Genomic DNA, 57,417 nt, shown 5'->3' with positions numbered 1-57,417 from the left:
TGTGAACCATGCTCATCGAGTCTTCCACGGTGATGCCCTGAGAGACACCCGCCTGTACGTCGATCTCGGTACGGCCGAGCGTGGGTAGGATCAACGCGTCTGCACCGTGCACCAGATGGCTTCTGTTCAGCTTCGTCGTGATGTGTACGGTCAGGTCGCAGGAACGCAAGCCGTCGAAGGTACGCAGCGTGTCGGGCGTCGCCATCGCAAAGTTGCCGCCGAGCCCGAGAAAAACCTTCACGTGGCCTTCGATCATATGTTCGACGGTTTCGACCACGTCGAGGCCATGCTCTCGAGGCGGCTCGAAATCGAACACCGAGCCAAGGCGGTCGAGGAAGTCCGTAGAAGGCTTCTCTTCGATGCCCACTGTGCGGTTGCCCTGCACATTCGAGTGACCGCGCACCGGACACAGACCAGCGCCTTCGCGGCCGATGTTGCCGCGCATCATCAGCAGGTTCGACAGCATATGGACGGTCTGGACGGAGTGCTTGTGCTGTGTAATGCCCATGCCCCACGTCGCAATGACACGCTTGCCGTTTGCGTAGATGTGCCCAAGGTTTTCGATTTCTTCGCGGGACACGCCGGACTCGGATTCGAGAAGCGCCCAGCTTTCCTGGCGCAGATTCTCTGAGAACGCCTCGAAACCAAGCGTATGTTCGCGTATGAACTCCAGGTCGAGCACACGTTCGGTGCCGTTTTCCACCGCCTTGTCATCGAGTTCGACGATGTATTTGGCAACGCCCTTGATGAGGGCAAAGTCGCCGCCGATTTTCGGTTGAACGAAGGTCGAGGCGATCTTCGTGCTGCCCATGGTGATCATTTCGAGCGGGTGTTGCGGGCTGGTGAAGCGCTCGAGGCCGCGCTCGCGCAACGGATTGACCGATACGATCGTGGCGCCGCGGCGAGCGGCTTCCCGAAGCTCGCCCAACATGCGCGGGTGATTCGTGGCAGGGTTCTGGCCGAAGATGATGATCGTGTCGGCCGCTTCGAAGTCGTCGAGCGTGACGGTTCCCTTGCCTATGCCAACGGTCGTCGGCAGTCCACGGCTGGTTGCCTCGTGGCACATATTCGAGCAGTCGGGGAAGTTGTTCGTGCCGAACATGCGAACGAAGAGCTGATACAGGAAAGCTGCTTCGTTGCTGGCGCGGCCCGACGTGTAGAACGCGGCCTGATCGGGCGACTCCAGCTTGTTGAGATGCTTGGCGATCAGTGCGAAAGCCTGGCTCCAGTCGATAGGCTTGTACTTGTCGGTCAGCGCGTCATACACCATCGGATCGGTGAGGCGGCCATGCTGCTCGAGTTCATAGTCCGTCTGCTTCATCAATTCGTCGACGGTATGTTCCGCGAAGAATTCCGGCGTGACCCGCTTCGTCGTCGCTTCTGCTGCCACCGCCTTCACACCGTTTTCGCAGAATTCAAACGTGGACGCGTGCTGGCGATCCGGCCACGCGCAACCGGGACAATCGAACCCGTCCGGCTGGTTCTGCTTGAACAGCGTGCGGTAATTGCCGCCTGAAACGCGTTCTTTGATCAGATTAATAGCAACATATTTCAGTGCGCCCCAGCCGGCGGCTGGGTGGTGGTACGCCTCGATTTTTCCCGGCGGCTTCGACTTGTCCATAACCTTGACTCCTAATCTGCGCATCATCAATTCCCGGGTGTCGGGTCTTGCTGAGCGGCGTGTTGGATTAGGGGGAGATTAAAAGCAAAGGGATGAGGGGTGAGTGCACAAAACCAGCGGTCTGTTTAGAGTACAGTTCTGTTAGTATCGTGAACTGCCCCGAACTGTGCTCCGAAAATCTGGCATCGGTGGCTTCAGGAACGTCCAGCACACAGATGAAATGGCGTTTATCCGAAGAGAATCCACTACTCTCAGGAGAGGCCGGTGAAACTTTACGAACAGCTCGCCAACGACATCGAGAAATTGATCCGCCAAGGTGTGTTCCGCCACGGCGACAGGGTTCCCTCAGTACGGCAGACGAGCAAGCAGCACCACATCAGCATCACCACCGTCATCCATGCCTATCTGCTCCTCGAGAGCCGAGGGATTCTCGAAAGCCGTCCCCAGTCGGGCTATTTTGTTCGGCTGACGGCTCAAGAAAGCGGGAAGGCGCGCGAGCTTCACGCCTCGAAGCCGATCGCCGTTTCTGCGTCTGTCGACGTGAGCCGGCTCGTGCTGTCCACCTTGCGCTCTATCGGAACCGACGACGCTGTTCCGCTCGGCTCTCCGTATCCGGACCCGGATCTTTTCCCTTTCGAAAAGCTTAATCGTTACGCTTATGCCGCGGGGCGCGACAAGGCATCGTGGAGCGTGACCAACGCGTTGCCTCCGGGCAATCCGATCCTGATCAGGCAGATCGCCCGGCGCTATCTTGAGAACGGCATATCGGTCGACCCTAACGAGATCATCATCACCATTGGCGCGACAGAGGCCATCAACCTGTGCCTGCAGGCCGTCGCGAAGCCGGGCGACGTCATTGCTGTAGAATCGCCGACGTTTTACGCCATGCTGCACGCGATAGAGCGCATGGGCATGCGTGCAATCGAGGTCTCCACCCATCCCGAACATGGCATCGACGTCGACGCGCTCGCGAAGATCATGGAGACGCAAACCATTGCCGCCTGCATGGTCATGCCCAATTTCCAGAACCCGCTCGGCTTCCAGATGCCGGACGAGCGCAAGCAGGAGCTGGTGACACTTCTTTCGAAGGCGGATATCCCGATCATCGAAAACGCGGTCTACAACGAGCTCTATTTCGGCGATGCTCATCCGAGCACGTTGAAGGCATACGACCGAAAGGGGCTGGTGCTGCAATGCTCCTCTTTTTCAAAGAGCCTGACGGCGGCCTATCGCATCGGCTGGGCTTTGCCTGGACGCTATCGGGAGCAGGTGGAGAGGCTCAAATTCCTGAACACGCTGACGACGCCCTCCATTCCGCAACTCGCGATCGCGGAGTTTCTGGAAAAAGATGGTTACGAGCATCATCTGCGACGCGTGAGAAAGACCTACGCCCAGCAGGCGAACCTGATGAAGGCGATCGTCACACGGTTCTTTCCCGAAGGCACGCGTGTGTCCAGCCCGGCTGGCGGGTACGTCCTCTGGATCGAGCTGCCGCCGAAAGTCGATTCGATGAAGCTCTATCAGCTGGCACTCGACAACGGCATCACGATCGGACCGGGATATATGTTCTCCATCTCGGACAGCTATAGAAACTTCATACGTCTGAACTACAGCTATCCGTGGTCGAGCGAGATCGAGCAGGCGGTCATCACGGTGGGCAAGCTGGTCGCGGTCTGCGCTCGTTGAGTGTCCCTCCTGAATCAGGCAGCCCCACTCCACCGCCGGCAAATGACCACTGCACCGGCCGTGCTCAACTGTCGCCGAGGTCTGCGAGCACAGAAAACCCCACGCTGGCAGCCATCCCCCGGCTACGCCGCTAGACATGTTGCAACATCATCGCAGCGACGATGGCCGCCTCTTCAGCCATGGGACTGAGTACAGACCATCAGGTCCTCGAGAAATGCACGCAGTATCGGGGCGATCGACGCCCCGCGCCGAGTGATGGCGTTAAACGGCCAAAGCAAACTGAAGCGCCCCGGATCGAGCTGGCGCATCTCGCCGGACTCGACCCACCGGGCCGCGTAATGTACCGGCAGGAAGCCAACATACGCGCCGGACAGGATCAGCATCGCCTGCGCCTCGACGTTTTCCACCGTCGCGGCGGCCTTGCTGGCGCCCAATAGCTGCAGGTCGCGCTGCTGCAAATAGCCACGCGCGACGATGCGGCTGGTCGCCAGGCGGGCGAACAGCTCGGACTCGGAGAACGGGGTATCAAACAAGGGGTTGAGCCGGCCGCAGAACAGGCCGTCGGGCTCCTGGTACAACAGCGAGTACGACAGGCCGGGCACCCGCAAGGGGAAATGGCCGATAGCAACGTGCAGACGACCATCGAGCACGCGCTCCTCCAACTCGGCCGGGGTGCCGATGTACACGTCCAGATGCACGTCGTGGCCGCGCGCCACGAAGCGCTGCATGGTGCGCGGCAAGGGGGATTCCGCATCGGTGATGGTGTTGTCGATGATGCCGAGGTTCAGCCGGCCGCTGATGTGCTGCTTGAGCAGCGACGTGTCCATGCAGAAGGACTCGACCGCCATCAGCAACCGCTGCGTCGCCTCGTAGGTGGCGACACCGTGCTCGGTTAATCGAAAACCGCCCCGCCCCCGGTCGCACAGCTTCACCCCCAGCCGTGTCTCCAGGCTGGTCATCTGTTCGCTGATCGTCGATTGCCCGACGTTTAGCGCCGCTTGCGCGGCCGAGAAGCCGCCGCATTTAACGATCGCCACGAAAACTCGCAAGAGTTTCAGGTCCACATCGTGTAGTTGGATCACCCTTTTTCTCCCCCTCCCGCCCACATCGGAAATTCCGATTTGTGTATCTGATGATCAGCATTTTTCCAGCAGGAATCCTCTCGCATAGTCACGTCAACGGCGGTCGCGATCAAGCGCCGCCGTTCACCAAGAACACCAGAGGAGAGAGAGAAATGCAGAAAAACGGTTACGAGACGGGGCGCCTGGACTTGCCCTTCGTCGGGCATTGCACCTTCGCCAAGTCGCCGGTCTGCCTGGACTGGAACAACATCGACGCCGATGTGGCGATCCTCGGCGCACCGAACGACATGGGCACCCAGTGGCGCTCCGGCGCCCGCTTCGGACCGCGCGGCATCCGCGAGGCGTCGACGCTGTTTTCCTTCGGCCACTCCGGCGCCTACGACCACGAGGACGACACGCTCTACCTGACCCGCGACCAGGTGCGCATGGTCGACGTCGGCGACGCCGACATCGTCCACACCGATATGGCCGCCAGCAACGCAAATATCGAGTTCGCCGTGCGCAAGATCCTCGAATCGGGTGCCATGCCGGTGGTGCTCGGCGGCGATCACTCGATCCACGCTCCGGTGATCAAGGCCTACGAAGGACGCGGCCCGATCCACATCGTGCACTTCGACGCCCACCTGGACTTCGTCGACGAGCGCCACGGCGTGCGCTACGGCCACGGCAACCCGCTGCGCCGCGCCTCGGAGATGAACCATATCGAAGGCATGACGCAACTGGGCATCCGCAATGTCTCCTCGTCGAACCGCGACGACTACGACGCCGCGCGGGCCGCCGGCTCCCAGATCCTGTCGGTGCGCGATGTGCGCCGTCTTGGTACCGAAGCCGTACTCGAACACATCCCGGCCGGCGCCGCCTACTACATCACCATCGACATCGACGGCTTCGACCCATCGATCGCACCGGGCACCGGCACTCCCAGTCACGGCGGCTTCACCTATTACGAGGTGTTGGAAATCATTCAAGCATTGTCCAAGCGCAGCCAAGGCAACATTATCGGCATGGATCTCGTCGAGGTTGCCCCCGCCTACGACCAGGCCGACGTGACATCCATCCTCGCCGCGCAACTGCTGCTGAACAGCCTAGGCTTCATCTTCCATGACCGCGCCAGCAACAAGGCGCGCCACCAGTAAGCACGGCATCACGCACGGACACCCCGTTCGATACGGTCACCCACAAAACCCGCCGCCAAGATGCGGGTAATAGAGAACTATTGAGGAGAAACAAGATGGATGCAGTCGTACAGCAGTATCTGGAACGATTCGGCGTGTCGGAAGCGACGCGACGCTTTCTCGCCAAGCCGCAGAAGATGTTCATCGGCGGCGCCTGGCTCGACAGCAGCGACGGCCAGAGCTTCGATGTGATCGAACCGTCGACCGGCGGCCTGATCACCCGTGTCCCGGCCGGCCACGCCACCGACCTCGACCGTGCCGTGGCCGCCGCTCGGCGCCAGTTCGACGGCGGCGAATGGCGCCGCCTGAAACCACTGGAGCGCGAGCGTCTGCTGCACCGCCTCGCCGACCTGATCGAAGCCAACGCCACCGAACTGGCCGAACTCGAATCGATCGACATGGGCAAATCGGTGATCAATGCGCGCGCCGTCGATATTCAGGGCACGGTCGATACCTTCCGCTACTTCGCCGGCTGGGCGTCCAAGTTGCACGGTCGCACCGTCGAGCCCTCGCTGCCGGGCAACTACCTGGCGTACACCCGCAAGGAACCGCTCGGCGTGGTCGGCGCGATCGTGCCGTGGAATTTCCCGCTGCAGACCATGGCGTGGAAGCTCGCCGCCGCACTGGCGGTCGGCTGCACCACCGTCGTCAAACCGGCCGAACTGACCTCGCTGTCGACGTTGCGTTTTGCTGAGCTGGTCCAGGAAGCCGGCATCCCCGACGGCGTGGTCAACATCGTCACCGGGCGCGGCAGCGTGGTCGGCGCCGCGATGGCCAACCACCCGGGCATCGACAAGCTGACCTTCACCGGCTCGACACCGGTCGGCCGCAACGTTGGCCGAACCGCAGTCGACCAACTCAAACGCGTCACGCTGGAGCTGGGTGGCAAGTCGCCGGTGCTGGTGCTCGACGACGCCGATGTCGCCGCCGCCGCACGCGCGGTGGCCAACGGGGTGTTCTTCAACTCCGGTCAGGTCTGCGACGCCGGCACCCGCGCCTATGTGCATCGCAGCGTCTATGACGCCTTCCTGCAGGAGCTGATTGCCTACACCAGCACGCTGAAGATCGCCCCGGGCCTCGACCCGGACTGCTTCATCGGCCCGCTGGTGTCGGCTCAGCAGCAGGACCGCGTCACCGCCTATATCGACGTCGGCCGTCACGAGGGCGCCGAGCTGGTGTACGGCGGCGGCACCCTCGCCGGCCCGGGCTACTTCGTCGAGCCGACCATCTTCGCCCACTGTCGCAACGATATGCGCATCGTCCGCGAGGAAATCTTCGGCCCGGTACTGGCGACAGCGCCGTTCGACGACCTCGACGACGCTTTAACGCTGGCGAACGACTCGCCGTTCGGTCTGGCCGCAGCGATCTATTCCCGCGATCTGGGCCGCGTCCACAGCCTGATCCCGCGCCTCTCGACCGGCTCGGTATACGTCAATGCCCACGGCACCCTCGACCCGGCCATGCCGTTCGGCGGCTTCAAGGAATCCGGCTTCGGCAAGGACCTCGGCCCGGAGCAGCTCGACCATCTGATGGAGACCAAGGCCGTCTGGATCACCTTGCCCTGACTGCCGCGCCCTTTAGCCCCACACCAGCAGGACCCTACGCTGCGCGGCAAGCCAGCTGTAGCCGGCAACGCGCAACGGGGCTAAAGGAAGCCGGAAAACAAAGAGCAGACAACAAACCAGACTCCTTGTATTTGCATCGTTCTAATCTCTATCGCGATAGGGTACATCATGCAATCCCAGACAAAAGCGGCGGAATTGAAGGCGGCTCACGACGATCAACGTTCGATCGAAGGACATTCGATCGACTTTATTCCCGAACACGAAAGAACCGATAAGCTATCCAGCCAGGGCCCGTTCTGGTTTCTAGGCAACTTCACCTTCTTCACCATGACCATCGGCTTTGTGGGGCCCAGCGTCGGCTTGACCTCCTTCTGGACGACCATAGCCGGCACGCTGGGCATCATGTTCGGCACGCTATTCATGGCCTTTCACGGCTCGCAAGGCCCGCACCTGGGCCTACCCCAAATGATCCAGTCGAGGGCGCAGTTCGGCTATCGCGGCGTCATTCTGGTTCTGCTGGCCACCTTGTTCGTCTTTGCCGGCTTCAACATCGTCAATCTGGTCCTGATGATGCAAGGCCTGAAAACCCTGTTCAACTGGAACCCCATCCAGGTGGCCCTGGCCGTGACGCTGCCCGCCAGCATCCTGGCGATCCTGGGACACGACTGGATGCACCGCAGTTTCAAGTGGGCGCTCTATCTGTCGTTGCCGCTGTATGGCTTGGTTACCCTGGCCGTGCTGATGCACTGGGTGCATGACATCCCCTTGCCTCCGGTAGCGACTGGAGCCGCCGCGCCTGCCGCGCTGGGTTTCAACTGGACCGGGTTCATTGCGCAATTTGCGGCTGCAGCCAGCTACAACATCGCCTACGCTCCCTACGTATCGGACTATTCGCGTTATCTGCCCAAGAACACCCCCAGCGGGAAACTGATCGCCGCGGTATTCCTGGGGGCCTCCCTGTCGGGCGCCTGGATGATTGCCGTGGGTGGGTGGCTGGCCGATCACCTGCACGCGTCGGACGTGCTGGTCGCGCTCAATCAAGTCGGCAGCGATCTGGTTCCGGGCCTGGGCCCCGTCATCGTAGCCGTCACGATTCTGGCGTTTCTGCCGGTCATCGCGATGAACATCTACAGCGCGAAACTGACGGCCATCACCAGCGTCGACTCCTTCAAGAAGGTCCAACCCACGGCCAAGGCCCGCATTCTGGCCATTGTGTTCGTGGTGCTTCTGCAGCTCGGCGTCGCTCTCAGCATTTACACCTCGGGTAAAGGACTCTCCGTCCTGAACATCTACCTGGTGGTGATGCTGTATTTCCTGGTGCCGTGGACCGCGGTCAACCTGACGGATTACTTCTTCGTCCGAAAAGGCCGCTACGCCATCCCGCATTTCTTCCTGCCGCACAAGAACATCTACGGCTCGTGGGGAGCGCGCGGCCTGCTCTCCTACGCCGTTGGCTTCGTAGCGATGATCCCGTTCTTCTGCATCTTCGACGGCGACCACCCCGTCTACGTCGGCCCACTGGCCAAGGCACTCGGCAGTGTCGACCTCGCCTGGCTAGTCGGCCTGATCGTGTCCGGGGTCGCCTATTACGGGTTCTGCCGCTCGCTGGACCTGAAGCGAGAAGAAGCGGTGATCCGGCAGATAGAGCGAACCTCTCCTGAGTTCACAACGGGCGACAAGCGAGCCTAGGCAGCCATGCCGCCTCGCCATGATCAAGACTTTAGTGAGATAGCCATGTCTACCAAACAATTCGACTACATCATCATCGGAGCGGGATCCGCCGGTTGCGTACTCGCCAATCGCCTGAGCGAAGACACCGATGTTTCCGTACTGGTACTGGAATACGGCGGCAGCGACCGCAGCGTCATCATCCAGATGCCGAGCGCGTTCTCGATGCCGATGAACACCAAGAAGTACAACTGGCACTTCGAGACAGAGCCGGAACCGCATCTTAACGGTCGTCGCCTGCATTGCCCGCGCGGCAAGGTGCTGGGCGGCTCCTCATCGATCAACGGCCTGGTCTACATCCGTGGCCATGCCTACGACTTCGACGAATGGGAAGAGCTGGGCGCCAAGGGCTGGGGCTATCGCAACTGCTTGCCCTATTTCCGCCGCGCCGAGAACTACAAGTTCGGCGGGGACGACTATCGCGGTGCGGACGGCCCCTTGAGCACCAACAACGGCAACAATATGCAGAACCCGCTGTATGGCGCCTGGGTGGAGGCCGGCGCACAAGCCGGCTACATCAAGACCGAGGACTGCAACGGCCACATGCAGGAAGGCTTCGGCGCGATGCACATGACCGTCAAGAATGGCGTGCGCTGGTCGACGGCCAATGCCTACCTGCGCCCCGCCATGCAGCGACCGAACCTGACGGTCGTGACCAAGGCGATGACGCGCCAGATCCTGCTGGAGGGAAAACGTGCGGTCGGCGTGATCTACGACCAGGACGGCGTGACGCATACCGTACGCTGCAAGCGCGAGGTACTGGTGTCGTCCGGGCCGATCGGCTCGCCGCACTTGCTGCAGCGCTCCGGCATCGGTCCGGCGGACGTACTGCGCAAGGCGGGGATTGCGGTGAAGCACGATCTTCCCGGGGTTGGCGAGAACCTGCAGGATCACGCCGAAATCTACATCCAGTACGCCTGCAAGGAACCGATCACGCTCAACGGCAAGATGGGATGGTTCGGCAAGCTGATGATCGGCGTGCGCTGGTTGCTGTTCAAGGATGGGCTCGGCGCGAGCAACCACTTCGAAGCGGGCGGCTTCATCCGCTCCGATGTCGGCCTGCGCTGGCCGGACATCCAGTTCCACTTCCTGCCGGCGGCGATGCGCTACGATGGCGACAAGCCGTTCAAGGGGCATGGCTTCATGGTGCTGACCGGGCCGAACAAGCCCAAGAGCCGCGGCTATGTCCGTGTGCGTTCGGCCGACCCCTACGCCCACCCGGAGATTCAATTCAACTACCTGCAAAGCGAAGAAGACCGCGAGGGCTTCCGCCGCTGCGTCCGACTGACCCGTGAAATCATCGGCCAGCCGGCCATGGACCGCTACCGCGAGGCCGAACTGGCGCCGGGGCCCAAGGTCAACTCCGACGAGGAAATCGACGCCTTCGTCCGGGCGAATCTGGAAAGCACCATGCACCCTTGCGGTTCCTGCCGCATGGGCGAGGACGACATGGCGGTGGTCGACTCGGAACTGCGCGTGCGCGGCATTCAAGGCCTGCGCGTGATCGACTCATCGGTGTTCCCGACCGAGCCGAACGGCAATCTGAATGCGCCGACCATCATGTTGGCCGAGCGCGCCGCCGACCTGGTGCGCGGCAAGCCAACGCTGCCGCCGTCGGAGGCCCCGGTCGGGCTGGCCGCGAAGTGGGAAACACAGCAGCGCACCCACGCGCCGGCGCGAGCGGTCGAGGTGTGAGCTAGCGACGACCATCCCCGCGCTTTCCTCGGCCGGTTGCACCGGTCGGCACAAAGGGCCAATCCTACGGGGTTGGCTCTTTGCATTAATAATGGCGGTAGCGAAGGGGCGCTGGACGCGCCCCCATCCACCCCGGGCACGGCCGGACGCGTTACCATGTCGCCCAGCCTGAGACAGCGCCGCCATCCTTACCGCCCCATGAATCAACCGCCCAGTACCTTCCCCCGTTTTGGCGCCGACAAGGCGAGTGACCTCGTCGAGCCGCCCCAGACCGAGTCGCGCCCGCTCATCGCCGCCCGCAGCGACGAGGAACTGGCATTGACCTGGCTGGCCGAGTACGCCGACAGCCCCCGTACCCAGGCGAGCTACCGCAAGGAAGCCGAGCGCCTGCTGCTGTGGTTGCGCCCGCAGCAGCTCACTCTGGCTCGCCTCAACCGCGAGGACGTGCTGGCCTACGAGCGCTTTCTATTGAATCCGCCGGTCGACTGGCTGGGGCCGGCCCGGCCGCGCCACCACCCCGACTGGCGACCGTTGACCGGCCCGCTGTCGCCCGGCAGCGTCCGGCATGCGATGACGGTGCTCGGTGCCCTGTTCGGCTACCTGATCGACGCGGGAGTGCTGCGCGGCAATCCGTTCCGCCTGGTCAAGAAACGCCGCTCCGGCAGCACGGCCAAGCACCTCGGCGTGGAGCGCTTCCTGGACAACGCCAGCTGGCAGTGGGTTCTGGACGAAATCGAGCGGCTCCCCCGGGACACGCCGCGCCAGCAGGATCACGCAGCGCGAGCCGAGTGGCTGTTCACCCTGCTGTACCTGACCGGCGCCCGACGCAGCGAGATCGCCCAGGCACGGATGGGCGACTGCTTCGAGCGGCGTGGCCGCTGGTGGTGGCGCGTCCACGGCAAGGGCGGCAGTGTCGCCGACGTGCCGATCGGCGAGGAGCTGCTGGGCGCACTGGGGCACTATCGACGGCAACTCGGCCTGCCCGAGCGCCCCGCCCCGGAAGAAGAAAACCCGATGGTGGCCCGGGTCACCGGCAGCGCCGAGAAACGTCTCGAACCGCTGTCGGACAAGTCGATCTACCTGATCGTGCGCGAGGTGCTGCGTCGCGCCGCCTCGCGCTGCGACGAGCCAGCCAGCCGCCAGGCGTTGCAGTCGGCCAGTACGCACTGGCTGCGCCACACCGCCGCCAGCCACCAGCTCGACGCCGGCGTGCCGCTGTTGATGGTCAGCCAGAACCTGCGCCACGCCAGCATCCAGACCACCCGGCGCTATCTGCACAGCGAGGAAGACGCCCGACACGGCGAGACCGACAAGCACACCATGACGCGACGCGACAAGCCGGATTCGCTATGATGCCGGCAACATAAACCACCCCGTCGCATCATGTCCCTGCTGAAACAAGAAAAAAGCCTGCTACTGGCCGCGCTGGTTGCCATCGCCGGATTCGCACTGGAGCACACCCTGATGGAAGGCGGCCGCCTGATGGCCGGCGCCATCGCCCTGGCCCTGCTGGCCGTGATCATCGGCGTCGCGCTGCGCGTGGCGCACCACGCCGAGATGTTGGCCGAAAAGCTCGGCGAGCCTTACGGCACGATGATCCTGACGCTGGCCGCGGTGGCGGTCGAGGTGGTGATCCTGGCGATCATGATGCTCGCCGGCGGCAGCCCGACGCTGGCGCGCGACACGGTGTATTCGGCGCTGATGCTGGACATTAACGGCATCCTCGGCATAGCCGCGGTCATCGGCGGCCTGAAGTACGGCGAACAGCCGTACAACCTCGATTCGGGCAATAGCTACGTGTCGATGCTGCTGGTGGCGGTCGGAGTATCGATGTTCGTGCCGGAGTTCGTCCCCGGCGACAAGTGGCAGGCGTTCTCGGCGTTCAACATCGTGGCGATGCTGGTTCTGTACGGGCTATTCCTGCGGATGCAGACCGGCCGGCACAGCTACTTCTTCAGCTACAGCCCGCCCGGCAAGGCACATGACGAAGATGAACACGACACCGCCGCGATCCGCACCGGCCGCCACGCCGGCCTACTGCTGGTCAGTATCGTGCTGATCGGCGTGCTGTCCGAACTGATGGCCGCCTTCCTCGGCAAGGGGCTGGAGGGGAGCGGCCTGCCGACGATCATCCCGGCGATCATCGTCGCGCTGATCTCGGCCAGCCCGGAGATACTCACCGCGATGCGCGCCGCGCTCGACAACCGGATGCAGGCGGTGCTGAACATCGCGCTCGGCGCCTCGCTCGCCACCGTGGTGCTGACCATCCCGGTGATCGAGGGCATCGCGCTCTACACCGGCCAGCCGATCGAGATGGGCATGACGCCAATCCAGACCACGCTGATGCTGCTGACCTTGCTGGTCGCCGCGATCAACCTGAACGACGGCGAGACCAACGCGATCGAGGGCTATACGCACGCTGCGCTGTTCGCGACCTTCCTGTTTCTGTCCGGCATCGGGCTGTAGGTCACCCGCCCCTTCAAAAGGCAGGAAAGACAAAGGGCACCCGAGGGTGCCCTTTTCTGTCTGGATCGCCTTTTAGACGGTGCGTCGGCTCAGAACAGCTCGCCGGTCCGTCCGGTCTGCGACTTGCAGGCGATCACCAGCGCCCGGTTGATCGCCTCTTTCTTGCTGACGCCCCACCACTCGATCATCTTGTCGAGCGACTTCTGCGCCTCGCGCGACAGCTCGACGGTCAGCGACAGCTCCTGCAAGCGCGCCCGGCGCAGTGCCCGGCTGCGACGCTTGCGCTCGGCCACCGTCATCGCCTGCTCGCCCAGCGGCTTGCGGCCCGGCTTCTTCTTGACGCCGCCGATCAGGTCGAAAGTGTAGTGGTCGCAGGGGTCTCGCATGGGAAAGGTGACGGGTCACGACAGGGGGCGCAAGAATAGCATGAATCTTCAGAGAAAGGTTGGCCGAACACGGCGCCGCGCCGGGCCCCGGTTTCCACGCTTGCGACGCCCGCCCTCCACTTATGCAATGTGCAAAAATCGCGCAGCCAACACCGTGACGAAGGGGTTGGCGACAGTCGCCAATAATCGTTTCCCCCGACATTACCGTGTAAAATCGGCCTTTTTCATAAAAAGGTGGACGCCATGCAAGAGCAAGCTGTCGCAGCACGCGACAAGTCAGCGCCCCCCAGCACCTCGGAACCAACGCTACACCGCAGCCTCAAGGCCCGCCACCTGTCCATGATCGCCATCGGCGGCTCGATCGGCACCGGCCTGTTCGTTGCCTCCGGCGCCTCGGTCGCCAGCGCCGGTCCCGGCGGTGCGATCGCCGCCTACCTGCTGATCGGCATCATGGTCTATTTCCTGATGACCAGCCTCGGCGAGCTGGCCGCCCACATGCCGGTCTCGGGCTCGTTCGCCACCTACGGCGCGCGCTTCGTCGACCCGGCGTTCGGCTTCGCGCTCGGCTGGAACTACTGGTACAACTGGGCCGTGACGATCGCGGTGGAGCTGGCCGCCGCGCAGCTAGTGATGAACTACTGGTTCCCGGACATACCCGGCATCTACTGGAGCGCCACCTTCCTGGCGCTGATGTTCCTGCTCAATTACGTGTCGGTGAAGGGCTTCGGCGAGGCCGAATACTGGTTCGCGCTGATCAAGGTGGTCACCGTGATCATCTTCATCGTCACCGGCGTGCTGATGATCGTCGGCATCCTGCGCGGCGGCGCACCGGCCACCTTCGCCAACTTCACCATCGGCGATACGCCGTTTGCCGGCGGCATCCCGGCGATGATCGGCGTGGCGATGATCGCCGGCTTCTCGTTCCAGGGCACCGAACTGATCGGCGTGGCCGCCGGCGAATCGGAAGACCCGCGCCGCAACATTCCGCGCGCGATCCGCAGCGTGTTCTGGCGGATCCTGCTGTTCTACGTGCTGGCGATCTTCATCATCGGCGCGCTGATCCCGTACACCGACCCGAGCCTGCTGAAGAACGACGTCAAGGACATCGGCGTCAGCCCGTTCACCCTGGTGTTCAAGCACGCCGGCCTTGTATTCGCCGCCGGCCTGATGAACGCGGTGATCCTGACCGCGGTGCTGTCGGCCGGCAACTCGGGCATGTATGCCTCGACCCGGATGCTGTATGTGATGGCGACCGAAGGCATGGCGCCGAAGCTGTTCGCCAAGCTGTCGAGCAACGGCGTGCCGCGCAACGCGCTCTACGCCACCACCGCGGTCGGCGCGCTGTGCTTCCTGACCTCGCTGTTCGGCGACAAGACCGTCTACCTGTGGCTGCTCAACACCTCGGGCATGACCGGCTTCATCGCCTGGCTCGGCATCGCGATCAGCCATTACCGCTTCCGCAAGGGCCTGCACGCGCAGGGCCTCTCGATCGAGGATCTGCCCTACCGCGCCAAGCTGTTCCCGTTCGGACCAGTCTTCGCCTTCGCGCTGTGCCTGATCATCGCGCTCGGCCAGGACTACCAGGCGTTCAGCAAGGACACCATAGACTGGGCCGGCGTCGTCGCCACCTACGTCGGCATCCCTCTATTCCTGGCGATCTGGTGGGGCTACCGCCTGAAAAACAAGACCCGCTTCGTGAAGTACAAGGAGATGGACCTGGACGGTCATCACGTCCACTGAACCGTCTCGCTACACAAACAACCCGGCCTCGTGCCGGGTTTTTGTTTGCCGGTGTTCGGCCAACCCTACGGGCTTGACACCGCCATCGTTATATTTTGTTATATATATCGATAACAATCAGCCAGCCCTCGCATGAAACTCCACCCTCTCGCGGTCGCGGTCGTCGCGGCCACCTCGCTCGCCCTGCTGGTCGGCGCCGACAGCGACGCCGATAGTCACCGCCTCGGCGGCCAGGGCAGCGTCAGCCGCCAGGACGAAAACGCCTTCTCGATGCCGGCCGACAATCTCGGCGAGGCGCACCGCGCCGACTTCCTGACCGGCGTCTCGCTGTTTCGCAAGACCTGGTCGGACAGCATCGCCGCCAGCAACCCGCGCCCCGGACTCGGCCCTTTCTTCAACGCCCGCTCCTGCGTCGCCTGCCACCCCGGCGACGGCCGCGGCGCACCGCCCGAGCAGATCGCCGGCCAGCCTGCGGAGCCGCCGCTCGCCTTGCTGTTGCGGCTGTCGATTCCCGCCCAGAAAGGCACACAGCCCGAGCCGGTATACGGCGGCCAGTTCACCACCGAGGCGGTCGCCGGCATCGCGCCGAAAGGCCGGGTCGAGATCAGTTATCGAAGCATTGCCGGCCGCTACGGCGATGGCACGCCCTACCAGCTGCAAAAGCCCGACTACCGGCTGACCACACTCGGCTACGGCTCACTGCATCCGCTCATCCAGGTCTCGCCACGCATCGCCCCGCAGATGATCGGCCTGGGCCTATTGGAGGCAATTAGCGGCGGGGACATCGTCGCCAACGCCCGCCGCCAGCACGGCGACCCGGATGGCATCGCCGGCAGGGTCAACCGGGTCGCCGATCACGAGCGCGGCGCCGACGCCGTCGGCCGCTTCGGCTGGAAGGCCAACGTCGCGAGCCTGTCGCAACAGATCCTCAACGCCTTCAACGCCGACCTCGGCGTCACCTCGGACGCGTTGCCACGAGAGGACTGCCCGCCCGGCCTCGCCGCCTGCCGCCCGCACCCGCCGGAGCTGACCGCGCACCAGTTCGAACCGCTGTTGGTCTACAGCCGCCTACTGGCCGTACCGGCCCAGCGCGATGCCGACAGTGCAGCGGTGCGGCGCGGCCGCCAGCTGTTCGCCACGGCACGCTGCGCCGTCTGCCACCAGCCGCGCTACCGAACCGGCGAGCTGGCTGGCTTTCCCGAGCTGAGCGGTCAAGTCGTCTACCCATACACCGACCTGCTGCTGCACGACATGGGCGAAGACCTGGCCGACCACCGACCGGACGGGCTCGCCAACGGCCGGCAATGGAAGACGCCGCCACTGTGGGGCATCGGCCTGTTCCCGACGGTGAATGACCACAGCCGCTACCTGCACGACGGCCGGGCACGGAATCTGGCCGAGGCAGTGCTGTGGCACGACGGCGAGGCGCGCGCCAGCCGCGAGCGCTTCCGCACGATGAACGCGGCCGACCGCGCCGCGCTGCTGGCCTTCCTCGGCTCGCTCTAGCCATGAAAAAACGGCGCCGCGGCGCCGTTTCATTTCGGTAAGTGCATCTTCACAGCGGCAGCAGCCGCAGCACGATCACCGCCATCGCCGCGGCCAGCGCATCGTCGATCATCACGCCGAAACCGCCGTGCACCTTGGCGTCCAGCCAGCGGATCGGCCACGGTTTGGCGATGTCGAACAGCCGGAACAGCAGGAACGCCGCCAGCCAGCCGACCGCTGTCGGCGGCGCCAACGCCAGCACGGCCAGCATCGCCACGATCTCGTCGACGACGATGCCGCCGTAGTCGTGCACGCCGAGTGCCCTCCCGGTCACCTCGCAGGCCCAGCAGCCAAGCGCAAACAGCGGCAGACAGGCCGCGAGCAACAGGTTGGCCGAAAGGCCCGCCCACAGCCACAGTGCCGCCAGCGGCAGCGCGACCAGCGTGCCCCAGGTGCCCGGCGCCTTGCGCGCGAGCCCCGAGCCGAAACCGAAGGCGATGAAATGCGCCGGGTGGCGGCGCAGGAACGCCCAGTCGGGCTTAAGCAAAGTGGTCATAGCCCATCCTGGCAAGGGTCATCGGCCGGCCCGCCGCGTCGGTGACGCGCAGGCCGGCCTCGGCGTCTATCGTACCGATCCGGGTCAGCCGCACGCCGAGCGACGCGCTCAACGCCGCGATCGCGTCGCGCTGCGCCGGCTCGGCGGTGAACAGCAGTTCATAGTCGTCGCCACCGGCGGCAATGCAGTCGGCCAGCGCCTCGCGCCGTTCGGCCAACCACGGCGCGGTCGGCAGCGCGTCGAAGTTCAGCGTCGCACCGACGCTGGAGCGCTCGAGGATATGCTGCAGGTCGCCGGCCAAGCCATCCGACACGTCGAGGCAGGCGCGCGCCAGCGGCAGCAAGGCCTGACCGAGCTCGACGCGCGGCGTCGGCCAGTCGAGCTTCTGCTGCGCGGCGGCACTCACCTCGGCCGGCGGCGTCACGTCGCCCTTCAGGCGCTGGCGCACCGCCAGCGCGGCGAGGCCCAGTTCGCCGCTGACCCAGATGTCGTCGCCGACCCGGGCCGCGTCGCGGCGCAAGGCGACGCCGTGCGGGGTTTCGCCGAACACCGTCACCGACAGCGTCAGCGGGCCGCGGGTGGTGTCGCCGCCGATCACCGCCACGCCATGCTGTTCGGCCAAGGTGAAGAAGCCGTCGGCGAACGCCGCCACCCACGCCTCGTCCATGCTCGGCAGCGCCACCGACAGCACCACCCAGCGCGGCACCGCGCCCATCGCCGCCATATCGGACAGGTTGACCGCGAGGGTCTTGTGGCCGAGCGCGCGCGGGTCGACGTCGGCGAAGAAGTGCCGCCCCTCGACCAGCATGTCGACCGACACGTGCAGGTCGCAGCCGGGCGACGGGCGGACGATCGCCGCATCGTCGCCGACGCCGAGCACCGCGTTGTGCGCGCTGCGGGTGAAGTAGCGGCGGATCAGATCGAATTCGTTCATCGGTTTTACCGGTTCAGACAGCAAAACACCCGCCGGCGGCGGGTGTTGCGGGCAACTGAGCGTGCGCTCAGGATTCGCGACGCTTGGCGCGCTGGGCCGCCACTTCGTCGGCGCGCACATCGGCCGCCAGCTTGTCGAGCACGCCGTTCACAAACTTGTGACCGTCGGTGCCGCCGAAGGTTTTGGCGATCTCGATCGCCTCGTTGATGATCACCGGATACGGCGTCTCGACGTTGTTGATCAGTTCGTGCGCCGCCATCAACAGGATGGCGCGCTCGACCGGGCTGACCTCGTCGGCCGGGCGCTCGTAGTACGGCGCCAGACGGCTGGACAGGCTCTCCGCCTCGTTCAGCACGCCGAACAGGATGCCGCGGAACAGCGCTTCGTCGGCCTTGGCGAAGTAGTCGTTCTCGCGCAGGTGGCGTTCGATGATCGAAGCCGGACGGTCGGAGTTAAGCTGCCATTCGTAGATGCCCTGAACGGCAAACTCGCGGGCACGGCGTCGTGCGGTTTTCATGAGACTTCCTTCAAAAGATCGGGCGGGCAAGGTTGGCCGAATCGGCCGACCTTACGCGCGCAAGGCGGATTGCAGGTTCGCCATTTCCACCGCGGCGCGGGCGGCGTCGGCGCCCTTTTCCAGCATGCGCACTTCGGCCTGCTCGTCGTTCTCGGTGGTCAGGATCGCATTCGCAATCGGGATGCCGGCGTCGAGGCCGACACGGGTCACGCCCGCGCCGGATTCGTTCGACACCAGCTCGAAGTGATAGGTCTCGCCGCGGATCACCGCGCCCAGCGCCACCAGCGCATCGAAACGGCCGCTCTTGGCCATGCCCTGCAACACCAGCGGCACCTCAAGCGCCCCCGGCACGGTGGCGAGCGTCACGTTCTCGGCCTTCACGCCCAGACGCGCGAGTTCGGCCAGGCAAGCGTCGCGCAGGCCGTGGCAGACGTTCTCGGTGAAGCGCGCCTGTACGATGCCGATGCGCAGCGCTTGGCCGTCGAGGTTGGGTTCCAGGCGTTTGATGGCGTCAAGCATGGTGTTCTCGCAGCGAAATGTCGGAAAGTGCGCGATTTTAACCGATTTCGACGTGGACGTGTTCCGGCTGGATGAAGCCGGTCACCTCCAGGCCGAAGCCGGTCAGGCTCGGCAGGCTGGATTTGCTCGCCATCAGCTTCATCTTGCCGACGCCGAGCGAGGTCAGCATCTGCGCACCGATGCCGAAGGTCTTGCTGTCCCACTTCGGCGCCTTCGGCGCATCGGCGGACGGCAACGCCCGCTCGAGCAGCACCTCGCCGGTTTCGTTGCTATGCAGCAGCACCACCACGCCGCAGCCCTGCTCCTCGATCGCTTCGAGCGCGTTCGGGATGGTCCAGCTGTGCGCACGGCCGAGCGGGTCCAACAGATCGATCACCGACAGCGGCTCGTGCACGCGCACCAGGGTTTCTTCGCCCGGCTTCGGCTCGCCCTTGACCAGCGCCAGGTGGGTCGCGCGGGTCAGCGCGTCGCGGAACGCGAACAGCTCGAAGCTGCCCCACGGCGTGTCGACCAGGCGCGAGCCGACCTTCTCGATCAGGCATTCGGTCTGGCTGCGGTAGTGGATCAGGTCGGCGATGGTGCCGATCTTGAGGTCGTGTTCCTTGGCGAACTCGATCAGGTCCGGCAGACGCGCCATGGTGCCGTCGTCGTTCATGATCTCGCAGATCACCCCGGCCGGCTCCAGCCCGGCCAGCTGCGACAGGTCGCAACCGGCCTCGGTATGGCCGGCGCGCACCAGCACGCCGCCAGGCTGTGCCTTGAGCGGGAAGATATGGCCCGGCTGCACCAGGTCGGACGGCTTGGCGCCCTTCTTCACCGCGGCAAGCACGGTGCACGCACGGTCGGCGGCGGAGATGCCGGTGGTGACGCCCTCGGCGGCTTCGATCGACACGGTGAAGTTGGTGCTGTAGACGGTGCCGTTATTGCTGACCATCAGCGGCAGGTCGAGCTGCCGACAGCGTTCGGCCGACAGGGTCAGGCAGATCAGGCCGCGGCCGTACTTGGCCATGAAGTTGATCGCTTCCGGGGTAACGTGCTCGGCGGCCATTACCAGGTCGCCTTCGTTCTCGCGGTCTTCGGCGTCCACCAGCACGACCATTTTGCCGGCCTTGATGTCGGCGATGATGTCCTGAATCGGAGAGATGCTCATTATTTACCCAATCCTATTCTACTTCCGATCAAAATAGCTAAGATCTGAGGGGCCGCCATTATTAGCAACAGGGCAAGCCCAATCAGAACAACAACTACTCGCTTTATCTTTTTTTCGGCTTGACGCCAAAGCTTAAATCTTTGCGTTACCGTCTTATCAGATGACTTTGGCAAAAGTACATCTAGAGTTCTATGGGCCAGCAGAAACGTGTTGTAAGCTGCAACCACAATCATTACATAAGCGCTTACATACACTGCTATTTCATAAGCCCATCCTGACAGCCCCAATAGATTCTCATTTTCTATGACATATTTGAGAACGCCGGCCATCCCAGCAACAAAGACTGTCACTTCAACATAGTATTTAAAGTTCTCAGCAAAGTCTTTTGAGAACATTTTCTCCGACATATTCACTGCCCGCAATCGCTTAAAGCCAATTCAAGCATGGCGTAACCGTCGTGCCTGTGCCGGGCGACTTCGACCAGCGGCAAGGGTTGGCCAAACAAGGGGCCGTCAGTCACCAGCGTATGGAACTCGCCCGCTTCACCGCACGGGTCGATGCCGTCGGCGAGCATCTTGTCGATCAGCGCCGCGTCGAGCGTCGCGCCCAGATAGCCATCGGACGGCATCAGCTGTTCGTTGACCACCACGATCACCGCCTTGAAACCGGCGGCGACGAACTCGTTGACGAGATCGATGCGCCGCTCCTGCCACAGCGGCAAGCTGGCTTCGAGCCCGGCGCGGGCGCAGACCTTTTCTTCCCACTCGCGGTGCGCGTCCAGATCGATGTCGCCGAATACCGCCAGCTCGGCGCCGTCGGCCCGCAGCTTCTGCAGCGCGTCGACGAATACTTCTTCATAGCTCTGCCAGCTGGCGTTGGCGGTGACCAAGGGCAGGCCCATCGCCGCCGCTTGTGCGTACATCACCTCGGGGCGCACCCCATGCGAGCGGCTGCGCGCGCCGTCCTCATCGAGCATATTGAACAGCGCCAACGACCGGCCGCCGGTCTTGAGGGTGCGATAGAGCGCCAGGCAGGAATCCTTGCCGCCGCTCCAGGAGGCAACGAAGCGCTTGCCGGCTAGCGACATCAGGCCTGGCCCCGCTGCGCCATCACCCGCTCGACCGTGTCGACGATCGCCTGCGTCTGCGGGTCGATCTCGATATTGATCGCGTCGCCGGCCTTGCGCCACGCCAGGTTGGTGCGTTGCATCGTTTCCGGGATCAGATGGACGCAGAAGGCGTTGTCCTTCACCTCGCCGATGGTCAGACTGCAGCCGTCGATGCCGATGTAGCCCTTGGTGAACACGTAGCGGGCGTACTCGGCCGGCAGGCGGAACCAGATGGTGCGGTTGTTCGGGATGTCGATCACCTCGAGCACTTCGGCCAACGCGATGATGTGACCGGACATCGCATGGCCGCCGATCTCGTCGCCGAACTTGGCGGCGCGCTCGACGTTGACCCGGTCGCCAACCTGGAGCTCGCCGAGGTTGGTCACGCGTAGCGTTTCCTGCATCAGGTCGAACGACACCCGGTCGCCATCGACCCGGGCGACGGTCAGGCAGCAGCCGTTGTGGGCGATGGACGCACCCAGCTCGATGCCGGGCAGCAATTCGGCCGGCAGACGCAGGATGTGGGTGCGGAACTGCTGTTTTTCTTCGATGGCGACGACTTCGGCCGTGCCCTGGACGATACCGGTGAACATGCGGGGCCTCGTGGAGACGACACCGGCCGCCGGGCGGCGACCGGCCAAAGCCCCATGATAGCGGAAACCGCCCGCCCCGCCGAGCTTGGCCGAACGGGCGTTTGGAGCCGGATCAGAAGCGTTGCGTCCAGCGGGGTTGACTGACGGGTCATCGCATTTCGTTTTCTTTAGAATCATTTGCATTGCAACACGATGGCGCACCACGCAAATCCCCCATCGCGACAGGTTCTTAAGGTAAAATCACCTGTTTTGTTTCACGCAGCCCGAACCACGATGTCCACCGAACTGACGAAAATCGCCGAAGAAGTCGCCCGCCGCCGCACCTTCGCCATCATCTCCCACCCCGACGCGGGTAAAACCACGCTGACCGAGAAGCTCTTGCTGTTCTCGGGCGCGATCCAGATGGCCGGCACGGTAAAAGGCAAGAAGACCGGCAAATTTGCGACGTCGGACTGGATGGAGATCGAGAAACAGCGCGGCATCTCGGTCGCGTCGTCGGTGATGCAGTTCGACTACCGCGACCACACGGTCAACCTGCTCGACACCCCGGGCCACCAGGACTTCTCGGAAGACACCTACCGGGTGCTGACCGCGGTGGACAGCGCGCTGATGGTGATCGACGCGGCCAAGGGCGTGGAAGCGCAGACGATCAAGCTGCTCAACGTCTGCCGCCTGCGCAACACGCCGATCGTCACCTTCATGAACAAGTACGACCGCGAGGTGCGCGATTCGCTCGAGCTGCTCGACGAAGTGGAAAGCGTGCTGGACATCCGCTGTGCGCCGGTGACCTGGCCGATCGGCATGGGCAAGACCTTCCGCGGCGTGTACCACATGCTGCGCGACGAGGTGCTGCTGTTCGAGGCCGGCACCGAAAAGATCAGCCTCGACGTCGAAGTGATCCAGGGCATCGACAACCCGCGTCTGGACGAGCTGTTCCCGCTCGAGATGGAACAGCTGCGGATGGAGATCGAGCTCGTGAAGGGTGCCTCGCATCCATTTGTATTGGAAGAATTCCTGGCCGGCACGCTCACGCCGGTATTCTTCGGCTCGGCGATCAACAACTTCGGCGTGCGCGAAATCCTCAATGCGCTGATCGACTGGGCGCCGATGCCGGCGCCGCGCGACGCGACCGCGCGTGACGTGGCGCCGACCGAAGAGCCATTCTCCGGCTTCGTGTTCAAGATCCAGGCGAATATGGACCCGAAACACCGCGACCGGATCGCCTTCCTGCGCGTGTGCTCGGGCAAGTTCGAACGCGGCATGAAGATGAAGCACCTGCGCCTGAACCGCGACATCGCCGCGTCGAGCGTGGTGACCTTCATGTCGCACGACCGCGAGATCGTCGAGGAGGCGTTCGCCGGCGACATCATCGGCATCCCCAACCACGGCAATATCCAGATCGGCGACAGCTTCTCCGAGGGCGAACAGCTGGCGTTCACCGGCATCCCGTTCTTTGCGCCGGAACTGTTCCGCTCGGTGCGGATCCGCAACCCGCTGAAGATGAAGCAGCTGCAGAAGGGCCTGCAGCAGCTCGGCGAAGAAGGCGCGGTGCAGGTGTTCAAGCCGCACAGCGGCGGCGACCTGATCCTCGGCGCGGTCGGCGTGCTGCAGTTCGAGGTGGTCTCGTCGCGCCTGGCCGGCGAATACGGCGTCGACGCGCTGTTCGAATCGGCCAGTATCTGGTCGGCGCGCTGGGTGTCGTGCGACGACCGCAAGAAGCTCGAGGAATTCGAGCGGGCCAATCTGCACAATCTGTCGATCGACGCCGGCGGCAACCTCGCCTACCTCGCGCCGAACCGCGTCAACCTGCAGCTGACGCAGGAACGCTGGCCGGACATTGTGTTCCACGAGACCCGCGAGCACGCGGTGAAGCTCAACGACTGATGGCGATCGCCGACTGGTTCAACCACCTCGAGCACGGCTACGTGACCGACCTGATGCGGTCGATCGGGCTGATCGTGATCCTGATCGTGGTGCGGGCGGTGATCCTGCGCTCGCTATCGGCCAACCCGCACATCCCGATCGAGGCACGCCGGCGCTGGTCGGTGAACCTGCGCAACGCCGGGTTCCTGCTCGGCCTGTTCGGCCTGGTCACCATCTGGGCGCGCGAGCTGGAGACCTTCGCGCTGTCGATGGTGGCGTTCGTCGCCGCGATGGTGGTGGCGACCAAGGAGCTGATCATGTGCGTGGGCGGGGCGTTCCTACGCACGATGAGCAACAGCTACACGCTCGGCGACCATATCGAGGTCGGCCAGTACCGCGGCCGGGTGGTGGACATCACGCTATTCTCCACCACCATCATGGAGATCGGCCCGAACCACGCGGCGCACCAGTTGACCGGGCGGGCGATCAGCCTGCCCAACAGCCTGATGCTGACCCACGCGGTAATCCGCGAAAATTACATGGGCGACTTCGTGGTGCACGTCATCACCGTGCCGGCGCCGTACTCGCTCGACCCGGCCAGTACCGAGGCGATGCTGCTCGATACCGCGCGCACCATCTGCGACCCCTTCCTCGCCGACGCCCGCCGCCACATGAACCACATCGAAGAGCGCTACCTGATCGACATCCCGTCGGTCGAGCCGCGCATCGCGATCCAGCCAGTCGACGACAAGCTGTACCGGCTGCTCCTGCGCGTCGCCATCCCGGCAAAGGAGCGCCATCGCGTCGAGCAGGCGATCCTGCACCGCTTCATGTTCCGGACTTACGGCAGCAAGCCCGAGGCAGAAACGGTCGCTCACGCCAATTAGAGCAATTGCTTCAAACATGTGATATGCTCGCGCTTTATGTGACCGACCTCCTCCTTCCCGTCGCCATGAGCAAGACGCGCATCAAGACCTACGACCGCATCGTCCAGGAGAGCCTGAAGCTATTCAACGAACAGGGCGAACGCAGCATCACCACCAACCACATCGCCGCGCACCTGGGCATCAGTCCGGGCAACCTCTACTACCACTTCCGCAACAAGGAAGAGATCGTCTACCAGATCTTCCTGCAGTACCGCGACTTCATCAATGAACGCCTGTCCGTGCCGTCCGACCGCCGCATGACGGTCGACGACCTGGTGAATTACCTCGATACCGCCTTCCTGGCGATGTGGCAGTTCCGTTTCATGTTCTACGACCTGCCGGGCCTGTTGGCGCGCAACCCGCAGATGCAGTCGGACTACCACCAGTTCGTGCACACCGAGATGAAGGGCATCCTCACCGGCCACTTCCGCGAGTTCATCAAGCTGGGCTTACTGAAGATGGACGAGGCCGACATCGAACCGATCACCCTCAACATCTGGCTGGTGGTGAAGTTCTGGTTCGCCTTCGAGCAGACCGCCTGGCCCGACGTGCCGATCACCGAGGCATCGAGCCGCCGCGGCGTGCGCCAGGTGCTGTCGCTGCTCAAGCCCTACGTTCAGGCTGACTTCATGCCGGTGTTCGAGCAGCTGACGGCGCGCTACGCAGACTGATCACCGTTCTGCCCGCCCAGCATGAAAAACCCCCGGCACCATGCCGTGGGTTTTTGTCGTCGGCGGTTCGGCGCCGCCGCCGCACCGAGGCCAACAATCTAATGAAGCGCCGAATCACCATACCGAAACGAGCCGGTCGACCCACGGGCGAGCGCGGGCAGCCGGCGCAACCTAGCCCGCCGCCATCCGCTTCTGCAGCGCATCGGCGGCGCGCAGCGCAAACGCGTACACCGACAGCTGCGGGTTGGCGCCGATGCTGGTCGGAAACACCGAGCCGTCGATCACGGTCAGGTTCTTCACCTGCCAATGTTGGCCGAAGGCGTTGACCACCCCGCTCTGCTCGTCCGGCCCCATCGCCGCACCGCCCATCACGTGCGCGCTGACCACCCGCGCCAGCACCGGCTTGAGCGGCAGCTCGCCGATCTGCCGTTTCGCCTCGGCCCAGCTCTTCACCGGACTGGCCGACTCGTGCACCGTCAGCACGCTTTGCGCGCCGGCGGCGAACTGCACCTCGGCCATCGTCAGCCAGGCGCGGCGGATGCCGTCCCACAGCGTGTCGCTGATCATATAGTCGAGCACCGGCGTGCCGTCGTCGCGCAGCACCACCCGGCCGCCGTTGCTGCCCGGGTTGAAGCCGTCGCGCAGCAAGGCCAGCGTCACCTGCATATTCGGCAGCGAACGCATCAGCTCGGCGTGTGCTGGGCCGAAGCCGCACAGCGTCGTCGCGCCGAGCAGCGGGTGTACCGGCGGCACTTCCAGCTTGTAGCCGACCGGGCCGTCGATCGCCTGGGTGTGCAGGAAGTGGTCGGAATAGACGGTCTGCGGCGCGCCGGCAAACGGCTCGACCCGTTCGGCAAACTGCGCGCCGGACAGGCATACCGGATGCAGGAAGGTGCGCGTGCCGGTCAGCCGCAGCGGGTCCTTCAGCTGGCTGCGCAGCAGGATCGCCGGCGTTCCGATCGCACCGGCTGACAGCACGATTTCCTTGGCGCGCAGCGTCACCATACGGCCGGTCGGCCGGATTCCGGCGGCGTCGAGCGCTACCGCACCGATCGCGACGACGCGCGAGCCGTCCTCGCTGGTCAGCAGCCGCTCCACCCGCACCCGGGTCAACAGCCGGGCACCGGCGTCGAGCGCGGCCGGGATCGTCGTCACCAGCATCGACTGCTTGGCATTGGTCGGACAGCCCATGCCGCAGTAGCCGATGTTCCAGCAGCCCTTCACATTGCGTCGCACCCGGCCGTGGCTCAGCCCGAGCGCCGCGCAGCCCTTGCCGAGCAGGCTGTTGTTGGCGTTCGGCTCGACCTGCCAGTCGGCGATACTGAGGCGCTGCTCGGCCTCGTCGAACCACGGTGCCATCGCCCCTTCGGTCAGCTCCTTCAGCCCCAGCCATTCGCGCCAGTAGGTCAGCGTTTCGGGCGGGGTGCGGAACGAGCTGGTCCAGTTGACCGTGGTCGAACCGCCGACGGTACGGCCCTGCAGGATGGTGATGCCCTTGTCGGCGGTCTGTCGGCCAGCCGCTTCCTGGTACAGTTCCGGGTAAGCCTTGGCTTCGTCGAGCCGGAAATCGCGCGAACTCTTCAGCGCGCCCTCCTCGACCAGGATCACCGACAGCCCGGCCTTCGCGAGCCGCTCGGCCGTCATGCCGCCACCGGCGCCGCTGCCGACGATCACCACGTCGGCCGAAAGGCTCAGGTTGTCGGTCAGCGTCGCGCCATCGGTCACCTTCCAGCCGCGCGCCAGCCCTTCGGCAACCGGATCGACGATGCTCATTGCAGCACCCCCATTACCTGCACGGGCTGCTGATAGCCGATGCCGGCCCAGCTCTTCGGGTTGCCGTACCAGGCGGCGTTGATCAGGCTGTGCAGCGCCTGGTAGCCGGTGCGCAGCAGCACGAACGCGCCGTGCTGCCAGTTCGCCAGGAACGCCGCCGCCTCGTCGGGCCGCACCTCGGCCCACGGCGAGCGCACGCCGGCCAGCCAGCGCCGCAGCCAACGGTTCTGCAGCAGGTCGAACAGCCCGCGCACCTCCTGCTGCACCGCCAGCGGCAAGGCGAGGATCGCCCGGTCGACGCCGGCGACCAGCTCGTCGAGCGACGGCTCAGCGCCGCCCGGCGAGAGGCCGATCATCGCCGGGCCGATCGCGCGCACGATAGGCACGTCGTGCTCGGTGAGAAAGTCGAGCTTGCTGGCCGCGGCAACGGCGCGCTCTTCGGCCGGCGCTGCCAGGTAGCCGGCGGCGAGCAGCGCCACCGCACCGACGGCGCCGGTCTTGATCAATTGACGACGGGTCAACATCGTGGAGGGATTCCCTTGTTCAGGACGCCAGCGGGCGTCAAAAGCGGTAACGGTGTGTTTATTTCTTATTGGCGCGACCGAGCATGCGCTTGAGCAACCACTCAACCTTGGCGCCGTACGGCGGCCGGACTATCCACATGCCGTTCAAACGCGGCTGGCGGAACACCGGCTTCATCTTTGAAAAGGTCTGGAAGCCCTCCTGCCCGTGATAGTGCCCCATGCCGGACGGACCGACCCCGCCGAACGGCAATTCGTGCTGGCCGACGTGCAGCACCGTGTCGTTGATCGTGACGCCGCCGGACACAGTGCTCTGCAGCACATGGCGGGTGCGCAGCAGATCGGTGTCGAACAGATAGAGCGCCAGCGGCCGCGGCCGCTCGTTGACGTAGGCGAGCGCCTCGTCGAAGTGCTGGTAACTGATCACCGGCAGGATCGGGCCGAAGATTTCTTCCTGCATCAGCGCACAGTGCTCGGGCGCGTCGAACACCAGGGTCAGTGGGAACACCCGGCTCTGGCCCAGGTCTTCACCCGCCGGGTTGACGGTGACGACGCGCGCGCCGGCCTGTTCCGCCTCGGCGAGCCAGCCACGCAGCCGCGCCATGTGCCGATCGTTGACGATGTAGCTGTAGTCGGGATTGTCGGCGAGCTTCGGGTACAGCCTCGCGGCGTGCTTGCGCAGCGCGTCGGCCAGCACGTCGCGGTCGCCTTCGCTGACCAGCAGGTAGTCGGGCGCGACGCAGGTCTGGCCGGCGTTCATCAGCTTGCCGACCACGATGCGCTCGGCGGCCCGCTCCGGATCGAAGCCCGGCGCGACGATGACAGGCGACTTGCCGCCCAGCTCCAGCGTCACCGGCGTCAGGTTGGCCGAAGCGGCGCGCATCACCTGGCGGCCGACCGCGGTCGAACCGGTGAACAGCAGGTGGTCGAACGGCAGCGCCGTGAACGCCTGTGCCACCTCCGGCCCGCCGTTGACCACGGTGACCAGATCGTCGCCGAAATAGCGTTCGGCCAACCTGGCGAGCAGCTCGCCGCAGGCCGGGGTGTATTCGGACACCTTCACCATCACCCGGTTGCCAGCCGCGAGAGCGGCGGTGAGCGGCCCCAGCGCCAGGAAAATCGGGTAGTTCCACGGCACCACGATGCCGACCACACCCAAGGGTTGCGGCAGCACTTCGGCGATCGCCGGCTGGAACCAGATCGACACCCCACGTCGCTCCGGCCGCATCCAGCGTTTGAGCTCGCGCCGCGCCTGGCGCACCCCCTCGATGGTCGGGAACAACTCGATCAGCCGCGTCTCCACCGTGCTGCGCCGGCCGAAGTCGGCGTTGACCGCTGTCACCCATTCGTCCTGGTGGTCGAGCGTCAGCTGTTCCAACGCGGCGAGCTGGCGTTGCCGCTCCTCGAGCGTCGGATACGGCGCACGCCGGCTGACCGCGTGCAGGCGCTCGAACGCGGCCTGCAGGTCGGTCGCGGTGCCGGGCTGTTGCGGAGCGTTCATATGCTATCCTCGTGACGTGTGGCCACATCGGCCAAACGATTGTTTAGAGCCTAGACTCTAAAAAGACTAGCACGCCAACCCCGAACTGTCACCCTCCATGCTGCTCGATTTTTTCTGCGCGCTACGCGCCGCCGGCCTGCCGGTGTCGCTGAAGGAATTCCTCACCCTGCTCGAGGCGCTAGCCGCGCATCTGGCGTTCGGCAGTCTGGACGATTTCTACGTGCTGTCGCGCGCCGCGCTGATCAAGGACGAGAAACATTTCGACCGCTTCGACCAGGCCTTCGGCGCGTTCTTCAACGGCGCAGGCGAGCTACCGCAGGACCTGCAGACCGCGATCCCCGACGACTGGCTCCAAAAACAGATCGAGAAATTCCTCACTGACGAGGAGAAGCAGCAGCTCGAGGCGCTCGGCTACGACGAGCTGATGAAAAGGTTGGCCGAACGGCTGAAGGAACAGCATGAGCGTCACCAGGGCGGCAGCAAGTGGATCGGCACCGGTGGCACCAGCCCGTTCGGCGCCTACGGCTACAACCCGGCCGGGGTACGCATCGGCCAGAACGAGTCGCGCCACCGCCGCGCGGTGAAGGTGTGGGACCAACGCGAGTTCCGCAATTACGACGACTCGGTCGAGCTCGGCATCCGTAGTATCAAGCTGGCGCTACGCCGACTGCGCGAGTTCGCGCGCGAGGGCTCGGCCGAACGGCTCGACCTCGACGAGACCATCCATGCCACCGCGGCGCGCGGCGGCCTGCTCGACATCAAGATGACGCCGGAGCTGCACAACGCGGTGAAGGTGCTGGTGCTGTTCGACGTCGGCGGCTCGATGGACGACCACGTGCGGCTGTGTGAGGAGCTGTTTTCGGCGGTCAAGACCGAGTTCAAGCATCTCGACTACTTCTACTTCCACAACTGCGTGTACGAACGGGTGTGGAAGGACAATGCGCGGCGCCAGAGCAATATCGTCTCGACCTGGGACCTGATCCACACCTTCGGCCGCGACTACAAGCTGATCTTCGTCGGCGATGCCAGCATGAGCCCGTACGAGATCGTCTACCCCGGCGCCAGCGTCGAGCACAACAACGCCGAGGCCGGCGAAGCCTGGCTCAAACGCCTGACCGACCACTTCCGCCACGTCGCCTGGCTCAACCCCGAGCCCGAGGCACGCTGGGAGTACAGCCACTCCACCGAGATCATCCGCGAGCGCATCGGCAACCGGATGTTCCCGCTGACCTTGGCCGGGCTCGACGCCGCGATGCGCAGCCTGCGCGGCGGCGCCGGCACATGACAAGCGTCCGGCCAACCAGTACCATCAGCCCTGAAAAATTCGGAATGGCTTTCCATTTATGACAATGGCAAGCCACACACAAGAACAGGGACAATCATGGAAAAAATTGGCTTTATCGGCCTGGGGCTGATGGGCACCCCGATGACGAGGCGGCTGCTCAACGTCGGCTTCGACATCACCGTCTGGAACCGCTCGCCCGACAAGTGCGCGCCGCTCGCTGCCGCCGGTGCCAAGGTGGCAGCCAGCGTCGCCGAGCTGGTCGCCAACGTCGACGTGGTGATGCTGTGCGTGTCGGACACCGCCGCGGTCGAGGCCCTGCTGTTCGCCGACGACGGCATCGCCGCCAACGCCCGCGCCGGCCAGCTGGTCGTCGACTTCTCCAGCATCGAACCGGCCGCCACCCGCGACTTCGCCGCACGCCTCGAAGCGCAGAGCGGCGCACGCTGGATCGACGCGCCGGTGTCGGGTGGCGTGCCCGGCGCCGAGGCCGGCACGCTGGTGATCATGGCCGGCGGTCGCACCGAGGACGTCGAGCGCGTTGCTCCGCTGGTACTGCCGCTGTCGCAGCGCCTCACGCGGATGGGCGATGTCGGCGCCGGCCAGGTCAGCAAGGTCTGCAACCAGCTGATCGTCGCTGCCAACGCGATGCTGATCGCCGAGGCGGTGTCCCTGGCCGAACGGAACGGTGTCGACGCCGCCCTGCTCGCCCCGGCGCTGGCCGGCGGCTTTGCCGACTCCAAACCGTTCCAGATGCTGGTGCCGCGCATGGCCACCAGCCTGCACGAACCGGTGCAGTGGAAGGTCGCGACGCTGTTGAAAGACCTCGACACCGCGGTGAAAGTGGCGCGCGAAAGCGGTGCCGGCACGCCGTTGGCGGCGCTGGCCGATCAGCTGATGCGGGTGTTCGCCGAACGTGACAACGCCCAGCGCGACCTCTCCAGCATCATCGAGCTATATCGTTGATTTGCTTCATGCAAAGCAATCTCCCGAAGCCGGCCCGGCCCGCTTCGGGTGTTGCATTGCAAAAACCGCTTGCCAAACAGACACTTTCTTCGCTATAGTCCGGCCTCTTGTGAGGACAACGGTCCTCCACGATTGTTTCATCGTCCCTGACCTCGCTTTTCGCCCCGTCTCTAGCCGGCTCTGTTTCCGGCACTTCTTCGCGGCTCTTTCAGTTCAGGTTGGTGCCGATGAGTGTTGGCCGCCGAAGATGCGGCCCGTTACCCGGCCCCAACCACGGATTCTGCTTTTCCGATGGCGTAGCTTTGCTTACGCGATCGGTGCGCCAGCATGCGTCCGCCGGGTACAACCCAGGACTACTGACTACATGACTATCAAATTCTCCGATATTGGCTTGGCCCCGGCTCTCACCCAGGCTCTGGAAACTGCAGGCTACGAAAGCCCGACGGGCGTTCAAGCCGAAGCGATTCCGGCGGCACTGGCCGGCAAGGACCTGCTGGTATCGGCTCAGACCGGTAGCGGCAAGACGGCCGCCTTCCTGCTGCCGTCGATGCACAAGCTGAACGACCGCTCGGAAAAGCCGGGCAAGGGCCCGCGCGTTCTGGTGCTGACCCCGACCCGCGAGCTGGCTCAACAGGTTGAAAAGAACGCCCAGACCTACGGCGAAAACATGCGCTGGATGCGTACTGCCTGCCTGGTCGGCGGCGCCTCATTCGGCTTCCAGACCCGCGCGCTGTCGCGTCCGGTCGACATCGTCGTGGCCACCCCGGGCCGTCTGATGGACCACATGCGCCAAGGCCGTATCGACTTCTCGCGCCTCGAAGTGCTGATCCTCGACGAAGCCGACCGCATGCTCGACATGGGCTTCGTTGACGACATCGAAGAAATCGTCAAGGCCACCCCGAGCGATCGCCAGACCCTGCTGTTCTCGGCGACGCTGGACGGCGTGGTTGGCCGCATGGCCGAGCGCATGACCCGTGACCCGCAACGCATCGAGATCGCCCGCGTCGACGACGGCGGCAAGATCGACGAACACCTGATGTACTGCGACGACAACCGTCACAAGGAACGTCTGCTCGAAGTGATCCTGAAAGAAGCCGGTTTCGACCAGTGCGTGATCTTCACCGCGACCAAAGTAGGCTCGGAAGAACTGGCCGACAAGCTGTCCGATCAGGGCTACCAGGCCGCCTGCCTGCACGGCGACATGCCGCAAAGCTGGCGTAACCGTACCCTGAACGACCTGCGTCGCGGTCGTATCAAGGTACTGGTCGCCACCGACGTGGCCGCCCGCGGCATCGACGTACCGACCATCACCCACGTGGTCAACTACGACCTGCCGAAGCAGGCCGAAGACTACGTGCACCGCATTGGTCGTACCGGTCGCGCCGGCCGTGATGGCACCGCCATCACCCTGTCGGAAGTGCGCGAATACCACCGCGTGCGTCGCATCGAGCAATACCTGAAGCGCACCCTGCCGGAAGGCGTGATCGAAGGCATGGAGCCGACCCGTCGCGTACCGAAGGGCGGCAGCAGCGCCGGCCCGCGTCGCAACGGTGGCGGCGGCTACGGCAAGAAGCCGAGTGGCGGTGGCTACGGCCGCGGCACCGGCAGCAGCAGCGGTAGTGGCAAGCCGAGCGGCAACGGCGGTGGTGGCTACGGTCGCAAGCCGGGCAGCGGCGGCGGCTACGCTGGCCGTGACGGCGGCAGCCGCGACCGTCGCGACGGCGGTCGTCGCTACGACTGATCTGCCTCGCGCAAGTCAAAATGGCACCCCTCGGGGTGCCATTTTTCATGTTCGGCGTTCGAGGCCACGCTGAGGCGAATTGCGAAAGCGGCCCGCATTTCGGGCCGTTTTGCTATCCGGATGCCAAGGGTTCAGCCGTAAACCGCACTTTCCTCCAGCTCACGGATCGCCTGTCGTGTGATCCGCACCGGCACCACCACCCGCCTTACCGGCTCGATTCGCCCCAGTTCGATCTCCTCGAAGCACAACTGGTTTTCCTCGTCGGCATTTTCCTGGTCCTGCACGATTCCCATCCGGTCAAGGTGCAGTGCCGACGGGCAGACCCTGAGCAGCTTTTCCGGCGCCCCGATCAAGCCGGCCACTTCGGTCAGCCGGTTCGGCAATTCGGCAAAAGACTTGAGTGGTGCATACTCGGCTTCGACCTCGGCAAGCTTCGCCTCCAGCGCCGGCAGATCACAGCCCTCGTCATCCCCACCATTGCACGTCCCATCGACCACGATGCAGTTACCCGACTGGCGCTGCCGACCCGTTCGGCGCGGCTGAACGCCAGCGCCGTCCCATCGACCACGATGCAGTTACCCGACTGGCGCAGCGCCGTCACCTTCAGCGACAAACGCATCCGGTCGGCCTCGAGTTGCTGGCGCCGTACGTCCTGTTCGGCCAACCTTGACGCCACCGTCTCGGTCAACAGTTGCACGCCGCGTGCCTGCAAGGCCGTGGCGAATGCCTCCGGCGTCGGCTCGGCCAGGGTGAGGCGATGGCGGTCGAAGCTCACCACCACCTGCAGCACGTCGGCACGCAAGGTACCGTTATGGTTGCCGAAGCCGAAGCGCGACTTCTCGCTGCGCTGCATGACCAGCAGCGCGTAGGCCACGTCACCGAGTCGTGGCTGCCGGAAGAAATCGCTCAGCGCCGGGCTTGCGCGCACCGTGGCCAGCAGACTCGCCGGCGACGCGAAGAACATCCCGAGCCGCGGGTCGGCGGTAAAACGGCGTAGCGACAGGTCGATCGGCTCGGGTATCCGCGCGGCGAAGGTGTCGGCATAGCTGAGCAGACGCGACAAGGGTTTTTCCAGCACCTTGCGATGGTTAGACAGCAAGCCCAACTTGGGATCGACCGCCTTGACGAAGGGGTCGAGCGCCGCGCGCACCTCGGCGGCATTCTTGATCGACGGGCCGATCAGGCCCAGACGGCGAAGCAGGGAAACAGGCATGGCAGGCACCGGCAGTTCGGCGCCGAACAGCGCCGCGGAACACTGTCATGATACGGGCCGTAATAATACCTGTGTTGATCCAAATCACTGTCCATCGTAATTCGGTGGGATGTGGACTGAGTAATAGGGTCGATGTCCACTTTTAAGCTGCAAGCAATTCATTCGTCCTTGCGCAACCGCCCGCTGCCGCGAGGCATCGTGGCTTTCCGGCGAAGTGGCCTGTCGAGGAAAATCCGGCCGTGCCCGCGCGGGCAAGAGCGCCTGAAAGAGGCAGCCAAACTAGGGTTTCGCTGGCGTTCACTCCCAAGACCAATGCGCCCCAACAGGTCATCAATCGACGCTATCGCGTCATTCTGATTTGTCCAGCGTGGAATCGCCATGGCTCGCGGCGGCGGCGCGCGCTTCGCGGTGGTGGTCGGTGGCAAGAAACATATACATGGCCGGCACCACGAATAATGTAAATAACGTGCCGATCGACAAGCCGGTAAAAATGACAAGCCCCATCGCACGCCGCCCCGCTGCGCCGGCACCAGACGCGACCACCAGCGGCGCCACGCCGAGCACCATCGCCGCGGTGGTCATCAGGATCGGTCGCAGACGCACGGCGGCAGCCTGTTCCAGCGCGGCGCGCTTGGCCAGGCCTGCGCGTTGTAACTCATTGGCGAATTGCACGATGAGAATGCCATGTTTGCTGATCAGCCCCATCAGGGTCACCAGCCCCACCTGCGTATAAATGTTCAGCGTGGCGAGCCCGAGGTTGATGAACAGCAGCGCACCGAACAGCGCCATCGGCACCGACACCAGAATCACCACCGGGTCGCGGAAGCTTTCGAACTGTGCTGCCAGCACCAACAGCACAATGATCGTGGCAAACAGCAGTGTGGTGACGAAGCCGCCCGATTCCTGCACGAACTGGCGCGACAAGCCCGAATAATCGGTCGAGTAGCCGCTCGGCGCCACCTCATTGGTGATGGTGCGCAAATAATCCAACACCTCACCTTGCGAGACGCTCGGCACAGTCACCCCCGAGATGATCGCCGAATTGAGTTGCTGGAAATGATTGATCGATTCCGGCACCACGCTCGATTCGAAACGGGCCACGGTCGAGGCCGGCAGCACACTGCCGTCGGGCGTACGCAGGTAATAGTCGAGAATCTGCGACGGGTTGAGCCGGTCGACTTGCTGCACCTGCGGAATCACCTTGTAGGAGCGGCCCGCGATCGAGAAATAATTGACGTAGTTGCCACCCAGGGCGGCACTGAGTGCCGCGCCCACGTCCGACTGGTTCAGGCCAAGCGAGGCCACCTTGTCGCGATCGACGACCAGCGTGCTCTGCGGCTTGTCGAGCTTGAGGTCACTATCCACGAAAAAGAACATGCCACTGGCGCGTGCCTTGTCCAGCACGGCTTGCGCCACGTCGTTCAGGTTCTGGAATGGCTCCGTGGTACTGATGGCGAACTGCACCGGCAGGCCTCGTGCACCGGGCAGAGGCGGAAACTGGAACGCCGCCACGCGTGCTCCGGCGATCCGGCCCCATTTTTGTTGCAGCTCCTGCTGCAGTTCCAGCGCATCCCTCCCGCGCTGGTCCCAAGGCTTGAGCAACACACCGCCAATCCCCTGATTGATGGTAGGCACGCCGGTCAACTGGAACATCTGCGCGTACTCGGGAATGCCGCGTGCAAGCTGAAACACCTGGTCGGCATACGTTTGCATTTGCTGGAGCGTCGCATCTGGAGGCCCTTGTAACTGCGCCAGTACGATGCCCTGGTCTTCCTGCGGAGCCAGTTCGGACTTCGAGGTCATGAACAGGTACACCACCGCCCCCAACAACAGCGCCCCCATGACGACCAGCACCACCCACGTGTCCAGCAGGCTGTGCAGCACGCGCTGGTAACCGTGATGCACGCGCTCGAACTGGCGGTCGACGAACCGGACAAAACGCCCGGACTCCTGCTCGGCGCGGAAAAAGCGTGCGCACATCATGGGTGACAAAGTCAGCGCAATGACACCCGACACCGCCACCGCTCCGGCCAGCGTAAAGGCGAACTCGGTAAACAGCGCCCCCGTCAGCCCCCCCTGGAAACCGATCGGCACATAGACGGCCACCAGCACCACGGTCATCGCCAGGATTGGCCCACCCAACTCGCGCGCTGCCATCAGGGCGGCTTCCAGCGGCGGGCGGCCTTCCTGCTTCATGTGCCGGTCGACGTTCTCCACCACAATGATGGCGTCGTCGACCACCAGCCCAATGGCCAGCACCAGCGCCAGCAGCGTCAGCAAATTGATCGAATAGCCGAGTGCCAGCATGGCGAAGAACGTGCCGATCAGCGACAGCGGCATGGCAATCACAGGAATGATCACTGCGCGCAGACTGCCGAGGAACAGGAAGATCACGACCATCACGATCAAGAGCGCCTCGACGAGCGTCTTGATCACTTCCTTGATCGAGGTGCTAACGAACTCGGTGGCGTCATACACGATCTTGCCCGTCAGCCCTACCGGCAACTGCGCCTCAAGAGCGGGAAACGCGTCGCGCACGCGCTTGGCCACATCGAGCACGTTCGCTTCCGGCGCCGTCTTGATGCCGATGAACACCGAACGCTTGCCGCTAAACGCCACGCTGAAGTCGTAGTTGTCCGCACCGAGCACCACGTTGGCGACATCATGCATGCGCACCAGTGCACCGTTCTTCGACTTGACCACGAGCTGCCTGAACCCCTCCACGGTGTGCAGGTCGGTGCTGGCCGTCACATCGACGCTCACCATCTGCCCCTTGGTGGCGCCCAATGCGGAGAGATAATTGTTGTTACCCAGCGCGGTGTAAACGTCGGCGGCGGTCACGCCGTACGCCGCCATGCGTTGTGGATCGAGCCACGCGCGCAGCGCAAACTGCCGGCCACCGAGGATTTCGGCGGTCTGCACCCCTTCCACCGAATCCAGCTTGGGCTTCACCACCCGCAGCAGGTAGTCGGTCACGCTATTGCCGGGCATGACGTCGCTATAGAAGCCCATATACATGGTGTCGGTGGTCTGCCCGACCTGCACGGTGATGACCGGCTGCTGAGCCTGCGGCGGCAACTGGTTGCGTACCGAATTGATCTGCGTGGTGATTTCGGTCAGCGCCCGGTTCGAGTCATAGTTCAGGCGCAGCGTCGCCGTGATGGTCGACACGCCCGTGGTACTGGTCGACGACAAATAGTCGATACCCTGAGCCTGGGCGATCGCCGCCTCCAGGGGCTGCGTAATGAATCCGGCCACCGTCTCGGCATTGGCACCATAGTAGGCCGTGGTGATCGTCACCACCGCGTTCTCGGTGCGCGGATACTGCCTGACCGTCAGACTCGTCAGCGAACGCAGGCCGAGCACGAGAATCAGCAGGCTGACCACCGTCGCCAGCACCGGCCGCTTGATGAAGATATCAGTGAAGTTCATCGCTGAACCCTCATTGCTCTTGCGGCGCCGGGTTCGGCTGATCCGCCGGCTGCACCTTGTTATTGATCACCAGCGGGGTGCCGCTCTTGAGCTTGAGCTGGCCGCTGGTGACCACTTGCGTACCCGACGTCAGGCCTTTTTCGATGGCCACCTGGTCGCCCCGCGTGGCGCCAGGCGTGACGAATACCTGCTGCGCCTCGGGCAGCGTCTTGCCCTGGGCGTTTGGCCGGGTACCCGGCTTGACGATAAATATCGTCGCGCCGTACGGATTGTAGGTGATGGCCGTCTGCGGCAAGGTGAGGTGTTGCCGGGGCGCGCCGACATCGATTTTCACGTTAGCGTACATGCCCGGCAGCAGCTTGCCTTCATGGTTATCGACGCTCGCTTCCACCTGCACATTGCGCGTTGCAGTATCGACCTTCGGATTGATCGAGGTGATCTTTCCGGCGAACGCCCGGCCGCTGAACGAGTTGCTCTCCACCGTCACCGCCTGGCCGACGGCAAGTTGGCCGATCTGCTGCTGCGGCAAATAGAAATCGGCATAGATCGGGTCGATGGCCTGCAAGGTCACGATCGCGTCACCTGGGTTCAGGTACTGGCCGGGGTTAACGGTGGTAATGCCAAGCCGCCCGGCGAACGGCGTGCGAATGGTTTTTTTCTCGACGATGGCGGCCTGTTGCGCCACCTGGGCTTTCTTGCTCTTCAGGTCGGCGGCATCGGCATCGAGCTGTGCCCTGGAAATCACTTCGATCTCGTATTGCGCCTTGTCGCGCGTGTAGACGGTCTGCGCCAGTTCTGCCGCCGCCTGCAGGGCGTGCAGCTGCGCGGTGTCCGAATCGGCGTTGAGCTGCACCAGCACCTGGCCGGCCTTGGCTTCATCGCCCGATTTGAAGCGGATTTCGCGCACCAGGCCGGCGATCTCGGTGGTCACATCCACCCCGCGCACGGCGCGCAGGCTGCCGACCGCCGCCAGTTGCGGCTGCCAGAGCTGGTACGAAGCCGTGATCGCACTGACGGTGGCCGGTGGCGCGGCGTTGCTCGCCATGGATTTCTTTATCATTTGCGCCTTGAACGCATTGAAGCCGATCAGGGCCGCCAGCAGCACGCCGACACAGACCAGCATGATGACCATGCGCTTTTTCATCAATGGGTCTCCATCTGCGCTTCGTCCTTGTTACCCGTGGCCCCTGGTGGCGGCGGAGCATTCCACCATCCCCCGCCGAGCGCTTGGAACAGCGCCGCGGTATCGGCATAGCGCGCCGCCTGCGCCTGGACGAGGCTGACGGTGCTCTGCTGGTATTGGCGTTGCGCATCGAGCAGCGCGAGATAGCTCAGTGCGCCGAGCCGGTATTGCTGCTGGCTGAGTCCCTGCGTATCACGTGCCGACGACCAGGCTTCGGATTGCGCCGCCAGCGCGAGCGCGTCGGCATCGAGCGCGCGCAGCGTATCGGCCACGTTCTGGAAAGCCAGCAGCACGGTTTCCTGGTACTGGGCAGCCGCCTGCTCGTACACGGCCACGGCAGCGCGCTTTTGCGCACTCAGTTGGCCCCCGTGGAAAAGCGGTTGCAGCAGACCGGCCCCGATGCTCCAGACCGTGTTGGCCGACTTGAACACGCCCGCCGGTGTTAACGCTTGGCCGCCGTAGCTGCCCGTCAGCGTCAACTGCGGATACATGGCGGCGGTGGCCACACCGATCTTGGCGCTGGCCTGATGCAGCACGGCATCGGACGCCAGAATATCGGGGCGTTGCCGCACCAGTTCAGACGGCAGGCTCATGGGTAACGTTTGTGGCAGCGAGAAATCGGACAGCTTGAATTGCGGCAAGGACGCATCGCTGGGCGGTTTGCCCGCCAGCACGGCAATCTGGTGGCGTACCTGGTCGAGCGACTGGCGCAGTGCCGGCAGGGTAGCGCGTGTCTGTGCAAGCAACGTGCGCTGTGCCAGTACCGCGGTACGGTTCACGCCGCCCAGCTCGAACTGGCGCGTCACCAGGTCTAGCTGTTCTTGTTGGTAGGCGGCGATATGTTCGGTAGCCTCGACCTGGGCGCGCAGCGACGCTTCCTTGACGCTCGCGGTGACGAGATTGGCCGTCAACGCCAGGTAGGCCGCCTGCAACTGAAAGCGCTGATAATCGACCTGCGCGCGCAACGCCTCGAGTTCGCGCCGGGCGCCGCCGAACAGATCGAGCGAATAGGATACGTTGACGGACGCGTTATAGAGAGTGAGCTCCGGACTCAAGCCCGGCTGGCCAAAGGCGAGCCCTGAGATTTTCGAGCGGTTTGCGCCCAGTTTCGCATCGATGCTGGGATAGAGCGCGCTGCCCACCTCGGCGTTGACGTTCTCGCGTGCCTGCCGCAATGCCGCTTGCGCGGCGGCAAGGTTGGGGCTGTTGGCAAGCGCGTCGCGCATCAACGCGTTGAGCGGATCGCAATGGAAGAGCGACCACCATTCGCCAGGGATGTCTTGCCCCGTGACAAAACGCTGGGCGGCGCCAGACATGCCCGGTGCCGAAGCGGTCTCGCCAGGCAGCGGCGCAGAGGTAAAGTGGTCACCAACCGGGGGCGCGGGCGTGTGGTAGTCCGGGCCGACCGCGCAGGCCGCCAGCGTCGAGCCGATGAGCATCGCGACGGCGACATTCACCGCGCCCGGTGTTCGTTGCCGGAGTTTCCAGTGAACGACATGCCGCAAGTCGTCGACCATTCATCCGTCTCCTCGTCACACTCCGTGGTTGAGGCCGGTTACCTTGTCGTTACGCCATCCTGTCATGCCAGCGCATGGCCTGTTGAGTGACCTGTGTCTTCAGATGTCCACACGCATGTGAAGCCTATTCCAATTTCGCGGGACTGACCATTGACCGAGCGGCACTTGGTCGATTTGACCGCGCGGCGTTGTGGTGCCCCTTCGTTCAGTGAGTCGCTTGCAACCTCGCACCGCGATGCCACTTCAGGAAGGGGGCGTCCATACCATTAACAAAGTCGCCGCCACAACAGAACGACCGCTTTATCCTTGCCGAGTGGGCAGTGTTTGGCCTAGATCAAATGACATGGCAATCAAAATTCACGGCATACCCTTCCTCCACCCGGACAACCGCCATCATGCATAGACGCGTTTCGCTGGCCCTGTACCTCGGATTCCTTGCACTACCGGCTTTCGCCGATTCATCCCTGCCCAACATCACCGTCGGCGCCGAAGGCTACGTCGAGAACTACAAAGAGACGGTCGACGGCTCCACCTTCATGAAGGAAGATAGCCAGATGGTCGCGCTGGTCGCTTCGGCCCGGCTCGACCTGACTAACACCCAGGCGCTGGAGCTCTCCGGCCGCTACGGCCACGGTTATGCCGGCTACAGCAGCGACAGCGGTCACAAGGATGGCCTGACCCGGGTCAGCTCCGACTGGCGGCTGGTCTACAAGCATGACTTCGCCGCCGGGGCCAGCACGGTGACACCGGAAGCCGGCTTCGGCGTGCGGCTGTTGACCGACCATCTCGACGAGTTCCAGCCCGGCGGCTACCGACGCGAGTCGACCTACCAGTACCTGTTGCTAGGCGTCAGCAACCGCAGCCCGCTCGCCGACAACTGGGCGCTCGTCCCCCGCTTCGCCTACCAGTACCTGGTACGCGGCACGCAGAAATCGCACCTGAGCGACATCAACCCGACCTACCCCGACCTGAGTAACACCCAGCGTAACGGCTATGGCCTGGAACTGTCGGTGGGTTTCGAGAAGAAGCTGGCCGACAGCAACATCGTTGCGCTGACGCCGTTCTTCCGCTACTGGCACATCGGCGACAGCTCGACCGACACGGTGTCCAATGCCTACGTCACGATCACCGGCAAGGAGCCGAAAAACACCACCGAGGAAGCCGGTTTCAACGTCGCCTACCGCTTCTGATCGGACGACAGATACGATAACGCCCCGCGGTCGGCGGGGCGTTGCTGCGACGGTGGGCGGAACGTCAGCTTGCCTGCGGCTTCAGAATGCTGGAAAGCAAGGCGGTGGTCTCCTTCGGTTTTTCCACCGGCAGGTTATGGCCAGCTCCGGGCACCACCCGAACCGGCGCGCCGATGGCCTCGCCCAAGCGCAAGCCGATCGGCAGCGGGAAAATCTGATCGTTGTCGCCCCAGATCAGCTCGGTGCGCGGCCAGTTGGCACCGACCATCCGCGCCTGGTAGTGCTCGCGCCCGTCGATCAGGTCGCGCATCAGCAGGCGCAGCGCGTCCTCGCGACCGACGTAGTACTGGATGCGCATCTCTTCGAGCACGGACGTCGGGATCGGAACCGGCGGTTGCTCGGCCAGCGTCATCCGCAGCAGACGAGCGATATCGGTCGGTTGCTCGGGGATGAACAGGGCTTCGGCCGAGCTGACGCTGGCGCGAACCAGTAGGCTGTCGAGATCGGATTGGTTATAGACCGTGCCGGGCGAGTTGATGATCACCATCGAACTGACCCGTTGCGATAGACGATGCGCCAACTCCATCGCGACGAAACCGCCGTACGACACGCCGACGAGCGCCACATTGGCAACACCGAGGTGATCGATCAAGGTTTGCAGGGCGTCGGTCTGCGCCGACAGCGACGGCGACCGTTGCGACTGACTAGCGCCGAACCAGAGCAGATCGGGCACGATCACCCGATGGCTCCTGGCCAGCTGGGTCATCTGCGCGCGCCAACTGATTACCCCGTTGGCACCGAAGCCGTGGATCAGCAGCACCGCCGGACCGCTGCCGGCCTGGCGGTAACTGAGCCTACCATCCGGCAAGGCCAGCGTTTTCGGTGAGAAGCCGGCCGCCCGAACCATCAACTCGGCCCACCACGTGTAGGCCGTCACCGGGGCAAAGGCCGCCGCACCCCCTCCGGCCACCAGTGCGGTAGCAAGCAGGCCGCCGAGAAGCTTGACGGTTGTTTTCATGGCTCGGCTCCCCTCTGCATTGCAATCCGGTTAATTCAATCTTAGCGGGGTTTTGTCGACGTCGACAGCCTCGTCAAACGCATAACGGCCCGCAAGCGGGCCGTCGGTCTGAATGAATGCGACGTTTAAAAATGTTCGCCCGGTTTCAAGTAACGCCACTTACCCTGCGGCAAGTCGCCCAGCATCACCTGGCCGATGCGGATACGCTTAAGCCCCACCACTTTCAAGCCGACCAGTTCGCACATGCGACGGATCTGACGCTTCTTGCCTTCGCGCAGGATGAAGCGCAGCTGGTCATCGTTCTGCCACCACACCTTGGCCGGCCGCAGTGGCTGACCGTCGAGTTCCAGGCCGTGGTTGAGCTGCTTCAGCCCGGCGTCGCTCAGGCTGCCACTGACCCGCACCAAGTACTCCTTTTCCACCTCGGAATTCTCGCCGATGAGGGCCTTGGCGACGCGACCGTCCTGGGTCAGCACTAATAGACCCACCGAATCGATATCGAGCCGGCCGGCCGGCGCCAGCCCCTTCAGGTGCTCCGGCGAGAAGCGTACCCGGCTGTCGTCGCCGCGCCACTGGTTCTGCGGCGTGACCAGTACCACCGCCGGCTGGTATCCATTCTCAGCCTGGCCCGACACATAGCCGACCGGCTTGTTGATCAGGATGGTGACCCGGTCGGCCTGGCTGCGCTTGGCACGGCTGTCGAGCTCGATGCGCTGGCCCGGCAGCACCTTCTGGCCGAGCACCGCCACCTCGCCGTCGACCGAGACCCAGCCCTTTTCGATATACGCGTCCGCTTCGCGGCGCGAGCACAGGCCGAGCTCGGCAAGGCGTTTAGACAGGCGGACAGGTTCCATACGGCGAGACTCCAAAATGGCAAGGGGCGGCAGAGGCCGCCCCAGGCTGCAATGATTCTTGAATCGGGTGCGACGAGACGCCATTGATCGACATCGCCACACCCCGCCATTCTAGCGCAAGCACCGCCGGGTCGTCGCGCGGACAAAAAAAAGACGGCTAACCGGAGGGGCTAGCCGCGAATTAGATCGAGAGGATGCCAAACAGTCGAGATCGCACCGAAGGGCGACAGGAAAACGACGTAAATCTCAACACATAAGGGCTCACATCCAACGTGAGCCACCCCGCTGTGGGGCGCGAACTAATCCTAGCCCAAGTACTGGTGGCGTTATATACGTACTTCCACTTAAAAATCGTCATTATTGACCGAGCAAGCCTCGAAGCCGGCAATTTGCGGGTCAGCGCCAGGCTTTTTGCCCCTCTCGCGACGCCGCTACGGGCGACTTGCCTCCAACCGTTTTGTTAACGGCACTTAAGAATGCGGTGCGTGAAGTTGCAAGGTCTGCCTTGCCCGGTGAAAATCAAGCCCATCGATGGCCCGGTCCACTTCGGCTAACGCCTCGGCCGGAAGCACGCCGAACAAGGCCGGGCGCAGCTCCGCGTAGGCCTCGCACGCCTCGATATTGTGTTGCGACAGTAGTCGCAACAACGTTTCGAGGGCGACCCCATCCAATGGCACAGCCACGGCAGTGTCGGCACGTCGCTCGGTTTGACCGGCCAGCCACTGGTTCATCGCCTCCAACGCCTCCCCAAGTGCCTGTTCGACCTCGCCTAGCCGGGCCAGATAGGACGATTGGTTTTCGTTCCGGATTACCGCTTCGGCAGCGGCAGCCGCTTGCGCCAGTGCGTCAGCACGCAATGTGGCGGCCGTGCCTTTCAGGGTGTGCAGGATCCGTGCAGCATCATGGGGCTGCTCATCCGCCAGAGCTTGGCGAACATCATCAACGGCGGTTCGGTTGGTCTCGGTGAACTGTCGGATCAGCGTGTACTGCAGGGTGACGTCTCCCCCGAGCACGTTCAGCACAACATCGGGCGCGAAAAGTGCTGTCGTGGCGTCGGCAGCACGCCACGCCAGTGTGGCTGCCGCAGCGGCGGGACGCTCGGCAGCGAGCCCTGCCGGAAGGTGGCGGCGAATGGTGCCGAGCATCTTGTTCACATCCAGCGGCTTGGCCACGAAGTCGTCCATCCCCGATGCCGCGCACTGGTCTTGTTCCGACTGCATCACCCCCGCCGTCATGGCGATCACCGGCAGGGTCAGCTTCAGCTCCTGACGAATCAGCCGGGTGGCGGTGAAGCCATCCATGACCGGCATCTGCACATCCATCAGCACCGCATGATAGTGGTCTGGGCTGGCGCGCAGCAGGTCTACCGCCTGTTGGCCATCGGTAGCGATTTCCAGCGTCGCACCGGCCAATTCAAGAATCCTTTTTGCCACAACCTGGTTGAGGCGGTTGTCCTCGACCAGCAGAAGATGGGCGCCATCCAGGCGGCCTAATGTTGTGGCTTGAGCCACTGAGCCCCGAAAATCCGTGCGGCCACGCCGCCTCACTAAGGACTCGTGCAAGGCATCGTACAGACTGGAGCCGGTGATCGGTTTGATCAGGATACCGTCGATCTTGCCCACTTCCGGCTGATGCACCAAGGTATCGTGGCCAAAGGCACTGACCATGATCATGACCGGCAGAACGGTGCCACTGGCCGCCGCCTTGATAGCCAAAGCGGTGGCCAGGCCGTCCATGCCCGGCATCTGCCAGTCGCTGAGTACCACGTCGTAGTGCCGTCCGGCGGCCAAATCGGCGTTCAAGAACCGCAATGCCTCTTCGCCAGAGCTAGCCACATCGGCATGCCAGCCCCACGCGTCGACGATTTGCTCGAGGAAAGACCGCGCGGTCTCGTTATCGTCCACCACCAGTAGTCGCAAGCTCCCCATGCTCGGTCGGCGGGCGGTCTGAGCGATATTGGACGCCACGCCCAGCGGCACGGTGAAGAAGAATTCGCTGCCTACGCCGGGGGTGCTGTGGACGCCGATCTCGCCCCCCATCATCTCGACCAGGCGCCGGCAGATGGCCAGGCCGAGGCCGGTGCCACCAAAACGGCGCGTGGTGGAACCATCGGCCTGTTCGAAGGCGTTGAACAGCCGGGACTGTTGCTCCTCGTTTATGCCGATGCCGGTGTCGCGAACGACGAAGCGCAGCAGGACGTGGCTGTCCTGCCACTGGGCCACGTCGACCGATACGGCCACTTCACCACGTTCAGTGAACTTGATGGCGTTACCGGCCAAGTTGACCAGCACCTGCTGCAGACGCAGTGCGTCGCCGATCAGCACCTGTGGTACGTAAGGGGAGACGCCGATCGCCAGCTCCAGGTCTTTCTGGCCGATGTTGACAGTCATGATCGTCGCCAGCGCGTTCAGCGTTTCGTCCAGCTGGAACTCACTCGGAGCCAGCGCCATCTTGCCGGCTTCGATCTTTGAGAAGTCGAGGATGTCGTTGAGGATGCCGAGCAGGGACTGACCCGATACCCGGATCATGTCGAGGTACTTCTTCTGCTCTGCCGACAGCGGGGTATTGCCGAGCAGATGACTCATGCCGAGTACCGCGTTCATCGGTGTTCGGATCTCGTGGCTCATATTGGCCAAGAACTCGCTCTTGGCCCGGCTGACCTCTTCGGCCAACTCCTTGGCCGTCGAGAGGGCCTGTTGAGCCTGGCGCTGCTCGGTAATATCCCGGTTCACCCCCACCATACGCAATGGCCGGCCATCCTGATCGTCGATGACGACGGCCGTGGCCTGGATGTGGCGGGTCTCGCCGGAGGACCTGAAGATGCGAAACACGGTGTCGAACGTCGCATCGCCGCGAATCACCGCCTCGAGCAGTGCCTCGGCGGCGGCCAAATCGTCGGGGTGGACGCGCTGTCGCCACATCTCGTAGGTGTTTGAGCCGCTGTCGGGTTCGAGGCCGTACAGTCGGAACATCTGCTCGTCCCATACCAGTGCCTGGGTCTGGATGTTCCAATCCCACACGCCCATGCCGACTGCGCCGGTGGCAAGGCGAAGCCGCTCGGACAAGCTGAGGATCTCCTGCTCCTGAGCGCGTCGCACGGTGATGTCGTCGATCTGTAAGATGATATTGTGCTGGCCGTCGGCCCCGTCGAGCCGGGACACCTTGATGTCTGCGAGGATCGCGTGGCCGTCCCGGTGCAGGTAGCGCTTTTCCAGTTGGTAGGCGGCGCTCTCCCCCGCGAGCAGACGCCGCATGTGTTCGATGCCCATTGCGTGATCGTCGGGATGGGTGACCTCGAGATAGCTTCTTCCCAACAACTCTTCGCGCGGGTAGCCCAGCATGCGGCAGAAGTGCCCGTTGACTTCGACGTAACGGCCCGACTGATCCATGAGCGCAAAACCGGTGGCGGCAAACTCCAGCGCGCCGCGAAAACGCGCTTCGCTCTGTCGCAATGCCTGTTCGTGCTCACGGCGGATGGTAATGTCGTCGACCTGGACAATCAGGCGCGGCTGAGCGACCTCCCCCTTGAGACGGGACACCTTGACTTCGACCCAAACGGTATGGCCATCCTTGTGCAGATAGCGTTTTTCGAGCATATAGGTGTCTATCTCGTCGCCCAACAGACGACGCAGCTGCTCCACCGACAGGGTACGGTCTTCCGGGTGCGTAATATCGACATGGGAAAGCCCCAGCAATTCTTCGCGGGCATAGCCGAGCATCTTGCAGAAGAAACCGTTGACCTCAACCACCCGGCCGTTGGTGTCCGCCAGGGCAAAACCGGTCGAGGCGAACTCCAGGGTGCCGTGAAAACGCGCCTCGCTGGCAGTCAGGCGTGAGCTTTGTTCGCGCAACTGGTCGGCCACGATGCCGACGAGAGCCGGAAACAGGGTCGCCAATGCGCTCGTGGCCCAGATGGGCTTGGCACCGGCGACGGCGATCAGCGGCGGAAGCGAAACCCAACCCAATAACAGCAACATGCCGAGCACGAAAATCGTCAGGTTGGCGATGAGCACGGCACGTAGCCCCCCCTGACGGAGGGCCACAAAGGTCAGCAAGACCGCAATGCAAATGAAAGGAAAGGGAAAAAACTCCAGCTGCGCCCACGTCGCTAGGATGACCAGCCCCCCCGAGGCCAGGAAAACAACACCACGTGCCCCGTTGAAGAGATCGGCGATATCACGACGCGTGATCATCAGGCCAGGCAGCGCCAACAGCAGTGCGCCGATGGTGTCGCCTAACCACCAGTTGCCATACACCGCTTGCCAGGGCACACCAATGCTCGCCCAGACGATCGTGCTACCAAGCGCCGCGCCGAGTGGCGCGGCGACAAGGGTATACAGACCGAGAACTCTGATTGCCGCACTCGGTGAGAGCGAGCCTTCCTCGAGGCCGGCGTAGCGCAGCGCCAGCCAGGCGGCCAGGACGATTTCTGTCACGTTGGCCAGACTGACACCGAGACTGAACAGGACAGTGTCGCCATGCGTCAGATTGGCGACCACATTGCCAAGGAGCGAGGCCAGCAGTAACCCGCCCCACTCGCGTCGGGGGCTGCGTACCAGACCGGCAAACATGATGGCGTTCGGCAGCCAGACAAAGGCGATGTTATTGGACGCCCGCGAGAGCGCCATACACAGCAGGGCCAGCGCGTAGAACACCAGCGCGTAAAGCGCCGCCTTCAGGAGAAAATGACGGTCAGACGGTGAAGCATCATCTTGCGCAGGCATGGGGGGGATGGACACCTGATTCCTCCAAACAGAACGCGAAGTCGATCGTCGAAACAATTATTCCGCCGCCTCGAGTCGGTTCCGGCCAGCGGCTTTGGCGCGATACAAGGCCCGGTCGGCCTGCTCGATCAACTCAAGGGTGGTGCGGCTGGGATCTGGCACGCACGAGGCGACGCCGACGCTGATGGTGACGATGCTCGCCGTGTCGGAGAGTTGGTGCGGCAGATTAAGCGCACGGATCTGGTCGCAAATCCCCTCGCCATATTTTTTCGCCTCGTTCAACGAGGTATTGGGCAGGACGGCGACAAACTCTTCGCCACCGAAGCGAGCCACGATTTCACCTGGGCGGCGGGTAGCAACCTGTAGCACCGCAGAGATGCTTTGCAAGCAGGCATCCCCCTCCAGGTGACCATAACCATCGTTGTAGGCTTTGAAGTGATCGATATCGATCATGACTAGGCTCAATGGAGCAGGCAGGCGCTGATGCCGGCGCCACTCTGTCTCGAGACGCCCATCGAAATAACGGCGGTTGTAGAGGCCGGTCAGGCCATCGCGATTGACCTGCTGTTGCAACTGTTCGGCCTGTTGCTTGACGGTGAGTTGCGTTTGCACCCGAGCCCGGACTACCGGTGGATTGAGCGGCTTGCTGATGAAATCGACCGCACCGGCCTCCAGTGCGGCCACTTCATGCTCGGCGCTGCGATGAGAAGTGACAAACATGATGGCGCAATCGCTTGTCGCCGGATCGGCCTTCAGTCGGCGACACACCTCGTAACCGTCCACCGACGGCATTTCGACGTCGAGCAGAATCAATTGCGGTTGCCGTTGTTGGGCGATCTCGATGCCCGCCTCGCCGCTCGTGGCGAACAGGATCTCGCCCTTGTCCTTCAGCAGGCTGCTCAGTAGCCGAATGTTGGCTACGCTGTCATCGATGATCAGAATCCGGCAGGGTTGTTCTGACGATGCAATCATTAATAGGCTCTCGAAATGCTATTCGGCTAGGCCAATAATAGCTTGCCCGGAGCCCTACACTGACGGTTTCTTAATGGGGGGTACGGTTGGCGGCGACGGCTGCTTGCCGTCACGTGCAGAACGACAACAGCTATGGCGGACGGCCCAGCGCCGCCAGCAGCAAAAACGACTCGGCCGAACCCGCCTACAGCCAGGTTCGGCCAAGCATTCTGACCTGAAAGGCGCCGTTCAGAGCACTCTGACCAGCAGTCCCATGCATAGCAGCACGACCACGGTCAGCGTCAGCCGCAACGGCAGGAACCAGTCGGGATACAGGTGATCGGCCTGGTGTGCCAGTCGCCGGTCCATGCGGTACTGCAGCATGAAGGCCACCGCCAACACCGCCAGCCCTTGCGTCCACGGCGCCAAGAGCGCCAGCCAGCCGAGCAGCGGCGGCACCGCCGAATAACTCATCCGTACCCAGCGCTCGTGCGATTCGAGCTGGTCGGCCAGCGCCAAGCCCCAGTGCAGACCGCCGAGAAAACTCAACACGCACGCCCCGTAGGCGAAGAAGATGTTGATCGCTTCGATGCGCGGCGTACCCGACTCCAGGTTGGCGATCAGCGCCAGCATCACAAACGGAATCAGCCCGGCAAAGCCCAGCAGCAGGGCCGGATTGGGGGTGTCGCGGGAGAGCAATACCATGGCAGTCCTCCTCCTGAAAACTCACCACGACCTGCGCCGGGGCGCACTTTCGTTGTAGCTCGCCACCGCTTGGCCAGCCGGAGAAATCGCCGTCAGAAGAGGAGTCAGATTGGGCCCAGAAGCACCAGCCCGCTAGCCGGCAGCGGGACCGTCCGCCACGCTCACGGCCCGAGCAGCTGTTCGAGCTCGGCGGCCCGCGTCGCGGTCATCGTCGCCGTGCACAGGGTCGCGTTGACCCGAGCAATGCTGCCGCCGTCCGGGTCGGCCAAGAAGCCGCAGTTGGCGTCGCGGTAGCGCAGCCACTGGCGTTGCACCTGCTGCAGCGCCGGCTTGCGCCGGGCGGTCTGCGCGTCGAATGCAGCACGGTAGGCGCGGTTAAGCCGCCCATCCTGGCGGCGGTATTCCTGAGCGTTGCACTCGACCATCGCCTGCGTGCCTGGTCCAGGCAGCGCTGGTGATCGGCGCTGAGCGGGCCGTCGCCGGCATGCACCGGCGCGGAGCACGCCAGCAGCGCCGGCGCGACGGCGCATCGACTCATTCGGACTCCTTGACCGGAGCCTGGCCGAACAGCTCGGCGCCGGCCAACAGCGCCTTGCGTTCGCCGGTGTAGGCCCACCAGGGTTTGGCGCCCTTGCCATCGATATAGCGCACCGCCGAGATCAGCACGTCGAGCATGCACGGGTCCTGACGCTGGCCGGTGATCCGGCAGAGCTCCTGATAAAGCTGATAGGGGTCGCGCCCGGCCAGCTGTTGCGGCTCGGTAATGCCCAACTGCACGAGGTCATCGGCGCTGTGCGGGCCGACGTTGGGCAACTCGAGCAGCTGACGGGCTTCGCTAGGGGGGGGGCATTGGGAAGGTTGCATGATCGACTCCTGCTTAGCACGGGCCCGCTTGGCCGCTACTGTGTTCGGCCAAGCGAACACCGCGCCGGCTTACGGCAGCAACACGATGCCGCCGGTGGTCTTGCGCGCGGCGAGGTCGTGGTGTGCGTGGGAGGCATCGGCCAGCGCGTAGCGTTGCCCCACCTCGGCCTTGACGGCGCCGCTCGCCAGCACCGCGAAGTAGTCGGCGGCGGTCGCCAGCAGTTCCTCGCGGGTAGCGGTGTAGTGACCGAGCGTCGGCCGGGTCAGGAACAGCGAGCCTTTCTGCGACAGCAGCACCGGCGCGAACGGCGGCACCGCACCGGAGGCATTGCCAAAGCTGACCAGCATGCCGCGCAGCGCCAGGCTGTCGAGCGACCCCTCGAAGGTCGCGGCGCCGACGCCGTCGTACACCACCGGCACGCCCTTGCCGTCGGTGATTTCGCGCACCCGTTGGGCGAAGTCTTCCTCGCTGTAGTTGATCACGTGATCGCACCAGTCACGCGCCAGCGCAGCCTTGGCCACCGAACCGACGGTGCCGATCACCTTGGCGCCGAGTGCACGCGCCCATTGGCTGGCGATCTGGCCGACGCCGCCGGCCGCGGCATGGATCAGCACGGTCATGCCCGGTGCGACCGGGAAGGTGCGCTTGACCAGGTACTGCGCGGTCATGCCACGCAGCAACGTGCCGGCAGCCACTTCGTCGCTGACGTCGTCCGGCACCGGCACCAGGCGCGCCGCGCCGATCAGCCGGTGGGTGGCGTAGGCGCCCATCACGCCGGCGTAGGCGACGCGGTCGCCCGGCTGAAACTCGGTCACACCCGGCCCGACCGCCTCGACGACCCCGGCCGCCTCCTGGCCGAGGATGCACGGCAGGTTGGTCGGGTACAGGCCGGTACGAAAGTAGATGTCGATGAAGTTGACGCCGATGGCAGTCTGGCGCAGCAGCACCTCGCCGACGCCGGGAGCCGACACCTCGACCGGTTCGTAGCTGAGCACCGAGGTATCGCCCGGTTGATGAACGCAGATGGCGTGAGCAGTCATGGTGGGTGAATCCTTGTGATGAATAGTCGGGTCAGGCTCTACTGACCCGAGCTTAGTCGAATCCGGTGCCGTTCGCAGGCGCCGTTCAGGCCGTCAGCAGCGCGCCGGCGATGGCACGCCATTCGTCTTGCAGGCTACAGGACGGGCGGCGCTTGCCGGCCTGGCCGTACCAGTAGTCGGCGTTCCACAGCACGCCTTCGACCCGGTGCAAATAGCCGTGCACCCAGGCGTAGGCGCCCTGTTCGTGGCGCACCAGCTCGTGCGCTTCTTCCCAGCGGTCGTTGGCGACCAGCCACAGGCTGGTCAGCGGTTCGGACAGGCCAGCCGGCGGGGCGGCGTCGGCCAGCGTGGCTTCGAATTGCTCTAGTGTCATTGTCGTTATCTCTTTGTCTTTAATGACCGCCAGCATAGCAAAGCCCGCCGCGGCGCGGCAGTCACCCAGCGGCTAGAGTGTAGTTGGCACTGCCACCGGCGGCGGTGCACGACAAGGAGACCAAGGTGAGCAAGCGCATCCTGATTCTGTGTGGCGACTACGTCGAGGACTACGAACTGATGGTGCCGTTTCAGGCGCTGCAGGCGATGGGCCATACCGTCGACGCGGTCTGCCCGGGCAAGAAGGCCGGCGAGCAGATCCGCACCGCTATCCACGACTTCGAGGGCGACCAGACCTATAGCGAGAAGCGAGGTCACAATTTCACCCTCAACGCCAGTTTCGATGGCGTCGAGCTGGCGAGCTACCACGCGCTGCTGATCCCCGGTGGCCGGGCGCCCGAATACCTGCGACTGAACGAGAAAATCCTGGCCGCGGTGCAGCACTTCGCGCACAACAACAAGCCGATCGCGGCGATCTGCCACGGCGCGCAAATCCTGGCCGCCGCCGGCGTGATCCGCGGCAAGCGCATTTCCGCCTACCCGGCCTGCGCGCCGGAAGTGCGCCAGGCCGGCGCCGAGTACGTCGACCTGGAGGTGACCCGGGCCGTCACCGACGGCCTGTTCGTCACCGCCCCGGCCTGGCCGGCACACCCGGACTGGATCGCCCAATTCCACGCGCTGCTGGAACGCTGAACCGCGCCGGCACCATGCAAAAGGCGAGGCCGCGGCCTCGCCTTTTTATTGCAGCCCTATTGCAACCTGCTTAGAGCGAGCCGCTAACAAAACCCAGCGCAGCGGTCCTGGCTAGGCGCACTGCCGCAGACAGTACAAGTAGTACGGCAAGGCAGTGCAACAACGCCAGGAGGGGTTTGTTAGCGGCTCTTAACGCTGCAGCCGAGCGACCAGCGCCGACACATCGCGCCAGCTCACCCGGCGCGTCGCCAGCGTCACACCACCGGGCATCGGGCCCGGAAACGGCGCGGATTCCATCCCACCCAGCCGCCGGTAAAACTCGCGCGCCTCGACGTTTGCCTCCAGCACGTACAGGAACAGCGGCCTGTCCGGCCAACCTTCCCCGGCCCGTCGCGCCGCCCAGGCCAGCAGCTGCTTGCCCAGCCCCACGCCCTTTACCGACGGCATCACGTGCAGGTTGTCGAGATAGACGCCGAACTCCGGTTCGGCCAACGGTTGCAGGCAGGCAAACCCGACCGGCTTGTTATCCAGCACGGCAAGCAACACCTCGAACGGCCCGCCGATGCCATCGCCCAGCCGTTCCTGCCAGTGCTGAAGGCGCTCGGCGGCGACCTCGTTGTCGAGGTAGGTGTCGGGCAACAAGCCACGGTAGGCAGATTGCCAGCTGGCGGTATGCAAGGCGGCGATGATGGCGGCGTGTTCGGCCTGGGCCGGCACGAAGGCAAGTTGTGACATCACATCGACTCAGGAACAGGAATAACCCAGCCTAACATGCCTGCCGGCTGTGGCGCAGGGGCAGTCTGGTTCGGTTAGCGCCGGTACAGTACCTACTCAGAACCCGTCCTCAAAGTGTAGCGAGCGGGCGTCAGCGAGGGGCGGACAGCGCGCAGGAACCGGAATGTACTGCAGTACATGAGGACTCCCGATCGCTGAGCGAATCAATAGATTCGCACGCTGACTGCCCAACCCGAGATCACGCCCGCGCAGTAACTTTGAGGGCGGGTTCTCAGAACCGCTCGTGCGGCGCCAGGTAGCGCCACTGTCCCACGTCCAGCTCGCCCAGCGCGATCCGGCCGATGCGGATGCGCTTCACCTGCTCGACGCGCAGGCCGGCCGACTCGCACAGCCGACGCAGCAGCCGTGGCGTGTTGTCGCGCAGCACGAAGCGCAGCTGGGCATCGCTCTGCCGACTAACCTTGGAAGGTTTCACCAGCACGCCATTGATCTCGACCCCGGCGGCGAGCCGCGCCAGCACGACATCGTTCAGGCCGCCGTCCACCCACACCAGCCACTCCTGCTCGAAGTCGGCGGCGTCGGCGATCAGCTTGCGGGCGATGCGGCCGTCCTGGGTCAGTACCAAGAGACCGGCCGAATCGACCTCCAGCTGGCCGGCCGGCGCCAGGTTGTGCGTGTGTTTTTTCAGGAAGGTGTAGCCGGAGCGGTCGGCGCGGGCGCGGGTTTCCGGCTTGACCAGTTGCCAGGCCGGTCGCTCGCCCGGCTGCTGGGCCGGGCCGCACACGTAGCCGACCGGCTTGTTGAGCAGCACGGTCACCCGCTCGGCCTGCTGTGCCAGCGCCTGGCGGGTCAGCTCGATGGTCTGGTCGGGACGGACCCGGCTGCCCAGCACGTTGACCACCACGCCGTCGACCTTCACCAGCCCCATCTCGATGAACTCGTCCGCCTCGCGACGCGAGCACAGCCCCAGTTCGGTCATGCGTTTGGACAGACGAATGGTATCGTCGGACATGGTGATGGTCTTTCATTAAAGTAACGGGCGCCGATTATCGCGCGTTTTGCCCGCTCGTGCGCCGCCGCGTTCGGCCAACCCTGCGGCGCAACGCCGCACAGTGCACCCGTCATTGTCGGAGTATCGTTCGTGAGCGCCTATCACCGTATCGCCTGCCTGAGTACCGAAGCGGTCGAAACCCTGTATCTACTGGGCGCCGAAGACCGCATCGCCGGCGTTTCCGGCTTCGCCACCCGGCCGCGCCGGGCACGCAAGGACAAACCGGCGATCTGCGGTTTTTCCAGCGGCCAGATCCACCGCATCCTGGCGGTGGAGCCGGACCTGGTCATCGCATTCAGCGATATGCAGGCCGAACTGGTCGCCGACGCGATCCGCGCCGGGGTGGAAGTGCACGTGTTCAATCAGCGCACGCTGGAAGGCATCCTCGACATGATCATCACACTCGGCCGGCTGGTCGACAGGCAACCCGCCGCCGAGATGCTGGTCAGCGAGCTGGCCGCCCGCCTCGCCGCCGCCGCCGCACACGCCGCCAGCCTACTGGAGCGGCCGCGCGTCTACTTCGAGGAGTGGAACGACCCGATGATCTGCGGCATCGGCTGGGTGTCCGAACTGATCGCACTGGCCGGCGGCGTCGACGTGTTCGCCGACCTCGCTGCCAAGCCGGCCGCGCGCGACCGGATCATCGCCGACCCGACCGAGGTGATACGGCGGGCGCCCGACGTGATCATCGGCTCGTGGTGCGGTCGCAAGTTCCGCCCCGACCTGCTGGCTGCCCGGCCCGGCTGGGATGAGATCCCGGCAGTGCTCAACGCTCTGGTACTCGAGATGAAATCGGCCGACATCCTGTCGCCGGGGCCGTCGGCGATCCTCGAAGGACTGCCACAGCTGCAGGCGGCGGTGCAGCGCTGGTCGGCGCTGCAGCACACCGCTTGAGACACTAGCTATCACGGCGCAGTGACCGGTCCGACCGTGTCTTCAGGTGCCGGTCAAAGGCGACGATCAAGGCACTCATCACTACGAAGGCCAGCGCCAGCAGCAGCGAATTGACCAGCACGCCCGAATAGCCGAGGCTCTGCACGTTGAGGAAGGGATACGGGTAGCGGTCGATCAACGCCCCGCGCAACAGCGTGTAGGCCAGGTACAGCCCAGGAAACCCCAGCCATTGCAGCGCCACCAGCCAGCGCAGCCGCGCCGGCGGCACGAACAGCAGCCAGTAGACCAGGTACGCTACCGGGATCACCCGATGCAGCAGGACGTCGCCGAGCAGGCGCAGCCCGGTCGGGTTCCACAGCTGTCGCAGCAGCAGCGCGTACACCAGCCCGACGATGGTGATATACACCAGCGACGCCGAGCGCATCGTCGGCTGCTGGAAAAACCGCCCCCAGCGCGATGCCGGTGCCAACAGCGGCACGCTCAGCTCGAGTGCCAGCAGCAGGTTGGTCATGATGGTGAAGTAACTGAAATAGTTCAGCACCGAGTCCGACCACGGCACGCCGCGCTCGAGCCCGGCGCGTACGCCAAGACCTAGCTGCAGACAAAGCGCAAACCAGCCGGTCAGCGCCAGCATCAGTTCCGCCCGGCGGCGCCATACGATGTTCCGATTCATGATGTTCAGCCTGCTTAGCATGACGCGGCACCCAACCGCGTTGCAATGACAACGTCCCCGATGATGTAAACCACGCCGCCGCTATGCCACTCCAGTTGAACCACTACTTCTGCCGCAACGCCGCTACCGACAGCCCCGACACCACGAAGGTCAACCCGGCGCCGACATTCAGGCCGGCCACCACCCGCGGCCGCTGGCGCAGCCAGTTGGCCAAGCGCGACGCGAACATCCCCATCAAGGCGAAGCCCAGCGCGGTCAGCAGCGCAAACCAGCCGCCGTACACCAGCATCTGCGTGGTGACGGTGCCGCGTAGCGGGCTGACGAATTGGGGGATGAAGGCAAGCACGAACAGGCCCGGCTTGGGGTTGAGTGCCGCCGACAGGAAACCGGTAGCAAAGATGCTCGACAAGGGCTGGCGCACCACTGGTGCAAAGCTGATCAGGCTGCGCGAGCGCAGCACCCGGATGCCGAGCCACAGCAGGTAGAGTGCACCGACGATCTTCACCAGCCAGAATGCCAGCGCCGAGGCCTGGATCAACAGCGTCAGCCCGAAGGTGGCCGCCGCGACGTGGAACAGAATGCCGGCGCCGGAGGCGAGCCCCGATACCCCCGCCGCCAGGCGGCCCTGGCTCAGGCCGCGGCTGATCGCGAGCAGGTTGTCCGGACCGGGCGCCAGCACCAGCAGGAGGCAGGCGGTGGTATAGGTCAGCCAGACTTCGAGCGGAAACATTGATAAGCACCTCGGCGACGGGGTGAAACGAACTACTATACGCCCGGTTCGCGACGGCGTTGCCGGCGTGAACTGCCGTCCGGCGGGTAATGCCGCACGGTGGTCGGCTGGCCCGCCTCACCGGCCGCTAGGGCCGGGCGGCCGACCGTGTCAGAATACTTCCCGTTTCCGACACCCGGCCTCCGCACCATGTCCCAGCCACGCCTCGCCCTCGCGATGATCGTCAAGAACGAAGCCACCCACCTCGCCCGCTGCCTCGGCAGCGTCCACCCCTGGGTCGACCATATGTTGGTGCTCGATACCGGCTCCAGCGACGACACGATCGCC

Annotated in this window: 51 protein-coding genes and 1 other RNA gene (2 of these 52 only partly in view); 19 read left to right on the top strand and 33 right to left on the bottom strand. The window is 64.2% G+C overall.

Going from position 1 to position 57,417, the window contains the following annotated elements:
* A protein-coding gene (locus tag ACZ2IA_RS06530) for an FdhF/YdeP family oxidoreductase (RefSeq protein ID WP_470291774.1) crosses the window boundary here: on the bottom strand, positions 1-1,621 show its 5' portion. The gene continues 707 nt to the left of window position 1, outside the view; 1,621 of the gene's 2,328 nt are visible here — the first part of the coding sequence; the start codon lies at positions 1,619-1,621; the stop codon falls past the left edge of the window.
* 264 nt (positions 1,622-1,885) lie between these two features.
* Here ACZ2IA_RS06530 and ACZ2IA_RS06525 point away from each other — a divergent pair, with 264 nt between their 5' ends.
* A complete protein-coding gene (locus ACZ2IA_RS06525) occupies positions 1,886-3,307 on the top strand; it encodes an aminotransferase-like domain-containing protein (protein WP_470291773.1) in 1,422 nt (473 codons plus the stop codon).
* A 173-nt stretch (positions 3,308-3,480) separates the two neighbouring features.
* Here the strand turns inward: ACZ2IA_RS06525 and ACZ2IA_RS06520 are convergent, their stop codons facing one another.
* On the bottom strand, positions 3,481-4,389 hold the full coding sequence (locus ACZ2IA_RS06520; RefSeq protein ID WP_470291772.1) for a LysR family transcriptional regulator: 909 nt from the start codon (positions 4,387-4,389) through the stop codon (positions 3,481-3,483).
* 152 nt (positions 4,390-4,541) lie between these two features.
* On the opposite strand from ACZ2IA_RS06520, the gene speB reads away from it, so the two are divergent.
* From speB to ACZ2IA_RS06490, 6 genes are all read left to right on the top strand, one after another.
* Positions 4,542-5,525 (top strand): agmatinase, encoded by a 984-nt coding sequence (speB, locus tag ACZ2IA_RS06515; protein ID WP_470291771.1) that lies wholly within the window; start codon positions 4,542-4,544, stop codon positions 5,523-5,525.
* 95 nt (positions 5,526-5,620) lie between these two features.
* On the top strand, positions 5,621-7,129 hold the full coding sequence (locus ACZ2IA_RS06510) for an aldehyde dehydrogenase family protein (RefSeq protein ID WP_470291770.1): 1,509 nt from the start codon (positions 5,621-5,623) through the stop codon (positions 7,127-7,129).
* 168 nt (positions 7,130-7,297) lie between these two features.
* Complete coding sequence (locus tag ACZ2IA_RS06505; RefSeq protein WP_470291769.1) at positions 7,298-8,818, top strand: purine-cytosine permease family protein; 1,521 nt, start codon at positions 7,298-7,300, stop codon at positions 8,816-8,818.
* A 45-nt stretch (positions 8,819-8,863) separates the two neighbouring features.
* Positions 8,864-10,552: a choline dehydrogenase gene (betA, locus tag ACZ2IA_RS06500; protein WP_470291768.1), complete on the top strand. Its 1,689-nt coding sequence runs from the start codon at positions 8,864-8,866 to the stop codon at positions 10,550-10,552.
* 198 nt (positions 10,553-10,750) lie between these two features.
* The gene (locus ACZ2IA_RS06495) at positions 10,751-11,905 is read left to right on the top strand and encodes a tyrosine-type recombinase/integrase (protein ID WP_470291767.1); all 1,155 of its coding nucleotides are present in this window, start codon (positions 10,751-10,753) and stop codon (positions 11,903-11,905) included.
* Between the two features lie 30 nt (positions 11,906-11,935).
* Positions 11,936-13,018 (top strand): calcium:cation antiporter, encoded by a 1,083-nt coding sequence (locus ACZ2IA_RS06490; RefSeq protein WP_470291766.1) that lies wholly within the window; start codon positions 11,936-11,938, stop codon positions 13,016-13,018.
* An 89-nt stretch (positions 13,019-13,107) separates the two neighbouring features.
* On the opposite strand, the gene ACZ2IA_RS06485 is transcribed toward ACZ2IA_RS06490, so the two are convergent.
* Positions 13,108-13,404 (bottom strand): hypothetical protein, encoded by a 297-nt coding sequence (locus ACZ2IA_RS06485; RefSeq protein WP_470291765.1) that lies wholly within the window; start codon positions 13,402-13,404, stop codon positions 13,108-13,110.
* A 243-nt stretch (positions 13,405-13,647) separates the two neighbouring features.
* On the opposite strand from ACZ2IA_RS06485, the gene ACZ2IA_RS06480 reads away from it, so the two are divergent.
* Positions 13,648-15,144: an amino acid permease gene (locus ACZ2IA_RS06480; protein WP_470291764.1), complete on the top strand. Its 1,497-nt coding sequence runs from the start codon at positions 13,648-13,650 to the stop codon at positions 15,142-15,144.
* A 132-nt stretch (positions 15,145-15,276) separates the two neighbouring features.
* Entirely contained in the window at positions 15,277-16,650 is a 1,374-nt protein-coding gene (locus ACZ2IA_RS06475; protein WP_470291763.1) for a di-heme oxidoreductase family protein, read from the top strand.
* A 49-nt stretch (positions 16,651-16,699) separates the two neighbouring features.
* Here the strand turns inward: ACZ2IA_RS06475 and ACZ2IA_RS06470 are convergent, their stop codons facing one another.
* The 8 genes from ACZ2IA_RS06470 to ACZ2IA_RS06435 all read right to left on the bottom strand — a co-directional run bounded on the left by ACZ2IA_RS06470 (position 16,700) and on the right by ACZ2IA_RS06435 (position 22,006).
* Positions 16,700-17,185, bottom strand: coding sequence for a phosphatidylglycerophosphatase A family protein (locus tag ACZ2IA_RS06470; RefSeq protein WP_470291762.1), 486 nt, complete (start codon positions 17,183-17,185; stop codon positions 16,700-16,702).
* On the bottom strand, positions 17,169-18,119 hold the full coding sequence (gene thiL, locus ACZ2IA_RS06465) for a thiamine-phosphate kinase (protein WP_470291761.1): 951 nt from the start codon (positions 18,117-18,119) through the stop codon (positions 17,169-17,171). Before thiL ends, ACZ2IA_RS06470 begins: the two co-directional genes overlap by 17 nt.
* A gap of 67 nt (positions 18,120-18,186) precedes the next feature.
* Positions 18,187-18,636 carry a transcription antitermination factor NusB gene (nusB, locus tag ACZ2IA_RS06460; RefSeq protein ID WP_470291760.1) on the bottom strand — a complete coding sequence of 150 codons (450 nt, stop codon included), beginning with the start codon at positions 18,634-18,636 and terminating at the stop codon, positions 18,187-18,189.
* 51 nt (positions 18,637-18,687) lie between these two features.
* Positions 18,688-19,155, bottom strand: coding sequence for a 6,7-dimethyl-8-ribityllumazine synthase (ribH, locus tag ACZ2IA_RS06455; RefSeq protein ID WP_470291759.1), 468 nt, complete (start codon positions 19,153-19,155; stop codon positions 18,688-18,690).
* Positions 19,156-19,192: 37 nt separating this feature from the next.
* Entirely contained in the window at positions 19,193-20,305 is a 1,113-nt protein-coding gene (ribBA, locus tag ACZ2IA_RS06450) for a bifunctional 3,4-dihydroxy-2-butanone-4-phosphate synthase/GTP cyclohydrolase II (protein WP_470291758.1), read from the bottom strand.
* Positions 20,305-20,700 carry a hypothetical protein gene (locus ACZ2IA_RS06445; protein ID WP_470291757.1) on the bottom strand — a complete coding sequence of 132 codons (396 nt, stop codon included), beginning with the start codon at positions 20,698-20,700 and terminating at the stop codon, positions 20,305-20,307. Before ACZ2IA_RS06445 ends, ribBA begins: the two co-directional genes overlap by 1 nt.
* A 14-nt stretch (positions 20,701-20,714) precedes the next feature.
* Complete coding sequence (locus ACZ2IA_RS06440; RefSeq protein ID WP_470291756.1) at positions 20,715-21,392, bottom strand: Dph6-related ATP pyrophosphatase; 678 nt, start codon at positions 21,390-21,392, stop codon at positions 20,715-20,717.
* Positions 21,392-22,006, bottom strand: a complete 615-nt coding sequence (locus tag ACZ2IA_RS06435; RefSeq protein WP_470291755.1) for a riboflavin synthase subunit alpha — start codon at positions 22,004-22,006, stop codon at positions 21,392-21,394. Before ACZ2IA_RS06435 ends, ACZ2IA_RS06440 begins: the two co-directional genes overlap by 1 nt.
* A 273-nt stretch (positions 22,007-22,279) precedes the next feature.
* Here ACZ2IA_RS06435 and ACZ2IA_RS06430 point away from each other — a divergent pair, with 273 nt between their 5' ends.
* The 3 genes from ACZ2IA_RS06430 to ACZ2IA_RS06420 are packed head-to-tail and all read left to right on the top strand — an operon-like array spanning position 22,280 to position 25,466.
* Positions 22,280-23,890, top strand: coding sequence for a peptide chain release factor 3 (locus tag ACZ2IA_RS06430; RefSeq protein ID WP_470291754.1), 1,611 nt, complete (start codon positions 22,280-22,282; stop codon positions 23,888-23,890).
* Positions 23,890-24,756, top strand: a complete 867-nt coding sequence (locus ACZ2IA_RS06425) for a mechanosensitive ion channel domain-containing protein (protein WP_470291753.1) — start codon at positions 23,890-23,892, stop codon at positions 24,754-24,756. The genes ACZ2IA_RS06430 and ACZ2IA_RS06425 overlap by 1 nt, the downstream gene beginning before the upstream one ends.
* A gap of 38 nt (positions 24,757-24,794) precedes the next feature.
* Positions 24,795-25,466: a TetR/AcrR family transcriptional regulator gene (locus ACZ2IA_RS06420; RefSeq protein ID WP_470291752.1), complete on the top strand. Its 672-nt coding sequence runs from the start codon at positions 24,795-24,797 to the stop codon at positions 25,464-25,466.
* A 171-nt stretch (positions 25,467-25,637) separates the two neighbouring features.
* On the opposite strand, the gene ACZ2IA_RS06415 is transcribed toward ACZ2IA_RS06420, so the two are convergent.
* The 3 genes from ACZ2IA_RS06415 to ACZ2IA_RS06405 are packed head-to-tail and all read right to left on the bottom strand — an operon-like array spanning position 25,638 to position 29,261.
* Positions 25,638-27,239 (bottom strand): GMC family oxidoreductase N-terminal domain-containing protein, encoded by a 1,602-nt coding sequence (locus tag ACZ2IA_RS06415; protein WP_470291751.1) that lies wholly within the window; start codon positions 27,237-27,239, stop codon positions 25,638-25,640.
* The gene (locus ACZ2IA_RS06410) at positions 27,236-27,763 is read right to left on the bottom strand and encodes a twin-arginine translocation signal domain-containing protein (protein ID WP_470291750.1); all 528 of its coding nucleotides are present in this window, start codon (positions 27,761-27,763) and stop codon (positions 27,236-27,238) included. The genes ACZ2IA_RS06415 and ACZ2IA_RS06410 overlap by 4 nt, the downstream gene beginning before the upstream one ends.
* A gap of 58 nt (positions 27,764-27,821) precedes the next feature.
* On the bottom strand, positions 27,822-29,261 hold the full coding sequence (locus ACZ2IA_RS06405; protein WP_470291749.1) for a coniferyl aldehyde dehydrogenase: 1,440 nt from the start codon (positions 29,259-29,261) through the stop codon (positions 27,822-27,824).
* 97 nt (positions 29,262-29,358) lie between these two features.
* Here ACZ2IA_RS06405 and ACZ2IA_RS06400 point away from each other — a divergent pair, with 97 nt between their 5' ends.
* The 3 genes from ACZ2IA_RS06400 to ACZ2IA_RS06390 all read left to right on the top strand — a co-directional run bounded on the left by ACZ2IA_RS06400 (position 29,359) and on the right by ACZ2IA_RS06390 (position 33,250).
* On the top strand, positions 29,359-30,546 hold the full coding sequence (locus ACZ2IA_RS06400) for a vWA domain-containing protein (RefSeq protein WP_470291748.1): 1,188 nt from the start codon (positions 29,359-29,361) through the stop codon (positions 30,544-30,546).
* 30 nt (positions 30,547-30,576) lie between these two features.
* Complete coding sequence (locus ACZ2IA_RS06395) at positions 30,577-31,509, top strand: NAD(P)-dependent oxidoreductase (RefSeq protein ID WP_470291876.1); 933 nt, start codon at positions 30,577-30,579, stop codon at positions 31,507-31,509.
* 364 nt (positions 31,510-31,873) lie between these two features.
* Positions 31,874-33,250 (top strand): DEAD/DEAH box helicase, encoded by a 1,377-nt coding sequence (locus tag ACZ2IA_RS06390; protein ID WP_470291747.1) that lies wholly within the window; start codon positions 31,874-31,876, stop codon positions 33,248-33,250.
* Positions 33,251-33,381: 131 nt separating this feature from the next.
* Here the strand turns inward: ACZ2IA_RS06390 and ACZ2IA_RS06385 are convergent, their stop codons facing one another.
* From ACZ2IA_RS06385 to ACZ2IA_RS06365, 5 genes are all read right to left on the bottom strand, one after another.
* A complete protein-coding gene (locus tag ACZ2IA_RS06385) occupies positions 33,382-33,612 on the bottom strand; it encodes a hypothetical protein (protein ID WP_470291746.1) in 231 nt (76 codons plus the stop codon).
* A 5-nt stretch (positions 33,613-33,617) separates the two neighbouring features.
* Complete coding sequence (locus ACZ2IA_RS06380) at positions 33,618-34,463, bottom strand: hypothetical protein (RefSeq protein WP_470291745.1); 846 nt, start codon at positions 34,461-34,463, stop codon at positions 33,618-33,620.
* 348 nt (positions 34,464-34,811) lie between these two features.
* Positions 34,812-37,895 carry an efflux RND transporter permease subunit gene (locus tag ACZ2IA_RS06375; protein WP_470291744.1) on the bottom strand — a complete coding sequence of 1,028 codons (3,084 nt, stop codon included), beginning with the start codon at positions 37,893-37,895 and terminating at the stop codon, positions 34,812-34,814.
* 10 nt (positions 37,896-37,905) lie between these two features.
* On the bottom strand, positions 37,906-39,027 hold the full coding sequence (locus ACZ2IA_RS06370; RefSeq protein ID WP_470291743.1) for an efflux RND transporter periplasmic adaptor subunit: 1,122 nt from the start codon (positions 39,025-39,027) through the stop codon (positions 37,906-37,908).
* A gap of 11 nt (positions 39,028-39,038) precedes the next feature.
* Positions 39,039-40,595, bottom strand: a complete 1,557-nt coding sequence (locus ACZ2IA_RS06365; RefSeq protein WP_470291742.1) for an efflux transporter outer membrane subunit — start codon at positions 40,593-40,595, stop codon at positions 39,039-39,041.
* Positions 40,596-40,990: 395 nt separating this feature from the next.
* Between ACZ2IA_RS06365 and ACZ2IA_RS06360 the strand changes: the two genes are divergently transcribed.
* A complete protein-coding gene (locus ACZ2IA_RS06360; protein WP_470291741.1) occupies positions 40,991-41,785 on the top strand; it encodes a hypothetical protein in 795 nt (264 codons plus the stop codon).
* A 64-nt stretch (positions 41,786-41,849) separates the two neighbouring features.
* Here the strand turns inward: ACZ2IA_RS06360 and ACZ2IA_RS06355 are convergent, their stop codons facing one another.
* The 9 genes from ACZ2IA_RS06355 to ACZ2IA_RS06315 form a co-directional block, all read right to left on the bottom strand.
* The gene (locus tag ACZ2IA_RS06355; protein WP_470291740.1) at positions 41,850-42,803 is read right to left on the bottom strand and encodes an alpha/beta fold hydrolase; all 954 of its coding nucleotides are present in this window, start codon (positions 42,801-42,803) and stop codon (positions 41,850-41,852) included.
* Between the two features lie 125 nt (positions 42,804-42,928).
* Complete coding sequence (locus tag ACZ2IA_RS06350; protein ID WP_470291739.1) at positions 42,929-43,657, bottom strand: pseudouridine synthase; 729 nt, start codon at positions 43,655-43,657, stop codon at positions 42,929-42,931.
* Between the two features lie 470 nt (positions 43,658-44,127).
* Complete coding sequence (locus tag ACZ2IA_RS06345) at positions 44,128-48,396, bottom strand: PAS domain S-box protein (RefSeq protein ID WP_470291738.1); 4,269 nt, start codon at positions 48,394-48,396, stop codon at positions 44,128-44,130.
* Positions 48,397-48,438: 42 nt separating this feature from the next.
* Positions 48,439-49,353, bottom strand: coding sequence for a diguanylate cyclase domain-containing protein (locus ACZ2IA_RS06340; RefSeq protein ID WP_470291737.1), 915 nt, complete (start codon positions 49,351-49,353; stop codon positions 48,439-48,441).
* Between the two features lie 228 nt (positions 49,354-49,581).
* Positions 49,582-50,037, bottom strand: a complete 456-nt coding sequence (locus ACZ2IA_RS06335; protein WP_470291736.1) for a DUF3429 domain-containing protein — start codon at positions 50,035-50,037, stop codon at positions 49,582-49,584.
* Between the two features lie 161 nt (positions 50,038-50,198).
* Positions 50,199-50,462, bottom strand: a complete 264-nt coding sequence (locus ACZ2IA_RS06330) for a lysozyme inhibitor LprI family protein (RefSeq protein WP_470291735.1) — start codon at positions 50,460-50,462, stop codon at positions 50,199-50,201.
* 109 nt (positions 50,463-50,571) lie between these two features.
* The gene (locus ACZ2IA_RS06325; RefSeq protein ID WP_470291734.1) at positions 50,572-50,901 is read right to left on the bottom strand and encodes a helix-hairpin-helix domain-containing protein; all 330 of its coding nucleotides are present in this window, start codon (positions 50,899-50,901) and stop codon (positions 50,572-50,574) included.
* 69 nt (positions 50,902-50,970) lie between these two features.
* Positions 50,971-51,942 carry a quinone oxidoreductase family protein gene (locus ACZ2IA_RS06320; protein WP_470291733.1) on the bottom strand — a complete coding sequence of 324 codons (972 nt, stop codon included), beginning with the start codon at positions 51,940-51,942 and terminating at the stop codon, positions 50,971-50,973.
* Positions 51,943-52,027: 85 nt separating this feature from the next.
* Entirely contained in the window at positions 52,028-52,315 is a 288-nt protein-coding gene (locus ACZ2IA_RS06315) for a hypothetical protein (protein ID WP_470291732.1), read from the bottom strand.
* An 83-nt stretch (positions 52,316-52,398) separates the two neighbouring features.
* Here ACZ2IA_RS06315 and ACZ2IA_RS06310 point away from each other — a divergent pair, with 83 nt between their 5' ends.
* Positions 52,399-53,007, top strand: coding sequence for a DJ-1/PfpI family protein (locus tag ACZ2IA_RS06310; protein ID WP_470291731.1), 609 nt, complete (start codon positions 52,399-52,401; stop codon positions 53,005-53,007).
* A 189-nt stretch (positions 53,008-53,196) separates the two neighbouring features.
* Here ACZ2IA_RS06310 and ACZ2IA_RS06305 read toward each other — a convergent pair whose 3' ends face one another.
* From ACZ2IA_RS06305 to ACZ2IA_RS06295, 3 genes are all read right to left on the bottom strand, one after another.
* A complete protein-coding gene (locus ACZ2IA_RS06305) occupies positions 53,197-53,742 on the bottom strand; it encodes a GNAT family N-acetyltransferase (protein WP_470291730.1) in 546 nt (181 codons plus the stop codon).
* 104 nt (positions 53,743-53,846) lie between these two features.
* A non-coding RNA gene (locus ACZ2IA_RS06300) (sX9 sRNA) lies at positions 53,847-53,921 on the bottom strand.
* A 92-nt stretch (positions 53,922-54,013) separates the two neighbouring features.
* The gene (locus ACZ2IA_RS06295) at positions 54,014-54,754 is read right to left on the bottom strand and encodes a pseudouridine synthase (protein WP_470291729.1); all 741 of its coding nucleotides are present in this window, start codon (positions 54,752-54,754) and stop codon (positions 54,014-54,016) included.
* Between the two features lie 129 nt (positions 54,755-54,883).
* Between ACZ2IA_RS06295 and ACZ2IA_RS06290 the strand changes: the two genes are divergently transcribed.
* Positions 54,884-55,687, top strand: coding sequence for an ABC transporter substrate-binding protein (locus ACZ2IA_RS06290; RefSeq protein ID WP_470291728.1), 804 nt, complete (start codon positions 54,884-54,886; stop codon positions 55,685-55,687).
* 4 nt (positions 55,688-55,691) lie between these two features.
* Here ACZ2IA_RS06290 and ACZ2IA_RS06285 read toward each other — a convergent pair whose 3' ends face one another.
* Both ACZ2IA_RS06285 and ACZ2IA_RS06280 read right to left on the bottom strand, forming a co-directional pair.
* Complete coding sequence (locus tag ACZ2IA_RS06285; RefSeq protein ID WP_470291727.1) at positions 55,692-56,360, bottom strand: Pr6Pr family membrane protein; 669 nt, start codon at positions 56,358-56,360, stop codon at positions 55,692-55,694.
* A 103-nt stretch (positions 56,361-56,463) separates the two neighbouring features.
* Positions 56,464-57,090, bottom strand: a complete 627-nt coding sequence (locus ACZ2IA_RS06280) for a LysE family translocator (protein ID WP_470291726.1) — start codon at positions 57,088-57,090, stop codon at positions 56,464-56,466.
* Positions 57,091-57,279: 189 nt separating this feature from the next.
* Here ACZ2IA_RS06280 and ACZ2IA_RS06275 point away from each other — a divergent pair, with 189 nt between their 5' ends.
* Positions 57,280-57,417 carry the 5' portion of a glycosyltransferase gene (locus ACZ2IA_RS06275; protein WP_470291725.1) on the top strand. The gene runs 942 nt beyond the window's last position, so 138 of the gene's 1,080 nt are visible here — the first part of the coding sequence; it begins with the start codon at positions 57,280-57,282; its stop codon lies beyond the right edge, outside the window.

It is taken from the genome of Crenobacter sp. CS_VA4 (assembly GCF_055597485.1).
This window is presented reverse-complemented; position numbering and strand designations above follow the sequence as displayed.

Coding starts and splice junctions, on each gene's coding strand:
- ACZ2IA_RS06370 (WP_470291743.1), bottom strand. CDS start 39,027: ATGGTCATCATGCTGGTCTGTGTCGGCGTGCTGCTGGCGGCCCTGATC.
- ACZ2IA_RS06490 (WP_470291766.1), top strand. CDS start 11,936: ATGTCCCTGCTGAAACAAGAAAAAAGCCTGCTACTGGCCGCGCTGGTT.
- ribH (WP_470291759.1), bottom strand. CDS start 19,155: ATGCTTGACGCCATCAAACGCCTGGAACCCAACCTCGACGGCCAAGCG.
- ACZ2IA_RS06375 (WP_470291744.1), bottom strand. CDS start 37,895: ATGAACTTCACTGATATCTTCATCAAGCGGCCGGTGCTGGCGACGGTG.
- ACZ2IA_RS06485 (WP_470291765.1), bottom strand. CDS start 13,404: ATGCGAGACCCCTGCGACCACTACACTTTCGACCTGATCGGCGGCGTC.
- ACZ2IA_RS06350 (WP_470291739.1), bottom strand. CDS start 43,657: ATGGAACCTGTCCGCCTGTCTAAACGCCTTGCCGAGCTCGGCCTGTGC.
- ACZ2IA_RS06305 (WP_470291730.1), bottom strand. CDS start 53,742: ATGTCACAACTTGCCTTCGTGCCGGCCCAGGCCGAACACGCCGCCATC.
- nusB (WP_470291760.1), bottom strand. CDS start 18,636: ATGAAAACCGCACGACGCCGTGCCCGCGAGTTTGCCGTTCAGGGCATC.
- ACZ2IA_RS06280 (WP_470291726.1), bottom strand. CDS start 57,090: ATGTTTCCGCTCGAAGTCTGGCTGACCTATACCACCGCCTGCCTCCTG.
- ACZ2IA_RS06495 (WP_470291767.1), top strand. CDS start 10,751: ATGAATCAACCGCCCAGTACCTTCCCCCGTTTTGGCGCCGACAAGGCG.
- ACZ2IA_RS06440 (WP_470291756.1), bottom strand. CDS start 21,392: ATGTCGCTAGCCGGCAAGCGCTTCGTTGCCTCCTGGAGCGGCGGCAAG.
- ACZ2IA_RS06405 (WP_470291749.1), bottom strand. CDS start 29,261: ATGAACGCTCCGCAACAGCCCGGCACCGCGACCGACCTGCAGGCCGCG.
- ACZ2IA_RS06295 (WP_470291729.1), bottom strand. CDS start 54,754: ATGTCCGACGATACCATTCGTCTGTCCAAACGCATGACCGAACTGGGG.
- ACZ2IA_RS06410 (WP_470291750.1), bottom strand. CDS start 27,763: ATGTTGACCCGTCGTCAATTGATCAAGACCGGCGCCGTCGGTGCGGTG.
- thiL (WP_470291761.1), bottom strand. CDS start 18,119: ATGAACGAATTCGATCTGATCCGCCGCTACTTCACCCGCAGCGCGCAC.
- ACZ2IA_RS06475 (WP_470291763.1), top strand. CDS start 15,277: ATGAAACTCCACCCTCTCGCGGTCGCGGTCGTCGCGGCCACCTCGCTC.
- ACZ2IA_RS06335 (WP_470291736.1), bottom strand. CDS start 50,037: ATGGTATTGCTCTCCCGCGACACCCCCAATCCGGCCCTGCTGCTGGGC.
- ACZ2IA_RS06325 (WP_470291734.1), bottom strand. CDS start 50,901: ATGCAACCTTCCCAATGCCCCCCCCCTAGCGAAGCCCGTCAGCTGCTC.
- ACZ2IA_RS06285 (WP_470291727.1), bottom strand. CDS start 56,360: ATGAATCGGAACATCGTATGGCGCCGCCGGGCGGAACTGATGCTGGCG.
- ACZ2IA_RS06330 (WP_470291735.1), bottom strand. CDS start 50,462: ATGGTCGAGTGCAACGCTCAGGAATACCGCCGCCAGGATGGGCGGCTT.
- ACZ2IA_RS06320 (WP_470291733.1), bottom strand. CDS start 51,942: ATGACTGCTCACGCCATCTGCGTTCATCAACCGGGCGATACCTCGGTG.
- ACZ2IA_RS06480 (WP_470291764.1), top strand. CDS start 13,648: ATGCAAGAGCAAGCTGTCGCAGCACGCGACAAGTCAGCGCCCCCCAGC.
- ACZ2IA_RS06315 (WP_470291732.1), bottom strand. CDS start 52,315: ATGACACTAGAGCAATTCGAAGCCACGCTGGCCGACGCCGCCCCGCCG.
- ACZ2IA_RS06430 (WP_470291754.1), top strand. CDS start 22,280: ATGTCCACCGAACTGACGAAAATCGCCGAAGAAGTCGCCCGCCGCCGC.
- betA (WP_470291768.1), top strand. CDS start 8,864: ATGTCTACCAAACAATTCGACTACATCATCATCGGAGCGGGATCCGCC.
- ACZ2IA_RS06510 (WP_470291770.1), top strand. CDS start 5,621: ATGGATGCAGTCGTACAGCAGTATCTGGAACGATTCGGCGTGTCGGAA.
- ACZ2IA_RS06505 (WP_470291769.1), top strand. CDS start 7,298: ATGCAATCCCAGACAAAAGCGGCGGAATTGAAGGCGGCTCACGACGAT.
- ACZ2IA_RS06340 (WP_470291737.1), bottom strand. CDS start 49,353: ATGATTGCATCGTCAGAACAACCCTGCCGGATTCTGATCATCGATGAC.
- ACZ2IA_RS06360 (WP_470291741.1), top strand. CDS start 40,991: ATGCATAGACGCGTTTCGCTGGCCCTGTACCTCGGATTCCTTGCACTA.
- ACZ2IA_RS06435 (WP_470291755.1), bottom strand. CDS start 22,006: ATGTTCACCGGTATCGTCCAGGGCACGGCCGAAGTCGTCGCCATCGAA.
- ACZ2IA_RS06445 (WP_470291757.1), bottom strand. CDS start 20,700: ATGTTCTCAAAAGACTTTGCTGAGAACTTTAAATACTATGTTGAAGTG.
- ACZ2IA_RS06415 (WP_470291751.1), bottom strand. CDS start 27,239: ATGAGCATCGTCGATCCGGTTGCCGAAGGGCTGGCGCGCGGCTGGAAG.
- ACZ2IA_RS06365 (WP_470291742.1), bottom strand. CDS start 40,595: ATGGTCGACGACTTGCGGCATGTCGTTCACTGGAAACTCCGGCAACGA.
- ACZ2IA_RS06355 (WP_470291740.1), bottom strand. CDS start 42,803: ATGAAAACAACCGTCAAGCTTCTCGGCGGCCTGCTTGCTACCGCACTG.
- ACZ2IA_RS06380 (WP_470291745.1), bottom strand. CDS start 34,463: ATGCCTGTTTCCCTGCTTCGCCGTCTGGGCCTGATCGGCCCGTCGATC.
- ACZ2IA_RS06390 (WP_470291747.1), top strand. CDS start 31,874: ATGACTATCAAATTCTCCGATATTGGCTTGGCCCCGGCTCTCACCCAG.
- ribBA (WP_470291758.1), bottom strand. CDS start 20,305: ATGAGCATCTCTCCGATTCAGGACATCATCGCCGACATCAAGGCCGGC.
- ACZ2IA_RS06470 (WP_470291762.1), bottom strand. CDS start 17,185: ATGACCACTTTGCTTAAGCCCGACTGGGCGTTCCTGCGCCGCCACCCG.
- speB (WP_470291771.1), top strand. CDS start 4,542: ATGCAGAAAAACGGTTACGAGACGGGGCGCCTGGACTTGCCCTTCGTC.
- ACZ2IA_RS06400 (WP_470291748.1), top strand. CDS start 29,359: ATGCTGCTCGATTTTTTCTGCGCGCTACGCGCCGCCGGCCTGCCGGTG.
- ACZ2IA_RS06425 (WP_470291753.1), top strand. CDS start 23,890: ATGGCGATCGCCGACTGGTTCAACCACCTCGAGCACGGCTACGTGACC.